Annotated in this window: 58 protein-coding genes and 1 pseudogene (2 of these 59 running past the window's edge); 25 read left to right on the top strand and 34 right to left on the bottom strand. The window is 62.7% G+C overall.

Features of this window, described 5'->3' with window-relative positions:
* The 3 genes from NLY44_RS14820 to NLY44_RS14810 all read left to right on the top strand — a co-directional run.
* Window positions 1-407: the final stretch of a branched-chain amino acid aminotransferase gene (locus NLY44_RS14820; RefSeq protein ID WP_023695790.1), read on the top strand. The gene continues 487 nt to the left of window position 1, outside the view; 407 of the gene's 894 nt are visible here — the last part of the coding sequence; the start codon falls outside the window, past its left edge; it ends in the stop codon at window positions 405-407.
* A gap of 145 nt (window positions 408-552) precedes the next feature.
* Window positions 553-867 carry a hypothetical protein gene (locus tag NLY44_RS14815; RefSeq protein WP_023672022.1) on the top strand — a complete coding sequence of 105 codons (315 nt, stop codon included), beginning with the start codon at window positions 553-555 and terminating at the stop codon, window positions 865-867.
* A 230-nt stretch (window positions 868-1,097) separates the two neighbouring features.
* A complete protein-coding gene (locus NLY44_RS14810) occupies window positions 1,098-1,736 on the top strand; it encodes an MBL fold metallo-hydrolase (protein ID WP_023695789.1) in 639 nt (212 codons plus the stop codon).
* A gap of 67 nt (window positions 1,737-1,803) precedes the next feature.
* Here NLY44_RS14810 and NLY44_RS14805 read toward each other — a convergent pair whose 3' ends face one another.
* From NLY44_RS14805 to NLY44_RS14795, 3 genes are all read right to left on the bottom strand, one after another.
* Entirely contained in the window at window positions 1,804-2,229 is a 426-nt protein-coding gene (locus tag NLY44_RS14805) for a BA14K family protein (RefSeq protein WP_023672020.1), read from the bottom strand.
* A gap of 192 nt (window positions 2,230-2,421) precedes the next feature.
* Entirely contained in the window at window positions 2,422-2,634 is a 213-nt protein-coding gene (locus NLY44_RS14800) for a cold-shock protein (protein WP_023672019.1), read from the bottom strand.
* Between the two features lie 352 nt (window positions 2,635-2,986).
* Complete coding sequence (locus tag NLY44_RS14795) at window positions 2,987-3,199, bottom strand: cold-shock protein (RefSeq protein WP_006202520.1); 213 nt, start codon at window positions 3,197-3,199, stop codon at window positions 2,987-2,989.
* A gap of 484 nt (window positions 3,200-3,683) precedes the next feature.
* On the opposite strand from NLY44_RS14795, the gene NLY44_RS14790 reads away from it, so the two are divergent.
* A complete protein-coding gene (locus tag NLY44_RS14790; RefSeq protein WP_023672018.1) occupies window positions 3,684-4,097 on the top strand; it encodes a Kazal-type serine protease inhibitor domain-containing protein in 414 nt (137 codons plus the stop codon).
* 555 nt (window positions 4,098-4,652) lie between these two features.
* Here the strand turns inward: NLY44_RS14790 and NLY44_RS14785 are convergent.
* The 3 genes from NLY44_RS14785 to NLY44_RS14775 are packed head-to-tail and all read right to left on the bottom strand — an operon-like array spanning window position 4,653 to window position 5,360.
* Window positions 4,653-4,790, bottom strand: coding sequence for a hypothetical protein (locus NLY44_RS14785; protein WP_023683725.1), 138 nt, complete (start codon window positions 4,788-4,790; stop codon window positions 4,653-4,655).
* Window positions 4,791-4,827: 37 nt separating this feature from the next.
* Window positions 4,828-5,094, bottom strand: coding sequence for a hypothetical protein (locus tag NLY44_RS14780; protein WP_023683726.1), 267 nt, complete (start codon window positions 5,092-5,094; stop codon window positions 4,828-4,830).
* Window positions 5,091-5,360, bottom strand: coding sequence for a hypothetical protein (locus NLY44_RS14775; protein WP_023672014.1), 270 nt, complete (start codon window positions 5,358-5,360; stop codon window positions 5,091-5,093). The genes NLY44_RS14780 and NLY44_RS14775 overlap by 4 nt, the downstream gene beginning before the upstream one ends.
* 322 nt (window positions 5,361-5,682) lie before the next feature.
* Here NLY44_RS14775 and NLY44_RS14770 point away from each other — a divergent pair, with 322 nt between their 5' ends.
* Both NLY44_RS14770 and NLY44_RS14765 read left to right on the top strand, forming a co-directional pair.
* Complete coding sequence (locus NLY44_RS14770; RefSeq protein WP_023805992.1) at window positions 5,683-5,865, top strand: hypothetical protein; 183 nt, start codon at window positions 5,683-5,685, stop codon at window positions 5,863-5,865.
* A gap of 203 nt (window positions 5,866-6,068) precedes the next feature.
* A complete protein-coding gene (locus NLY44_RS14765; RefSeq protein ID WP_023805991.1) occupies window positions 6,069-7,703 on the top strand; it encodes a tetratricopeptide repeat-containing sulfotransferase family protein in 1,635 nt (544 codons plus the stop codon).
* Window positions 7,704-7,710: 7 nt separating this feature from the next.
* Here NLY44_RS14765 and NLY44_RS14760 read toward each other — a convergent pair whose 3' ends face one another.
* A complete protein-coding gene (locus NLY44_RS14760) occupies window positions 7,711-8,064 on the bottom strand; it encodes a DUF1428 domain-containing protein (RefSeq protein ID WP_023683729.1) in 354 nt (117 codons plus the stop codon).
* A gap of 71 nt (window positions 8,065-8,135) precedes the next feature.
* The gene (locus NLY44_RS14755; RefSeq protein ID WP_023672011.1) at window positions 8,136-8,564 is read right to left on the bottom strand and encodes a VOC family protein; all 429 of its coding nucleotides are present in this window, start codon (window positions 8,562-8,564) and stop codon (window positions 8,136-8,138) included.
* A 220-nt stretch (window positions 8,565-8,784) separates the two neighbouring features.
* Between NLY44_RS14755 and NLY44_RS14750 the strand changes: the two genes are divergently transcribed.
* A complete protein-coding gene (locus NLY44_RS14750) occupies window positions 8,785-9,399 on the top strand; it encodes a glutathione S-transferase family protein (protein WP_023728227.1) in 615 nt (204 codons plus the stop codon).
* Between the two features lie 49 nt (window positions 9,400-9,448).
* On the opposite strand, the gene NLY44_RS14745 is transcribed toward NLY44_RS14750, so the two are convergent.
* The 5 genes and pseudogenes from NLY44_RS14745 to NLY44_RS14725 form a co-directional block, all read right to left on the bottom strand.
* Entirely contained in the window at window positions 9,449-9,622 is a 174-nt protein-coding gene (locus tag NLY44_RS14745; protein ID WP_023672009.1) for a hypothetical protein, read from the bottom strand.
* A gap of 148 nt (window positions 9,623-9,770) precedes the next feature.
* Window positions 9,771-11,298, bottom strand: a pseudogene (locus tag NLY44_RS14740) (ABC-F family ATP-binding cassette domain-containing protein).
* A 312-nt stretch (window positions 11,299-11,610) separates the two neighbouring features.
* Complete coding sequence (locus NLY44_RS14735; RefSeq protein WP_023728225.1) at window positions 11,611-11,946, bottom strand: hypothetical protein; 336 nt, start codon at window positions 11,944-11,946, stop codon at window positions 11,611-11,613.
* Window positions 11,947-12,160: 214 nt separating this feature from the next.
* The gene (gene uvrB / locus NLY44_RS14730) at window positions 12,161-15,331 is read right to left on the bottom strand and encodes an excinuclease ABC subunit UvrB (RefSeq protein ID WP_023805990.1); all 3,171 of its coding nucleotides are present in this window, start codon (window positions 15,329-15,331) and stop codon (window positions 12,161-12,163) included.
* Window positions 15,332-15,453: 122 nt separating this feature from the next.
* The gene (locus tag NLY44_RS14725) at window positions 15,454-16,719 is read right to left on the bottom strand and encodes a hypothetical protein (protein WP_023805989.1); all 1,266 of its coding nucleotides are present in this window, start codon (window positions 16,717-16,719) and stop codon (window positions 15,454-15,456) included.
* 146 nt (window positions 16,720-16,865) lie between these two features.
* Between NLY44_RS14725 and NLY44_RS14720 the strand changes: the two genes are divergently transcribed.
* On the top strand, window positions 16,866-17,912 hold the full coding sequence (locus tag NLY44_RS14720) for a CapA family protein (RefSeq protein WP_023805988.1): 1,047 nt from the start codon (window positions 16,866-16,868) through the stop codon (window positions 17,910-17,912).
* 45 nt (window positions 17,913-17,957) lie between these two features.
* Window positions 17,958-18,926: a DUF3137 domain-containing protein gene (locus NLY44_RS14715; protein ID WP_023805987.1), complete on the top strand. Its 969-nt coding sequence runs from the start codon at window positions 17,958-17,960 to the stop codon at window positions 18,924-18,926.
* Window positions 18,927-19,042: 116 nt separating this feature from the next.
* Here NLY44_RS14715 and NLY44_RS14710 read toward each other — a convergent pair whose 3' ends face one another.
* Window positions 19,043-19,537, bottom strand: coding sequence for a YegJ family protein (locus tag NLY44_RS14710; RefSeq protein ID WP_023805986.1), 495 nt, complete (start codon window positions 19,535-19,537; stop codon window positions 19,043-19,045).
* 101 nt (window positions 19,538-19,638) lie between these two features.
* Entirely contained in the window at window positions 19,639-20,154 is a 516-nt protein-coding gene (locus NLY44_RS14705; protein ID WP_023672002.1) for a hypothetical protein, read from the bottom strand.
* 286 nt (window positions 20,155-20,440) lie between these two features.
* On the opposite strand from NLY44_RS14705, the gene NLY44_RS14700 reads away from it, so the two are divergent.
* Complete coding sequence (locus tag NLY44_RS14700; RefSeq protein WP_155923215.1) at window positions 20,441-21,073, top strand: hypothetical protein; 633 nt, start codon at window positions 20,441-20,443, stop codon at window positions 21,071-21,073.
* 118 nt (window positions 21,074-21,191) lie between these two features.
* Here NLY44_RS14700 and NLY44_RS14695 read toward each other — a convergent pair whose 3' ends face one another.
* On the bottom strand, window positions 21,192-21,428 hold the full coding sequence (locus tag NLY44_RS14695; protein WP_023733333.1) for a hypothetical protein: 237 nt from the start codon (window positions 21,426-21,428) through the stop codon (window positions 21,192-21,194).
* Window positions 21,429-22,085: 657 nt separating this feature from the next.
* On the opposite strand from NLY44_RS14695, the gene NLY44_RS14690 reads away from it, so the two are divergent.
* Complete coding sequence (locus NLY44_RS14690; protein ID WP_023728217.1) at window positions 22,086-23,024, top strand: diacylglycerol/lipid kinase family protein; 939 nt, start codon at window positions 22,086-22,088, stop codon at window positions 23,022-23,024.
* A gap of 92 nt (window positions 23,025-23,116) precedes the next feature.
* Here NLY44_RS14690 and NLY44_RS14685 read toward each other — a convergent pair whose 3' ends face one another.
* From NLY44_RS14685 to NLY44_RS14675, 3 genes are read right to left on the bottom strand one after another with little or no spacing between them, the layout of a single operon-like run.
* A complete protein-coding gene (locus NLY44_RS14685) occupies window positions 23,117-24,034 on the bottom strand; it encodes an NAD(P)-dependent oxidoreductase (RefSeq protein WP_023805985.1) in 918 nt (305 codons plus the stop codon).
* Window positions 24,031-25,245 (bottom strand): mandelate racemase/muconate lactonizing enzyme family protein, encoded by a 1,215-nt coding sequence (locus NLY44_RS14680; protein ID WP_023805984.1) that lies wholly within the window; start codon window positions 25,243-25,245, stop codon window positions 24,031-24,033. The genes NLY44_RS14685 and NLY44_RS14680 overlap by 4 nt, the downstream gene beginning before the upstream one ends.
* On the bottom strand, window positions 25,242-26,858 hold the full coding sequence (locus tag NLY44_RS14675; RefSeq protein ID WP_023805983.1) for a GMC family oxidoreductase: 1,617 nt from the start codon (window positions 26,856-26,858) through the stop codon (window positions 25,242-25,244). The genes NLY44_RS14680 and NLY44_RS14675 overlap by 4 nt, the downstream gene beginning before the upstream one ends.
* Before the next feature lie 224 nt (window positions 26,859-27,082).
* Between NLY44_RS14675 and NLY44_RS14670 the strand changes: the two genes are divergently transcribed.
* Window positions 27,083-27,478 (top strand): acyl-CoA thioesterase, encoded by a 396-nt coding sequence (locus NLY44_RS14670; protein WP_023671995.1) that lies wholly within the window; start codon window positions 27,083-27,085, stop codon window positions 27,476-27,478.
* 498 nt (window positions 27,479-27,976) lie between these two features.
* Here the strand turns inward: NLY44_RS14670 and NLY44_RS14665 are convergent, their stop codons facing one another.
* Complete coding sequence (locus NLY44_RS14665; protein WP_023683744.1) at window positions 27,977-28,345, bottom strand: winged helix-turn-helix transcriptional regulator; 369 nt, start codon at window positions 28,343-28,345, stop codon at window positions 27,977-27,979.
* Window positions 28,346-28,434: 89 nt separating this feature from the next.
* Between NLY44_RS14665 and NLY44_RS14660 the strand changes: the two genes are divergently transcribed.
* Complete coding sequence (locus NLY44_RS14660; RefSeq protein WP_023671992.1) at window positions 28,435-29,040, top strand: NADPH-dependent FMN reductase; 606 nt, start codon at window positions 28,435-28,437, stop codon at window positions 29,038-29,040.
* Window positions 29,041-29,205: 165 nt separating this feature from the next.
* Here NLY44_RS14660 and NLY44_RS14655 read toward each other — a convergent pair whose 3' ends face one another.
* Window positions 29,206-30,501: a glucoamylase family protein gene (locus tag NLY44_RS14655; protein ID WP_023805981.1), complete on the bottom strand. Its 1,296-nt coding sequence runs from the start codon at window positions 30,499-30,501 to the stop codon at window positions 29,206-29,208.
* 258 nt (window positions 30,502-30,759) lie between these two features.
* On the opposite strand from NLY44_RS14655, the gene NLY44_RS14650 reads away from it, so the two are divergent.
* Complete coding sequence (locus tag NLY44_RS14650; protein ID WP_023701605.1) at window positions 30,760-31,638, top strand: DMT family transporter; 879 nt, start codon at window positions 30,760-30,762, stop codon at window positions 31,636-31,638.
* Window positions 31,639-31,666: 28 nt separating this feature from the next.
* Here the strand turns inward: NLY44_RS14650 and NLY44_RS14645 are convergent, their stop codons facing one another.
* Both NLY44_RS14645 and NLY44_RS14640 read right to left on the bottom strand, forming a co-directional pair.
* Entirely contained in the window at window positions 31,667-32,977 is a 1,311-nt protein-coding gene (locus tag NLY44_RS14645) for a hemolysin family protein (protein ID WP_023689708.1), read from the bottom strand.
* Between the two features lie 70 nt (window positions 32,978-33,047).
* Window positions 33,048-33,755 carry an LssY C-terminal domain-containing protein gene (locus NLY44_RS14640; RefSeq protein WP_286440051.1) on the bottom strand — a complete coding sequence of 236 codons (708 nt, stop codon included), beginning with the start codon at window positions 33,753-33,755 and terminating at the stop codon, window positions 33,048-33,050.
* A gap of 112 nt (window positions 33,756-33,867) precedes the next feature.
* Here NLY44_RS14640 and NLY44_RS14635 point away from each other — a divergent pair, with 112 nt between their 5' ends.
* Window positions 33,868-34,611, top strand: a complete 744-nt coding sequence (locus NLY44_RS14635; RefSeq protein ID WP_023689709.1) for a gamma-glutamylcyclotransferase — start codon at window positions 33,868-33,870, stop codon at window positions 34,609-34,611.
* On the opposite strand, the gene NLY44_RS14630 is transcribed toward NLY44_RS14635, so the two are convergent.
* From NLY44_RS14630 to NLY44_RS14620, 3 genes are all read right to left on the bottom strand, one after another.
* Window positions 34,608-35,399 (bottom strand): extensin-like domain-containing protein, encoded by a 792-nt coding sequence (locus tag NLY44_RS14630; RefSeq protein WP_023733327.1) that lies wholly within the window; start codon window positions 35,397-35,399, stop codon window positions 34,608-34,610. The genes NLY44_RS14635 and NLY44_RS14630 overlap by 4 nt on opposite strands.
* Window positions 35,400-35,531: 132 nt before the next feature.
* Window positions 35,532-36,608, bottom strand: coding sequence for an extensin-like domain-containing protein (locus tag NLY44_RS14625; RefSeq protein ID WP_023689711.1), 1,077 nt, complete (start codon window positions 36,606-36,608; stop codon window positions 35,532-35,534).
* Window positions 36,609-36,806: 198 nt separating this feature from the next.
* Entirely contained in the window at window positions 36,807-37,232 is a 426-nt protein-coding gene (locus tag NLY44_RS14620) for a DUF3775 domain-containing protein (RefSeq protein ID WP_023683751.1), read from the bottom strand.
* A 229-nt stretch (window positions 37,233-37,461) separates the two neighbouring features.
* On the opposite strand from NLY44_RS14620, the gene NLY44_RS14615 reads away from it, so the two are divergent.
* Both NLY44_RS14615 and greA read left to right on the top strand, forming a co-directional pair.
* Window positions 37,462-37,998, top strand: a complete 537-nt coding sequence (locus tag NLY44_RS14615) for a tetratricopeptide repeat protein (RefSeq protein ID WP_023705872.1) — start codon at window positions 37,462-37,464, stop codon at window positions 37,996-37,998.
* 288 nt (window positions 37,999-38,286) lie between these two features.
* Window positions 38,287-38,760: a transcription elongation factor GreA gene (gene greA, locus NLY44_RS14610; RefSeq protein ID WP_023683753.1), complete on the top strand. Its 474-nt coding sequence runs from the start codon at window positions 38,287-38,289 to the stop codon at window positions 38,758-38,760.
* 23 nt (window positions 38,761-38,783) lie between these two features.
* Here the strand turns inward: greA and waaC are convergent, their stop codons facing one another.
* The 3 genes from waaC to rfaD are packed head-to-tail and all read right to left on the bottom strand — an operon-like array spanning window position 38,784 to window position 41,685.
* On the bottom strand, window positions 38,784-39,758 hold the full coding sequence (gene waaC / locus NLY44_RS14605) for a lipopolysaccharide heptosyltransferase I (RefSeq protein WP_023683754.1): 975 nt from the start codon (window positions 39,756-39,758) through the stop codon (window positions 38,784-38,786).
* Window positions 39,755-40,762, bottom strand: coding sequence for a lipopolysaccharide heptosyltransferase II (gene waaF, locus NLY44_RS14600; RefSeq protein WP_023695762.1), 1,008 nt, complete (start codon window positions 40,760-40,762; stop codon window positions 39,755-39,757). The genes waaC and waaF overlap by 4 nt, the downstream gene beginning before the upstream one ends.
* Window positions 40,735-41,685 (bottom strand): ADP-glyceromanno-heptose 6-epimerase, encoded by a 951-nt coding sequence (gene rfaD / locus NLY44_RS14595; protein ID WP_023683756.1) that lies wholly within the window; start codon window positions 41,683-41,685, stop codon window positions 40,735-40,737. The genes waaF and rfaD overlap by 28 nt, the downstream gene beginning before the upstream one ends.
* A 134-nt stretch (window positions 41,686-41,819) precedes the next feature.
* Here rfaD and NLY44_RS14590 point away from each other — a divergent pair, with 134 nt between their 5' ends.
* The 6 genes from NLY44_RS14590 to NLY44_RS14565 all read left to right on the top strand — a co-directional run bounded on the left by NLY44_RS14590 (window position 41,820) and on the right by NLY44_RS14565 (window position 47,583).
* Window positions 41,820-42,452, top strand: coding sequence for a LysE family translocator (locus NLY44_RS14590; protein ID WP_023671977.1), 633 nt, complete (start codon window positions 41,820-41,822; stop codon window positions 42,450-42,452).
* A 124-nt stretch (window positions 42,453-42,576) separates the two neighbouring features.
* Complete coding sequence (gene rfaE1 / locus NLY44_RS14585) at window positions 42,577-44,070, top strand: D-glycero-beta-D-manno-heptose-7-phosphate kinase (RefSeq protein WP_023671976.1); 1,494 nt, start codon at window positions 42,577-42,579, stop codon at window positions 44,068-44,070.
* Window positions 44,071-44,078: 8 nt separating this feature from the next.
* Entirely contained in the window at window positions 44,079-44,651 is a 573-nt protein-coding gene (locus tag NLY44_RS14580) for a D-sedoheptulose-7-phosphate isomerase (protein WP_023671975.1), read from the top strand.
* Window positions 44,644-45,297: a D-glycero-alpha-D-manno-heptose-1,7-bisphosphate 7-phosphatase gene (locus tag NLY44_RS14575; RefSeq protein ID WP_023805979.1), complete on the top strand. Its 654-nt coding sequence runs from the start codon at window positions 44,644-44,646 to the stop codon at window positions 45,295-45,297. Before NLY44_RS14580 ends, NLY44_RS14575 begins: the two co-directional genes overlap by 8 nt.
* Window positions 45,298-45,502: 205 nt before the next feature.
* Window positions 45,503-46,483: a phosphodiester glycosidase family protein gene (locus NLY44_RS14570; RefSeq protein ID WP_245263849.1), complete on the top strand. Its 981-nt coding sequence runs from the start codon at window positions 45,503-45,505 to the stop codon at window positions 46,481-46,483.
* Between the two features lie 345 nt (window positions 46,484-46,828).
* A protein-coding gene (locus NLY44_RS14565; protein WP_156941033.1) for an IS5 family transposase occupies window positions 46,829-47,583 on the top strand; the annotation gives its coding sequence in 2 pieces (ribosomal slippage) (window positions 46,829-47,159 and window positions 47,159-47,583; 756 coding nt in all).
* Window positions 47,584-47,624: 41 nt separating this feature from the next.
* On the opposite strand, the gene NLY44_RS14560 is transcribed toward NLY44_RS14565, so the two are convergent.
* Together NLY44_RS14560 and NLY44_RS14555 are read right to left on the bottom strand one after the other, a co-directional pair.
* A complete protein-coding gene (locus NLY44_RS14560; protein ID WP_023805976.1) occupies window positions 47,625-47,909 on the bottom strand; it encodes a hypothetical protein in 285 nt (94 codons plus the stop codon).
* A gap of 247 nt (window positions 47,910-48,156) precedes the next feature.
* A complete protein-coding gene (locus NLY44_RS14555) occupies window positions 48,157-48,633 on the bottom strand; it encodes an Lrp/AsnC family transcriptional regulator (protein ID WP_023671972.1) in 477 nt (158 codons plus the stop codon).
* A gap of 255 nt (window positions 48,634-48,888) precedes the next feature.
* Between NLY44_RS14555 and trxB the strand changes: the two genes are divergently transcribed.
* Both trxB and NLY44_RS14545 read left to right on the top strand, forming a co-directional pair.
* Window positions 48,889-49,863: a thioredoxin-disulfide reductase gene (gene trxB / locus NLY44_RS14550; protein WP_023671971.1), complete on the top strand. Its 975-nt coding sequence runs from the start codon at window positions 48,889-48,891 to the stop codon at window positions 49,861-49,863.
* Between the two features lie 80 nt (window positions 49,864-49,943).
* The gene (locus tag NLY44_RS14545) at window positions 49,944-50,840 is read left to right on the top strand and encodes a LysR family transcriptional regulator (protein WP_023671970.1); all 897 of its coding nucleotides are present in this window, start codon (window positions 49,944-49,946) and stop codon (window positions 50,838-50,840) included.
* Between the two features lie 22 nt (window positions 50,841-50,862).
* Here NLY44_RS14545 and NLY44_RS14540 read toward each other — a convergent pair whose 3' ends face one another.
* From NLY44_RS14540 to NLY44_RS14530, 3 genes are all read right to left on the bottom strand, one after another.
* Window positions 50,863-51,360, bottom strand: a complete 498-nt coding sequence (locus NLY44_RS14540) for a methyltransferase family protein (RefSeq protein ID WP_023671969.1) — start codon at window positions 51,358-51,360, stop codon at window positions 50,863-50,865.
* Between the two features lie 725 nt (window positions 51,361-52,085).
* A complete protein-coding gene (locus NLY44_RS14535) occupies window positions 52,086-54,137 on the bottom strand; it encodes an elongation factor G (protein WP_023805975.1) in 2,052 nt (683 codons plus the stop codon).
* A 245-nt stretch (window positions 54,138-54,382) separates the two neighbouring features.
* A protein-coding gene (locus NLY44_RS14530) for an alpha/beta fold hydrolase (protein WP_023711179.1) crosses the window boundary here: on the bottom strand, window positions 54,383-54,905 show its 3' portion. 338 nt of this gene lie beyond the right edge of the window; the window shows 523 of its 861 coding nt (coding positions 339-861); the start codon falls outside the window, past its right edge; it ends in the stop codon at window positions 54,383-54,385.

The following is a 54,905-nucleotide window of genomic DNA, read 5'->3' as shown; positions in this document are numbered from 1 at the left end:
TCTACATGATCTGCACCATGTCCAAGCATGCCGCCGAGGCCAAGGGCTATGCCGATGCCATGATGCTCGACTGGCGCGGCCAGGTCGCCGAAGCAACGGGCGCCAACATCTTCTTCGTCAAGGATGGCAAGATCCACACGCCGAAGCCCGATTGCTTCCTCGACGGCATCACCCGCCGCACCGTCATCGGCCTCGCCAAGGACCGCGGCCTTGAAGTCGTCGAGCGCGCCATCATGCCTGAGGAACTCGAAGGCTTGGAACAGTGCTTCCTCACCGGAACGGCAGCGGAAGTGACGCCGGTCTCCGAGATCGGTCCCTACCGATTCGAGGTCGGCGAGATCGCCAAGACTTTGATGAACGACTATTCTGCTGCGGTGCAACCTAAGCATGCGATAGCCGCAGAATAACGAAAGTCACAGCTTTTTTCGCAAGCAGGGGCGGTTTTGAGGCCGGCCCCTTTATTTCAGCATCTGTGCATTTGACTTTCGTATAATTCAGCGTCTCATGATGGTGTCGGCCCGGGAGGCTGGCAGCTATGGAGGGACTAGGTACATGGATACGAATACGCTCATTGCGCTCGTTGTGCAGGTAATTGCAGGTGTTGTCGGTGGTCAGGCGGTCGGCGTTGCGCTGAAGAATGCGGCGATGGGCCAGCTGACCAAAATCCTCGGCGGCGCCGTTGGCGGCGTCGGCGGCGCGGCGATCCTCGGCAGCCTGCTCGGCGGTACGGCCGACCCGGCAGCGGCTGCCACGGCAGCGGGCGGATTGGGTGATACGCTGAACCTCAAAAACCTGCTCGGCGGCGCCGGCGGCGGCGCCATCCTGACCGGCATCATCGGTGCGGTCATGGGCGCGATGAAGAAGTAAGCCTCTAGATCATTCACCGTTTCACGGCGAATGATCTAGTTTGTTGTTTTACGCAATTCCGGACGGAAAACCGCTTTACACTTTTCCTGGAATTGCTCGAGACTCAGGCTTCGTCAAATGGGCGGCCGTTGGGCCGCCCATTTCTGTTTTAGGACGGACTGTTTGCCTTTCAGCAGTGGACGGCCTTCGCCCGCGCCTCTACATCACGCTGGAACAGCGAAAGGACAATCATGGGTCAGCTCAATGCCGGCATCGTGCCGGTCACGCCTTTCCAGCAGAACTGCACCATCCTGTTCGACATGGATGACAAGCATGGCGTCGTCGTCGATCCGGGCGGCGACATCGACAAGGTGCTGGCGGTGCTGAAGGACAATGCGATCACCGCCGCTGCGATCTGGATCACCCATGGCCACATCGATCACGCCGGCGGCGCCATGGAGCTGAAGGAAGCACTCGGCATCGAGATCATCGGCCCGCACGAAGCCGACAAGCTATTGCTCGACAATCTCGAGAACCAGGGCCAGCGCTACGGCATTGCCGGGGCGCGCAACTGCGTGCCCGACCGGTTTCTCGCAGAGGGCGAGACGGTTTCGTTCGGCTCACATATGTTCGAGGTGCTGCACTGCCCCGGCCATGCGCCCGGCCATGTCGTATACTACAATCGCGCGGCGAAGTTCGCTCATGTCGGCGACGTGCTGTTTCGCGGCTCGGTCGGGCGCACCGACCTGCCGGGCGGCGACCATGCGGCGCTGATCGCCTCGATTAAGAACAAGCTTTTGCCGCTCGGTGACGAGATCGGCTTCATCTGCGGCCACGGCCCGGGTGGCCGCTTTGGCGAGGAAAGGCGGACCAATCCCTTCCTGACTTAGCGATGTCTTTCTGCCAAGAAAAAAAGCGCTGGCCTTGCGGTCAGCGCTTTTTGTGGGACAGGGAAGCTCAATTCGCGACGCAGAAATGCTGCTCACCGTCATTGCCGGTGAACGTGCCGCTGCGGGCATTGAAGCTCCGGTAGCGGTCCGAGCAGTATTCGTACCAGTCGCGGGTCCACGGCTCGGCATAGCGGTCGGCATAGACGACCCGCGGTTCGGCATAGTAACGGCGCACCGGCGCCGGCCGCACTTCGCGGTAGTCGTAATCGTCGTCATAGCTGCTGTAGCGCGGCTGCGGGTTGCTCAGCGCACCGGCGATCAGAGCGCCGGCCGCAAGGCCGACGACACCGGCCGCAAGCGCGTCGCCATTATGATGACGACCATGGCCATGATGCCAGCGGTTCCAGTCCTTGGCATTGGCGGCAGGCAAGGTGGCGAGGGTGGTCGCGGCCAGAGCGGCGCCCAGGATGGCGGTCTTGAAAATGCGATTCATTTTGGTCTCCTTCGTGCCGGCCCGGATAGTTTTCGGGGATGCGGTCCAGCCTAGGGGACGATTAATAGAAGACCGTGGCTGAACGGGGGCTGAACGGAATTGGCTGATACGATCCAGTTCTTGCGGCAAAACCAAGCGCGTACGCAAGGCGCTCCGCCTCGTCAATCTCCGTCCGGACTGTCTTGAGCCAGCTTAGCCGACCGACAGGTTGACGGCCTTCGGACCCTTGCCGCGCTTGTCCGGCTCGGTGTCGAATGTCACTTTCTGTCCATCCTCCAGACCGGAAAGACCCGAAGCCTGCACGGCCGAAATATGAACGAAGACATCCTTCTGCCCGTCGTCGGGCGTAATGAAGCCGAAGCCTTTGGCATGATTGAAGAATTTGACGGTGCCGGTCTGCGGCATGGGAAGCTCCCTTTGATCCCATAAAGTCCAGTTTCGGGCCGGCAAATGCCCGAAGGGAAATTTGTCCTTTATTTTAGCGCTATCGGCAAGAGAAAGTTTTGGCGACGGCGGCAACGCTGAAGGCTGGTCAAATAGATCGTGGCACCGAAGGCAATTCGCGCCAGACGATTGCTCCGGCGATCAGCCACGGCATTGACCGATAAAGCGTCCTTTGCCTCCGGCGACGGCGGTCATGAAAAAGGCGCAACGGGAAACGTCGCGCCTTCGAAACTCTGGACGGCTGACAAAGCCGGTTCAAACACGCTTTAGGTGCTTTTTCGAGCGCCCTGACGGGCGCGCGGGCACCGCCGGTTCAGGCCGCGCGGAGGTTGACCGCCTTCGGACCCTTGCCCATGCGGTCGGGTTCAACGTCGAAGGTGACCTTCTGGCCGTCGACGAGGGTACGCAGGCCCGAGGCCTCGATCGCGGAAATGTGGACGAACACATCCTTGGCGCCGCCGTCGGGCGTGATGAAGCCGAAGCCTTTGGTCGCGTTGAAGAATTTAACGGTGCCGGTCTGGGCCATTGGGGAAACTCCTTCACCCGTGTCAGTCTTATGGTTTGCCCGCCGCCTGGCATCGTGGGCAAGTCCCGGTGGTTGCTTCGGCAGTCCTGCATTTGCGCATGGTAAAACCCCCCGCCGAAAATGGGGCCGTCAGAGATTCACAGTATCGGGGAAAGGTCGTCCAAAACGTTCCGCTCTCCGGGTCGCAAATGCCCGAACACAAAATTTATCGCACGGAAACGTGATCGTTGCAAGATAGCGCCGCGGGCCGCGTCCATCGACGCATCCCAACGAAGGCGCTTCGATAAACCTGGGTTCTTAAGAGTTCATCAGCCAGAGCCCGGCCACGCATGGTCCAGCGGTTTGGTCCAGGGCCAAAGCAATGCGCGGGCCGGGCATCGCATGGCTCCCGCGCCGCAAACGGGGGTTGCATTTGGCAAGGGAATGGCGAGGATCGACAGGCGCGTTTTGCGCCGGGGACGGGGGTCTCGAGGGAGGCATATTCATGAGATTTCTTGCGACGATCTTCTCGCGCCAGGGTTTTACTATTCTCTTCCTGTCGGGTCTTCTTGCGGCCTGCACCGTCGTCGTCGATGACGGGCCGGGACCACGTCCGCGCCCGCCACGGCCGGAACCGGAATTCTGCACCAGGCAATACGAGCCGGTCTGCGCGCGGCGCGGCGGTGACCGCCAGACCTTCGCCAATGCCTGCCTTGCCGAACGGGAAGGCTACCGCATCGTTCGCGACGGCCCTTGCCGCGACGGCGGCGGTGGTGGCGGTGGTGGCGAAGAGCCGACATTCTGCACGCGCGAATACGCCCCGGTCTGCGCCCGCCGCCATGGCGAGCTGCGCACCTTTCCCAACGCCTGCGAGGCCCGTGCCGCCGACTACCGCGTCGTCGAGGACGGCCCCTGCTGATTTTTCCTTCTCCCCTGTCGGGTGAGTCCGCCGGAGGCGAATTCACCGTCCCACTGGCACGAGAAAAAAGGCGGCGAATGCCGGGACCCTGCGAAGCAGCGGGGACCGGGCGGGTGGACCGGACCACCCTTGGTCCTTCGCAGGCTCAGGGCGTTCGAAACTCGAAAAGCCAACAATTGGCTTTTCGTCTGCTGCGCGGACCGCTTCTCACCCCCAAGGGAGAAGGCAAGGTCGCGGATCGGAGTGGTTGCCTACGCCGAATACGCCCCGTCGGCCGGGCCGGCATAAAGCTCTGCGCCGTCCTCGTCGCAAATGCGCAGACGGTCGGGGATCTGCGGCATGGCGAGGCTGTGGAACAGCGCGGTGGCGCCCTGCAGGGCGGCGCGCAGGTTCGGCGCGTCCAGCGATACCTTGTCGAGCGTGGCTTCGTCGACGTCGCGCGAGCGGCTCGACGAAGAACGTCAAGCAAGCCTCCGTTGCAGAGTTTTGCGCGAGATCGTCAGTCCGAGATCGTCAGTCCATTGCCGGCAGGTGCGCCAGGCGCGCCCTGCCTGGTCAGCCCTTCGACTTCGGCTTCAGGCTGCTCTCTGCCTGCTTGACCGAGGAACCGAACGGGGAGGCGGCCTTGGCCACCACCTTGTCTTTCTTGGGCTTGCGAGTTTCGCGATTGCTGCGCTGCTGACCCTTGGCCATCCGTCTGCTCCTTCGTACGTGCTGGGTGGGTGCGGTGTCAGACGGCCGGGCTGTCGGGGACAGCCGGGGCGTCCGCCACTTCGAGGTTGTCTTCCGTGGTGACCCGCTCATAGGTCTCCTGCTCGCTGCGGATGCGATATTGCGGCGAGCCATCCTTGACCGGCAATCTGCTCTTGATCTGAAACAGCTCGGCGGTCTTCTGGGCGAGCCCGCTGCGGCTCTTCATGCGCACGGTCTGGCCGACGGCGAAGAGGTGCGAGGGCGTGTCGGTGCGCGGACGCGCATTCTGCTGGAAGCGGATCATGCTGCGTTCTCCTGGTCGCGCCTCAGCGCTGTTTCGAGTTCGAGGTAGTCGATGGCGACAAGCTGGCTGGTGGCCGGGTTCTTCACCGCCCTTGCCGGCAAATGGATGAAGGTGGCGACGCGACGCCAGGCAAGCCGCGACATGCCCTCGATCAGCTCTTCGTCGTGATCGATGTCATAGTCGCCGGCCGGCAGTTGCCCTTCCAGCCCGCCAAGCACGAAGGGTGCCGCGAAATGGGCGATGGAACGGGTGGTGCGATCCGGCATTGGCTTGGCTCTGGTTCGTCGATGCTTTCCGGCATCAACAGGGAACTCAACCATCGGCGATTGGAATGAGTTTGGCGGGTCGAGTATCTCCGACGCCGCTATATGCCAAGCTTGGCCCAAAAAACGATCTCAGATCAATAATCCGAAATTGTTGGTTATTCAAGCTGATTTCCGCCACGGCTCGACCGGTATAAAAAATTTCTCGTATAAACCCTAATAAATCTGCTATCGTGGAACAATATCAGCCAATTTCTTATTTAGAGAGCATCGGAATAATTATTCCGGTGCCCCTAAGATTATTTTTTACGAAAGGCAAAAATATATGAGATTCATGAAAACGCCGGATCGTCCGACCGCAACAATCGAGCCAATCGTCCTCTTCCCCAAGGCAATATCAGTGCGCCTGACGATAAGAAGCGACGAAGCGGCACGGCGCAAGATTGCCGACACCGACGGCACGCAACGGCGGGAGCGCCGGCTCGCCGAGAGCCACCGGCTGATTTGAACGCTACATTTTGCTGTAATTCCTCTAGAGTTTCGAAGAGGTCCGCGCCCTTGGCGAGCCCACTCTTCCCTTGAACCTGCAGCGCCGATGGCCTAGATCGCGGCAAGCGGACAAAACACGGCAGGTTTCCCATCAACAGAGATCAGAGAAGAGCGGCGGGTGCTGGAGCTGGCGGACAGGCGCCGCTGGGCCTCGACCAATATGTGCAGCAGGCGCTGCAGCTGCATCAGGCCGGGCGCCGGCAGGAGGCCGAGACGCTGTACCGGCAGGTGCTGGCGCGCAAGGCCAATCACCCGGCAGCGGCGCATTTCCTGGGCCTGTTGCTGCACCAGACCGGGCGCAGCCCCGAAGGGCTGGAGCTGATCGAGCAGTCTGTGCGTCTGCAGCCGAAGAATCCCGATTTCCTCAACAATCTCGGCACGGTGATGCGCGATCTCGGCCGCGTTGCCGCGTCCGCCGATTTCTTCCGCGGCGCGGTCGATCTCAAGCCCGACCAGCTCGCGGCACGCGACAATCTGGGTTCGGCGTTGAAACAGCTCGGCCAGTTCGAGGCTGCGGAGGACATCTATCGCGGCACAATCGGGCGCAATCCCTTCCATGTCCGCGCCCGCATCGGGCTTGCCGAAACGTTGCAGGAAGCCGGTCGTCTGGATGAGGCGCTGGCGACCTTTCGCGAGGCGCTGACGATCCGGCCCAAGGATGCCGACCTGTTGCATGGGCTCGGCGTCGGGCTGATGGAAAAAGGCAAGCTCGATGAAGCGGCAGACCTGTTCCGGCAGGCGTTGGCGATCACGCCAGGCATGGCAAAGGCCTGGCTGATGCTGACGCAGGTCAAGCGCCAGAAGGAGCGCGACGCCGAACTCGCCGGCATGGAGGCCCAGCATGCCAAGGCGCCGGCCGACAGCCTGGCACGCATGCAGCTGTCCTTCGGTCTCGGCAAGGCCAATGACGATTTGAAGGACTATAACAGGGCCTTCGACTATTTCGCTGAAGGCAATGCGATCCGCCGCAAGGGCATCGATTATGATCCGGTCAGGACGCGGGCCGAATTCGAGGCGATGAAGACGGTGTTCAACGCCGGCTTTTTCGAAAAGCACAAGCCAAGTGCAATCTCCGACGACACGCCGATTTTCGTCGTCGGCATGCCGCGCTCCGGCACCACGCTGGTCGAACAGATCATCGCCAGCCATCCACAAGTCTATGGCGCGGGCGAGCTCAGCATGTTGAAAACCGCGGTCGGCAAGCAATTTCCGCTGACCATGCCGGGAGGTTTCCCCTGGGCACTGGTCGATGTATCCGACGCGGAGTTTGCGGAGGCGGGCCAAGCCTATCTCGACATGCTGCATGAGCGCTATCCCAACTTCAGGCATGTCACCGACAAGATGCCCGGCAACTTCCTGCTCATCGGCTTCATCCATATGATGCTGCCGAAAGCCAAGATCATCCATTGCGCGCGCGATGCGGCGGCGACCTGCCTTTCGATCTACAAAGTGCATTTCCGCGGCGACAACCACCGCTACGGCTATGATCTGGGCGAGCTCGCCGATTTCCACAACATCTACACCGACATCATGGCGCATTGGCACGATGTTCTGCCGGGCGTCGTCCATGACGTGCGTTACGAGGATTTCGTGGCCGACCAGGAGGGACAGACGCGGGCGCTGATCGGGCATCTCGGCCTGTCCTGGGACGACAAGGCGCTGTCGTTCCACGAGACCGACCGCCCGGTGCGCACGGCCTCGGCCGCGCAGGTGCGCCAGCCGATGTATCAGGGCTCGGTCGATCTCTGGAAGCGCTATGGCGACAGGTTGAAGCCGCTGCTGGACAAGCTGGACTGAGCAGCGGCTAAAGCTCGATGAAGGGCTGGAAGCCGCCGAAGATCATGCGCTTCATATCGAAGGGCATGGGCCCCAAATCGGGTGTCAAACGGGGATCGGCCATCACCTTGGCCATTACCGCGTCGCGGCTTTGCCTGGACGAATAGACGGCCCAAGCAAAGACGACGATCTCGTCGTCTTTTGCCTGAACGGCACGCGGAAACGAGGTCAACTCACCATAGGGCACGTCGTCGGCGATACATTCGACATAGGCGAGCGCTCCGTGTTCCTTCCATATCGGGCCTGCGAGGTTGGCCAGCTTCTTGTAGTCATCGATATTTGCCTTCGGCACGGCGAGCACGAAACCATCGACATAGGACATCAGGTTCTCCTTGGAGTATCTCACAAAGCTCCTTACCGGCGTCAGCCGGTGAGGAGCTTTGTCAGCGGTGGTCAGTCTTTCTTCGCCGGCGCGTTCATCGCCCATTCGACCCCGAAGGGATCGCGCATGTTGCCCCACTGGTCGCCCCAGAACATCAGCTGCAGCGGCACTGCGACTTCGCAGCCGGCATCGACCGCGCGCTTCCACCAGTCATCGATCTCGTCGGCGCCGAGATGGAGCTGCATGGTATAGCCCTGCGGCTTGACGGCAGGCATGCCGTTTTCGGGGTAGAAATCGGAAATCATCAGCGTCGAGCCGTTGATGTGGAGATGGATGTGCATGGTGCGGCCCTGCTCATCGGGCGGATAGAAGAACACCTGCTCGGCGCCGAAGGCCTTCTTGTAGAATTCGGCGGCCTTGAAGGCGCCGTCCAGCTGCAGATAGGGGGTCAATCCACCGAGAACTTTCGCGGCCGGCTGAATGGGGGTCTGGTCGGTCATGTCTTGTTCCTCTTTGGGTTTGGTCTGGGCGCTTGGTCTGGCCTTTGCGAACCTCAGGACGAACGAGGCGGCGGCAATCCTACATGTCTGATGCGATTTTTTGGGCCGATGCGATTTTTGGGGTGAAATGAACTTGCGTCGGCGGCGCCCAATCAGAGCGCAATCCTCGGTATGAGCAGGCTAGAAAAGGGGACTGCTTCTCCAACCCGCTGAGACGACAATGATCCTCTATTACCAGACCCATTCGCCCTTTGCGCGCAAGGCGCTCGTCTTCGCCCATGAGGTCGGGCTTGCCGACCGGCTCGAGGTCATTCATCACGAGACCAGCCCGACCTTGCGCAATGCCCGTGTCTACGCCGAAAACCCGCTCGGCAAGGTGCCGGTGCTGCTGCGGCCGGATGCGTCGCCGCTCTTCGATTCCGATGTCATCTGCGCCTATCTCGATACGCTGCATGATGGCCGCAAATTGCTGCCGCAGGACGGCGAAGCGCGCTGGCAGGCGTTGCGGCTGCAGGCGGTCGCCCAAGGCCTGGCGCAGACGGGCATAGGCCTGCGCTGGGAGACGGAAAGGCGGCCCGAACAGTTGCGCTATGCAGCGCTTGCCGAAGGCTACCGGGAAAAAATCGAGGCCAGCTATGACTGGATCGAAAGCGCGCTGGACGACGAGACATCGCTCCATGTCGGCCACATAGCGCTTGCCACCACGCTGTCCTGGATGACGTTCCGCCAGCTGCCGTCCTTTCGCGCGCGGGCGCGGCTGACGCGCTGGTTCGAGGCGTTCGAAAAGCGTCGATCGATGCAGGCGACGCCGCTGTCTGGCGATACGCATGACTGAGCAACGGTCGCCCCGCGGCGGCCTGCATCGATCTTTCCCGACCGCATGGTCAGGGCGCCCTGCAGATCCGCGGGCCGTTTTGCGCGTCGATGAGGATTTCCGGCCAGCCGATATCCTTGCGCAGTTCGATCGGCAGGGCCAGAAGCTCGCGCTCGCTGCGATAGCGGGCGCGGTTCTGTGCGTAACGGGCGGCGACGCGGCCTATGGATGACAGGATGGACATGATGCGTTCTCCTCAGATGAAGCCGGCATCATCGTGTCGGCATCCCAAGGACGCAGCAGGTTCAGGCGATCCGACAGAGCGCTGAAAATATTTGCGGGAGATGTGAAACCATGGGCCGCAACACGGTGCGGCCCATGGTGGTAGTTCCTCAGCCCGCCGTTTCAGCCACTGAGCGGAAGAAATCCTCGGGGTCTTCGACTTCGGTCAGCTTCCGCTTGTCGATCAGCCAGAAGCGGTTGCCGATGGCGCGGATGAAGGAACGGTCGTGCGAGGCGAGCACACAGCTCGCCTGGTGCTTGAGCAGTTCCTCCTCCAGCGCTTCCTGGCCGTCAATGTCGAGATGGTTGGTCGGCTCGTCGAGCAGGTAGAAGTTGGGGTTGGCGAGTCTCAGCGCCAGCATCATCAGCCGCGCCTTCTGGCCGCCGGACAGCACGCCGATCTTCTTCTCCTGCATCTCAATGACAACGCCGGCGCCGGCAAGCAGCGAACGGGCGCGCTGCTCGCCGACATCGTAGCGGCGCGAGACCATGGCCAGAGGCGTGTCGTCGCCACTGATGCCAGCCAGCGCCTGGTCGCTGTAACCGAGCACCGTCGACGGCGTCACTTTGACGTTCGGCACCGTGTCAGGCTCGGAGATGGCATTGCGGATCAGGTTGACGAAACGCGACTTGCCGACGCCGTTGCGGCCGAGCAGCACGATGCGATCGCCCTGGCAGATGTGGCGCTTGCCGGTCTTGAACAGCAGCATGCCGTCCGGCGTTTCCACCGTGGCGTCGTCCAGCGTAATCAGCACCTTGGCATGGGTGCCGCGGTTGGCCAGCCGGATCGCGCCGGCCGATTTCTCGCGATGCGCCGATACCGCGGCGTCTTCCAGCTTCTCCGCCCGTTCCCTGAGTTGCTTGGTCTTCACCGTCAAAAGGTCGCTGCCGGAATTGATGCCGATGTTGTTGAGCTTGGCGGCCTGCTTGCGCAGTTGCTGCGCCACCTTCATGTCGCGCTCGAACCGGCGCGCCGTCGAAGCGTCCAGGTCGTCGAGCGCTTGCCTCGCCCTGGAATAGGGCAGTGCAAACACCGGCGAGTCCTCCGGGCGCAAGAACAGCGTGCGGTTGGTGACGGCGTCGAGAAAGGCGCGGTCGTGACTGGCGATGACCACCGGCACCTCGCGAGGCAGGGCGTTCAGCCAGCTTTCCAGCTGGCTGATCTTGGCGAGGTCGAGATGGTTGGGTGGGCTCGTCGAGCAAAAGCACATCGGGGTCGGTGACCCAGACGCGGGCAATCAGCGCCAGCCGCTGCCATCCGCCGCTCAGCGCCTGCATCGGCCGTTCGCGCATCGGCTCGGGCACGTCGAGCGAATCCAGCACCACATCGACGCGCCACATCTCGCTGTCGGCCTGCTCGGCCGGCAAGGCATCGGCCACCACCTGATGGAAGCTGCGGCTAAGAAGGGCAGGCGGAACGGATTGTTCGACATGGCCGACGCGCAGGCCGCGCGTGCGGGAAATGTCGCCGGAGGTCGGCTCCATTGCGCCGGTCAGGCACTTCAGCAAGGTCGACTTGCCACGGCCATTGGCGGCAACGATGCCGAGCCGGTCGCCGATGCCGATGGTGAGGTCGAGGTTGGAAAACAGCGGCGCACTCATGGTGACGCCAAGGGATTTGAGGCTGATCAGGGCCATTGTGATTTCTCTGGTCTTGCCGGAGACAACTCCGGATGCACTTTGACGGTGTGCTTGCCGGCCATCAGGCTCAGCTTTGCGCACCACGAAGGGCAGACCAAAAAATCGAAACGGGAAAAAACCCGTGATGTCCCTGGTCAGCCCTGCAAGCGAACTCGCAGGGCAGAAATCGGGCCACGCTGACGATGGTGACGATGAAACGTAAACACGTGAGCCCTCCTTTCAAGACAAGACGTTGAGTGTGCGGAGCGATTACACCAAAGGCGGGGGTGGTGGCAAGTGGGCGGGTCGGTTGGCAATCGGCCGCTACTGTCACACGGGCCTCAGATGGCCTCCGCTCACTCCGTATTCCCTGTTTGGATCCAGCAGGAAATGTCCGAACACTGCGCTCCTGTGAAGATCAACAACGATCACAAGCAGGGCGTTGAACCTGCCGGTGCCAATCAGAACTTGATCGAACCGGTTTTGGGCATCCCGGTAGACATAGTGGACGTCGTTCAAATAGGGCAGGCCGATCTCATCGAGATCCAGCGCCTCGACATACGGCCATATGTCCACGGCAGCCTCTGCCTTGGCGGTGACGTTCGTCATGGGCTCGGCGAAGCAAGCCTTGAACTCGTCTTCCTGAAGTCTGCGCGTGACGATCATCACGCATTCTAGTGGCCGGCGTCGAAAATTCGCAACGGTGCAGCGGGTCGGTTCTTACCTTCTCCCTTGTGGGAGAAGGTGGCCGAGCGAAGCTCGGTCGGACGAGGGGTGTTCCAGAAAACACCAACGTCTCACTCCGCTGGAACACCCCTCAACCGTCTCGGCGCTGCTCGCCGATCCACCTTCTCCCACAAGGGGAGAAGGGGAAGGGCGCTTACTTTCCTGGCCGTCCCGTCTTCCCCGGCCGCCGCTTATCACGACGCGCATCGCCTGGGTCCTCGTAGGAGCCGATGCCAGCACGCTGGCGAATGATTGGCTTGGGGGAATCGTCGCGATCCTTCGCGCCCCCCTCTGTCCTGCCGGACATCTCCCCCACTTGGGGGGAGATTGGGTTTGGCTTGGCCGGCACTTTTCCTTCGACCGGCTTTTCGGTCCGCCGCACGGTCATCTCGTCCAGCGAGTTTTTCTTGAACAGCGGCTTGGTGGCATCGCCCGGAATGCCGAAGTCGGAGCCGTGCGCTTCCTGCGCCGACTGTTTCTTGAACAGCGAGCGCGACACCGCGCCTGACGGTGTCGGCATGTCGGTACCAGGCCCCATATCGTCGATCGACGGCTTGGCAAACAGCGGTTTCTTCACCGGCACGGCGCCGTCGGCACCCATTTCGTCGAGCGCCGGCTTGCGGAAGAGGTTGGACCGGGCAGCCCTGGCCGCCTCTTCAGCCGCGCGTGCGTCGTCGAACTTGCGAAAACGCTCCTGTTCCTCAGCCGTACGGTGCTTGGCCACGCCCTTGTTGTGCTTGCCCTTCTCGCGGCCGGAGACCGGGCTTTCCATGTCGGCGTATTTGGCCAGAGGGTCTTCCGAGATGGACAGTTCCATCTCGCGCAGCCGCTTGATCTCGTCGCGGATGCGGGCGGCCTTCTCGAAGTCGAGATTGGCGGCGGCGTCGCGCATCTGCTTTTCCATGGCGTCGAGATGAGCCTTGAGATTGTTGCCCATCATCGCACCGGCGCCGTCGGTGAACTGCGAGATATCGGCGCGGACATGGTCCTTCTCGTAGACCGAGTCCAGAATGTCGGAGATGCGCGACTTCACCGATTCCGGGGTGATGCCGTTGGCCGCGTTCCATTCCATCTGCTTTTCGCGGCGGCGGTTGGTCTCGGCCATCGCCCGCTCCATCGAGCCGGTGACCTGGTCGGCATAGAGGATGACCTTGCCGTCGACGTTGCGGGCGGCGCGACCGATGGTCTGGATCAGCGACGTCTCGGAGCGCAGGAAGCCCTCCTTGTCGGCGTCGAGGATGGCGACGAAACCGCATTCGGGAATGTCGAGGCCTTCGCGCAGCAGGTTAATGCCGACCAGCACGTCGAAAGCGCCGAGGCGGAGATCGCGCAGAATCTCGATGCGCTCCAGCGTGTCGATGTCGGAGTGCATGTAGCGAACGCGCACGCCTTGCTCATGCAAATATTCGGTCAAGTCTTCGGCCATGCGCTTGGTCAAAACGGTGACCAGCGTGCGGTAGCCGGCGGCCGTGGTGTCGCGGATTTCGCCGACGACATCGTCGACCTGGCTTTTCGCCGGGCGGACTTCGACCGGTGGATCGATCAGGCCGGTCGGGCGGATGACCTGCTCGGCGAACACGCCGCCGGCCTGTTCCATCTCCCAGGCGCCGGGTGTCGCAGAAACCGCGACGGAGAGCGGTCGCATGGCGTCCCATTCCTCGAAGCGCAGCGGACGGTTGTCCATGCAGGAGGGCAGGCGAAAACCATACTCCGCCAGCGTCGCCTTGCGCCGAAAGTCGCCACGATACATGCCGCCGATCTGCGGCACGGTGACGTGGCTTTCGTCGATGAAGACCAGCGCATTGTCCGGGATATATTCGAACAATGTCGGCGGCGGATCGCCCGGCTGGCGTCCCGTGAGATAGCGCGAATAGTTCTCGATGCCGGCGCAGGAGCCGGTGGCTTCCAGCATCTCAAGATCGAAGCGGCAGCGCTGTTCGAGCCGCTGTGCCTCCAGCAGGCGGCCGGCGCGCTCGAGCTCGACCAGCCGGTGCTTGAGCTCCTCCTTGATCGACTTGATCGCCTGGTTGAGCGTTGGACGCGGCGTCACATAGTGCGAGTTGGCGTAGATCTTGACGCTCTTCAGCTCGCCGGTCTTCTGGCCGGTGAGCGGATCGAATTCGGTGATCGCCTCGATCTCGTCGCCGAACATCGAGATGCGCCAGGCGCGGTCCTCAAGGTGGGCCGGGAAGATTTCGATCGTGTCGCCGCGCACGCGGAACGAGCCGCGCACGAAATTGATGTCCTGGCGCTTGTACTGCTGGGCGACGAGATCCGCGAGCAGAGCCCGCTGGTCGAGCCGGTCGCCGATCTGCATCTGGAAGGTCATCGCCGTGTAGGTCTCGACCGAGCCGATACCGTAGATGCAGGACACCGAGGCGACGATGATGACGTCGTCGCGCTCGAGCAGCGAACGCGTGGCCGAATGGCGCATCCGGTCGATCTGCTCGTTGATCGAGGATTCCTTCTCGATGAAGGTGTCGGTGCGCGGAACGTAGGCTTCCGGCTGGTAGTAGTCGTAGTAGGAGACGAAATACTCGACCGCATTGTCGGGGAAGAATTTCTTGAACTCGGAATAGAGCTGCGCGGCCAGCGTTTTGTTGGGCGCCAGGATCAAAGCAGGGCGCTGCGTCTGCTCGATCACCTTGGCCATGGTGAAGGTTTTGCCGGAGCCGGTGACGCCGAGCAGCACCTGAGTGCGGTCATTGTTGTCGACGCCCTCGACAAGATCCTTGATGGCGGTCGGCTGGTCGCCGGCCGGCTCGAAATCCGACACCATCTTAATGGCGATGCCGCCTTCCGATTTTTCCGGGCGGGCAGGGCGGTGCGGCGTCCACAGCACGCCGTCCTTGTGCAAGGGGTTGCCGGATTCGATCAGCGCCGACAGCGCCGCGACCGTCGCGGTGACGCTGCCCGAGGCCATCGTCTCGGCGTCTTCCAGAGAGATGTCGAGACCGGCGACCGGGTTGAGGCCGGCGGCGGTGCGTTCGCGCGCCGTTGCCGCGCCACCCATCGAGGTCCCGCGCGAACTGCGGCCGGGGGCGGTTGAGCGTTCCGGAATCTTCTTCGCCACCTTCGGCGGCTTGGCGCCGCCGGAACTACGCCCTTCCTTCTCGGCCTCCTGCTCTATCTGCTCTGCCCAGTCGGCAATCGAGCCGCTCAGCGGCGTGCCGGTGAAATCGGCTTGCGGCGCTTCGGCGAAGCCGCCCTTGTGCAGGGGCTCCGAGGCATAGAGGAAATCGGTCAGCGGGCTGCGCCGATTGGGCGGCGAAGCGCTGTTGTCACCCGCCGGAGACGGTGTCTTTTTCTCGGGAAGTTTGGCCATGCCCCAAATATGGGCAGAGTCCGCCAAAATGGAAAGAGTGCAGTGGCAAGGGACACTAAGCGGGTCGAAGCTCCTGACACAAGGGTGTCAGGAGCTGTGTCACGCAAAGCCGGGCCACCTGCTCAATTGAACCACAGCGCGAAGGTCAAAAACCCACCGCCACCGAACTGACGCTGGATCTGGTCGAACTCGCCGCTGGTCACGATCTCACCGCTCTCGAGGTAGGGCGCGATGGCCGGGCCGGTAATCGACAGCACGAGGTCGAAAGGCTTCGGTTCTTCGAAGAAACGCTTCATGTTGATGCCCTGGCCGGTGCTGGCCGTGATGCGGAAATGCGGCAGCAGCTTGCGGCCTTCCAAAAGGTCTTCGGCCATGGTCAGAGTGGCGAGCCAGGCCTCGACCTGCTCCTCGCCGACTTCGAGCCCGGTGAGCGGGTTCTCGCCCTTCTGCTGCGGTCCCGGCAACCATTCGCGGTCATTGTCGGTCTCGGCGCGGATCGCCTTCCAGTCCTGGCGCGACAGCCGGATCATTTCGAGCAGATGGCGGCGCGCCGCTTGACGTCGCTCGGGCTCGACCACCGGCCAGTTGACGAGGTGAACCATGGAGATGAAATCCGCGATGCGCCATTCCGATGAGAAGATGCTGCTGCCCATGTCCCCGGCGGGAGGCACGAGAATGTCCTGCAGCGGCAGTTTGGCGCGCGGAAACAGCATGTGGAACGAGCCGTCGAACATGGTCCTGAAATCATGCGCCAGCCAGAAATCGGCCTGCGCCATCAGGAATTCGGCATAGCCCTGCAGCCAGAAACCGTCGGCCCGATCGAAGCGGAATGTGAGCGAGGGAGCGGCGCCGTCCGACGAGATACCGCCGCGCGACAGCGCGGCCATGACCGCCGCGATGCTTTCATCCGGCGTGATACTGCCGTCCTCGTTGAGATCGATGCCGGCATGGGTGAGGTCGACGACCATGCCGATATCGGCTCCCGCGGGCACCGAACCCAGTGTCGCCGCCGACCGTTCCAACCGGTCGCGAAAGGCGACCAGGATGGCGCGGAACTGCTCATAGGTCAGCGGTTCGGGATTGGGATTGTCCGGAACCGGCAGCCGCATCAGCGGCAGCATGAAGGATTGCGGGCTTTCGAACCCGTGGCGGTGCAGGCCGCCGGCCAGGATTTCCAGGGCGGTGAAGAATTCGCCGGCGCCGGCGGCGTAGGCTGACGCCGGATCGCCTTTCGCTGCAGACTCAAGCGTTGTGAGCGCACGGTTGCGCTCAGCCACCGTTTTGGCCTCGAACAGCGCGGTCGCTGCTTCGGGCGCGGCGGCGTGGGCCGAAGATAAAGGCAGCAACAGGAGGAAGGCGGACGCCAGCAGGCCTGCAAAACGTGTCATCTCATTCCTCCACTATGCCATTGCGCAGACATTACACGCATTTGGCGCCGTGTCTGCCGGCGGCAGTGTTCAAGGACTGACGGTCGACACTTCCCGGGCAGACCGTCTACACAAGCTAACCGATTGGGCAAACGATTGGGCGTCGCGTGTCGAACTATCCGCTTTCCTACAAACTGTCATGGCTGCCGCGCTTCCTGAAACCATCTCTCGGCGGCGATGTCAGGGATTTTGCACCGAGGGCGGCGACGACGATCATCGATCCGCCGCCGGGGCGGAAGGTGCGGCTGGCCTTTGTCGGCGATATTTCGGCGGTGGCCAACCGTAGTGCGCCGGAGTGCGATCCGGAAATCGCAAAGCTCTTGGGCTCAGCCGATCTGGTGATCGGCAATTGCGAAAGTCCGGTCGTCGAGCGGCCGAGCGTGGCGTTTGGCACGCGGCTTGGCACGCACCACGCGATGAGCGAGCGGTTTCTTGCCGCGGCGCTTGCCGCCGTAGGCATCGCGCGTGAAAAGCTCGTGCTGTCGCTGGCCAACAACCACGTGCTCGACCAGGGCGTCGCCGGTTTCGACGAGACCGTTGCGGCGTTGAAGCGGCTTGGAATCCTCACCATCGGCACCGCGAAAAAAGGACCGGTCGAGCAGGTCAAGGCCGGGCCGCTGACGATCGGCTTTGCCGCCTTCACACTGTGGCGCAATGGTGACGCCGGGCCATTCACCGAGCTTGTCTCGATGCAAGGCGATCCGGCGGCATGGCCGAGAGGCGCGGCCGACAAGAACATCGATCTCACCTGTGCGGTGCCGCACTGGGACTGGGAGTTCCGGCATTTTCCGCAGCCGCAAACGCAAACGCTGGCGAGGTTGCTGGCCGGTCACGGCGTGGGGCTGATTGCCGGGCACCACGCCCATGTCGTGCAGCCGGTGCAATGGGTCGGCAAGACGCTCGTGGCTTACGGGCTTGGCGACTTCCTCGGCACGGCGCTGGCGCGACAGCCCTGGCCCGGCCGCATCGGCGGCATTTTCGTCGTCGATGTCAGCGCAGATCTCGGCAAGCGCGGCGCGATCGCCGGCTACCGGATGCATCCCTTCATGCGGCTGCGCTCAGGCGGGCATGAGCGGTTGGTTCCGGTCGAGGCGCTGACTGGCCGGATGAAGGGCAAGGTCGAAGCCAGGCTGAAGGCGATCTTTGGCGACTGACGACTTTCCCGCTATTATAGGCATAAACGGACTTGCGAGGGGGCGATGGAAGCAGCTGAGTTCATGCCTGATGAAGCGGTGGTCGCCGGCATCAGGAAGAATATCGAGATCTATGAGGCTGGACGGGCTTCGGCCTACCGCCAGGTGCGCTGGCGGGTGCCGGTGTTTCTGGGGCTGCTGCTGGTTTTTGTCGTGCTGGTGGCCTGGCTGTTCAACAAGGTCGCTGACTTGAACGAGCAATGGTTCTCGACGCCGCATGTGTTCCTCTATGCCGGCGGTTTCTTCGCGGCGCTGCTGCTGTACTTCCTGGCGATCAGGCCGGCGACGAGGCTGCAGCAATCGTTCCGTGACACGCTGCTGCCGATCATCTTCGGCTTCATCAGGGATGTGCGCTATCAGCACAGCGTGACGCCGAATTCCTTCGACCGGCTGCCGCGCGCCGTGGTCGGCGCCTTCAACCGGCAGAGCTTCGACGACATCGTGTCAGGCCGCTACGAGGATTTTCCGTTCGAGCTCTACGAGGCGGAGTTGCGCCAAGGTTCGGGCAAAGGCTCGTCGACGGTCTTCAAGGGCGTCATCGTTGCGTTCGAGACGATCGCGCCGTTCCCCGGCATATTGGTCGCGACGCGCCGCAGCAACGCGGTGGTCGGTTTCTTCCGCGGCATCTTCGCCGGCAAGATGCAGGAACTGTCCAGCGGCGATCCGCTGCTCGACGGCGACTACGAATTTCGCACCGACAATGTCGCCGCCGCGCAGCCGCTGGTGAGCGGCCGGTTGGCGCAGGCGCTGAAATGGCTGCACGAGACATGGCGCGATGATCCGGCGCGGGTGGCACTTAATGGCAGCGATGGCTTCCTGCTCTTGCCGCAGCCGAAGAATTTCTTCGAACTGCCCGCCATTTCCGTGCCACTCGATTACACCAAGCACATCGCGCCGATGATCGCCGATATGGGCGCGATCTTGGCGACGGCGGCGCTGGTGCGCAAGACCGGCGCGACGGATGGCGAGGCCTAAAGCGCCGCGCGTCGAAACGAATTCATGCGACGCGCTTCAGGTCTTGTTTTCATGCATATCGTTGCCCCAAAACGGCGTTCCTGTTTGGGCGCATGCATTAGCCAGGCTGCCGCGCGTCAGCAGGCGAAGCCGTAGTTCTGGCGATAATATTCGACGTCTTCTTGCGCCATCGTCTTGAACATCACGCAGACGGTGAAGCTGCCTACCTGGCGACCGTTTCTGGTGTAGCCCCAGTCGGAAATATCGTCCCGGTTGAATTCGAGTTCCTGGCCGGCCAAGACATTGTGCACCGCTTGCGGCTCATTGGCCAATGTTCCTGCAAAGCCGGTCGCGGTCTTGTGGAAGGGGATGATCCAGAAATGCTCCGAGGCGTCTCCGTCCCTGACCTCGACTTTCAATTTGTAGCTGGTTGTCCCGGCTGGCGGCGCATCCGACAAGGACAGGAATTCATCGAGGCTGGCGCGCGCCTGCGCAATGGCCGCCGCCATGTCCGGATCGTCCCTGGCGACGCCTACAACCTTGTCGCCGCCCTGGCCGGAATCCTGCGCACCGGCCGGAATCGGCGCCAAGGCCAGCACCAGGGACAGCACGGTTCGAACTGCATGCTTCATGAAATGGCGCTCCTGCGTGTCGATGCCTGACACCATCATGCATCTATCTGGAGTTTTCAACGGCAGTGCGACAGCGTGGTATGGTCCGAACGGCAGGCCGCTCACAACCCGCTCGGCACCAGCCCTGCCAGCCAGTTCGCGGACCGCTTGGCAATGCCGACCGTTGCCGACGCGACGCGGCCGAGATCTGTCTTGACCACGGCGTAGCCGTTCCTGGTGCGGTAGAGCACGCCTGTTCCGCCATCGACCACTTGCTCGTAGGCGACGGGCCGTACCGCTGCTGCCTCCATGGCCGTCGTCGGGGAGCCGACGGGAACGCTCGGCCGATGGCTCAGTTCCGGCGGCAACGGGGTTTGGACATTCCGGCTGGCCGGCTTCAGTTCCGGGCGGGATGCGGCCGCCGCCAGTTGCGAAGAAGACGCCGACCCCTTGCTGCGGCAGATGCCAGAGACCAGCGGATAGTCGAAGTTCTTCTGGTGCAGCATCTGGCTTTTCATCGCCGCTTCGCAGTCGGCGATAGTCGCCCACTTCGCCGGCGTCTCGCCGATATATTCGCAAAGCTTGGCGTCGCAGTCGCAGCCGACAATGGTCATGGCGACAAGGGCGGTCTTGATCACGGTCTTGTCCTTCGGATTGCCCCCCGGCAGCCAGTCCTTCCATCGCGCGCGAACAAGGCGGGATTTTGGCCGCGATCACGCGATGAGCCGGGGGATGCGTTTTTCGGGTACGGCTCACTATAGGTGGATTTCGAGACACCCGGTAGCAGATGGGGCGGGGGCGTGATGCATTTGCAGGAAGAAGCCTGAATAAATCTTGTCGGCTATGGCCGCGACAACTGTTTCTTGGCCCGGTTTTCTACTACGATACTCACGGGGCGATACAACAATATAGGAGGGGTTTGTCATGGGAAGAATTGTCCGGTCCGCCGAGCCTGTGCCGAAAAGGGATTCAACGCTCGAGGGCATTCCAGGCGATGCTCCGCTCGGCGTCGACGATGACAAGCAAGAAGATCAAGGATCGAAAGGCGGCGACGGCTATCTCGACCGGGTTGCGAAGTACGTGCCTGCCGAAGTCGTGGCATTTTTCATCTTCGTCAACTCCATCCTGGTCAATGCCACTGAGCAGCCGGTTGCCAAGGCGTTGACCGATGCGGTGGCGGAAGAGACCAAAGGCAATCCGGGGGACATTCCGGGTAAGGTGCAGGCAGCCATCTATAAGATTGAAATGGCCGGTATCAGCGTCTGGACCATTTCATGGATCATGTTGATCGTCGCGCTGGCGATGACGCCGGTGTATCTGAAATCGGTCAGCGATTCAGCCGACAATGCGGAGGCTCCGGGAGCCAACATCGTCATGTCGATGCTCGCCTTCCCATTCTGGGCCTATGCCGTCAACGCGCTGGCCCTCAGGCCATGGCATGACGGTGCGCTGGCCAGCATCATGCTCGCCACCTTCACGCTCATCAGCGGCGCCATACGGCCGGAATATATAAACGCTGGCCTCAATTTGATCCCGGGCATCGGCCCGAAGAAGTAGCTTGGCCCGCCGGGCAGGCCGCGGTGCAGGGCGCGGCTTCAGTTGTAGACGCGCTCCAGCCTCGCGCCTGCTTCGAACAGCGCCGGCAGCACGATGTGCAGCTTGCGCACGGCGACGATCAGCCCGGTGCGACGGGTGGCCGGATCGATCGGAACGGTTGGCTGAACAGCGCCCGGGCGCCTTCGGGCGGAGCGAAGTCTGCCGCCGAAAGCACGGTGAGCATGATCGCGTCATTGCCACCGATCTCGACGAAGGACACGCCTCTGTCGATCAGGCGCGGGATCATGTCGGTGAATTGCTGATCGCGCCTGGTGATGAAGATGGTTCCGTCAGCGCCGAAATCTCGTTCCAGCAAAGTATCGGCTTCTTACGCGTCGCTTCGCCGACCGGACCTTGGCCCAAAAGACAGTCGGCGCCGGGATTTCTCCCAGCGCCTCCCTGTCAGATCAGGACACGGTCGCGGCAGCAACTTCCGCAAAGTCGTCGCGCCATGCCGGCCTTGATTTTGACGGTCCTGCCAGTCACCGCCCGAGGGCAGTGCCCGTTCCAGACCACGCCGTTCTCCACCCTTGCGAGCTTCGTTCGGCGCGCCATCGAAGGTTTTCGCCGTCCTTCATGGCAGCATCGGTCCGCCGTTGGCGTTCGCACGCTTTCCGCGGCCCCGTAGGTCTCGGCATCCGTCCCTCGAACAAGCAAGCCTGCTCTCGCTTCGGGCCGTACGGGCCTCAGGAAATCCGCCTTTTCGCTTTGCCTTTCGGCGTGGCGATCGGTAGCCGCCTGAGATGGTTAAACTTACGCCGGGTAAGGGTTTTGGGGAATGGGCGTGAGCCTGTGGATAACGGGATTATCGGGGATCGTTTGCCACAAAGCTCGGAATTTCGACTCCAGCTGCATTAGACAGCCCGCCCGCTTTTTGGCGCCTGATCGGCTGTGCCCTTGCTCCGCCGGCTGGCGCGGGCTTCAATGCAGGCAAAGCATCGAGCCTATCGGCTCGGTGCGGGGAGGGTGCGCATTGAAAGTCGGGGTGGTGCTCAATCCGATTGCCGGCGGCGGCCGGCTGAAACGGCATTGGCCGGAGGTCGCCGCATCGCTGAAAAAGCATTTCGGCGAATTCGAGCTGCGCGAGACGCAGGCCGAGGGCGACGCCGAAAGGCTGGCGCTCGACCTCGCGGCAAGCGGCTTCGAGCTGGTGATCGCGGCCGGCGGCGACGGCACCGCCAGCGAGGTGGCCGACGGATTGCTGCAGGCTTTCGATGAGAGCGGCCGGACAACCGAACTTGGCTTGCTGCCTTGCGGCACCGGCATCGATTTCGCGCGCGGACTTGGCCTGCCGAAAGAGGTGGATGCGGCGTTGAAGCGGATCGCCGAAGCCAAGGCGCGCAAGGTCGATGCCGGGCGCATCTGCTACATCGACGACCATGGCGCGCTGGCCAGCCGGCACTTCATCAATATCGCCAGCCTCGGCCTGTCCGGCGCCACGGACCGTGCGGTCAATGCCGACAAGCGCAAGGGCAGGATGTCGGCCAAGGCGCTGTTTTTCTGGCGCACCGTGGTCGAGTTCATCCGCTACCGCTTCCAGGACGTCAGGATCACCGTCGACGATGGCACCCCGGTCGAGGCGCGCATGGCGCTGGTGGCGGTCGCCAACGGAAAGTTCTTCGGCGGCGGCATGATGATCGCCCCGGACGCCGAACTCGCCGACGGCCAGTTCGACATCGTCATCCTGCGCGCGGCCGGCAAGCTGAAGCTGATCTGGGATATTCGGCTGCTCTATGGCGGCCGGCACCGCAACCATCCCGCCATCACCATATTGCGTGGCCGGAAAGTGGTGGTCGAACCTATCGGCGATGTCGAGAAGAACGGCGCGCTGGTCGACATAGATGGCGAGTCGCCGGGGCGTATACCCGCGACGTTTGAGATCTTGCCCGGAGCGCTGACGCTGAGATATTGAATCAAGGCGTTGAGGGATTGATTCAGGTGGTTTGAGCGGCGATTCCGGCGAACCGGCCAAGGGCCTGAAATCGCAGGACATATTTACCCGGCTTAGCTTTCCAGCTTGGCTGGGAAACCGGGCGCGCGCAGATCCATGTCGACGGCATCCTCGAGCAGTTTGACGATCTGGGTCGACCAGGCGCCGCCGCCATATTCCTGTTTGCCCATCAGGAAAATCTCACTCACAAGCGGCGCCAGTTGGAGTGGCAGTCTGAACTCCCTGCCCATCGCAAGCGCAAAGCCGAGGTCCTTCAGTGCCAGGTCCATGGTGAAGCCAATGTCGTAGGAGCCGTTGAGGATGAGCTGGCTTTCGGTCTCATGGACGAAGCTGTTGCCGGAGGAGGCGACGATGGCGTGGTAGGATTGCGCGAGGTCGAGGCCGCCTTGCTTGGCCAACATCAGCGCCTCGCCGGCGGCGACGAGATGGATGAAGGCCAGCATGTTGGTGATCACCTTGATCACCGCCGCCGAGCCGACCGGACCCATCAGGAACGACTTTGCGCACATCGCTTCGATGGCCGGACGATGGCGCTCGTAAAGCGCAGCATCGCCGCCGACAAGCGCGGTGGTCTTTCCGACCGCGGCCAGATGCACGCCGCCGGTGACCGGGCACTCCAGCGTCTCGATGCCTTTGGCCGCGGCGAGGGCGGCGAGGCGCAGGATCTCGTCGCGGCCGTTGGTCGACATCTCGATCCAGGAGCCGCCCCTGGGCAGACCCTCGAGCAGGCCGCCGGCATTCGCCAGCACCGCTTCGCTGACCTTGGGCGAGGGCAGGCAAGTAATGGCATTGCCGGCCTGTGCCGCCGCTTCGGCCGGGCTGGTCGCGGCCGTGGCGCCGAGCGCCACGAGGCGCTCGACGGCGGCGGGGTCGCGGTCGAAGACGATGACGACAAAACCGTTGCGCAACAGGCTGGCGGCAAGGTTGCCGCCGAGATGGCCAAGGCCGATGAAGGCGTAGCGTTCGCTCACGGCATCAGCGGCGTTTGCATCATCTGCAAATGCAGGTCCTTGCCGGTGTAGGGATGCGCGTCGCAGACCGCTTCGTCCAGCTCGACGCCGAGGCCCGGCCCCTTCGATGGAATGACATTGCCGTCCTGCCACTCGATCTTCTTCTTCAAGAGCGTCGCGTGGAAGCCGTCCCACTGCTTCAGCGATTCCAGGATGAGGAAATTGGGCAGCGTCACCGCCAGCTGGATGTTGGCGGCGCCAACGATCGGCCCACAATAGCAGTGCGGCGCGATCTGGATGTGGTATGCCTCGGCCATGGCGGCGATCTTCTTGGTTTCGAGAATGCCGCCGGAACGGCCAAGGTCCGGTTGCAGGATGGTGGCGGCGCGGTTCTCGATGATTCGGGCGAATTCGAACTTGGTCGTTAGCCGCTCGCCGGTGGCGATCGGGATCGACGTGCCTCGCGCCACCTGAGCCATCACTTCGGGCATGTCGGGCGGCACCGGCTCTTCGAACCACAAGGGATCGTAGGGCTCGATGGCGCGTGCCATGCGCAGCGCACCCGACGCGGTGAACTGGCCATGCGTGCCGAACAGAATATCGGCGCGGGTGCCGACGGCTTCGCGGATCGCCTTGACCATGCGGGTGGAGACATCGATGTCGATCAGGCGCGGCTGGTGGCCGTCGAAGGCGGTGTAAGGACCGGCCGGGTCAAGCTTGACGGCGTTGAACCCCTGCTCGACATATTCGAGCGCGCAGGCCGCCGCCAGTTCAGGGTCGTTATAGACGTTCCTGCCGTCCGGCGCGTCTTCCGAATGGACGCTGCCGGTATGCGGATAGAGATAGGTGTAGGAGCGCAGCGTCTCGTGCACCTGGCCGCCGAGCAGTTTGTAGACCGGCTTGTTGGCTTCCTTGCCCACAATGTCCCAGCAGGCCATTTCCAGCGCCGAGAAACAGCCCATGCCGGTCACGTCGGGGCGCTGGGTAAACCCTGAGGAATAGGCGCGGCGGAAAAAGGTCTCGATGTCGTGCGGATCGTGGCCGATCAGGTAGCGCTCGGCCATGTCCTCGACGAGCTTGGCCGTTATGTGAGCCGAGAAGGTGGCGTTGTAAGCCTCGCCGTAACCGACGACGCCGCCATCGGTGGTCAGCTTGACGAAGATGAAATACTTGCCGCCGATGCCCGGCGGCGGATTGCCGACTACCCAGGTCTTGACGTCGGTGATCTTCATTTTTGGTCCTCCAGAACCAGTTCGGCGCCCTTCCATCCGGTCATGACCGAGGCGGCGTTGGTGTTGCCGGTGATGTTGGCGGGAAATATCGAGGCGTCTATGACGCGCAGACCTTCGAGCCCGTGCACTTTCAGGCGCGGGTCGACGACGGCGGCCCCGGCGTCCGGCCCCATGCGGCAGGTCGAGACCGGGTGATAGACGGTGCCTGAGCGCTTCCTGAAATCCTGGATCAGGTCAGCATCCGACTGGATCGATGGGCCCGGCAAAACCTCCTCAGTGATGATCTCGGCCATGGCGGGCATCGAGGCTATCTTGCGCACGAACTTCACCGCCGCCAGCATCTCGTCGACATCGGCGTTGGTGGAATAGGCGTTGGCGAAGATCCTGGGATAATCACGCGGATTGCTGGAGCGGATCATGATCTCGCCGCGGCTGGACGGGCGGCAGTTGGAGAGGCCGATGGAAAAGCCCGGCCACGGATCTGGCGTCAGGATCGGGCGCTCGCCGCTCTTCGGGATGACGGTCGAGAAAGCCTGGAAATAAAGCTGCATGTTGGGGCGCGAAAACGCCGGGTCGGTGCGGAAGAAACCGCCGCCATGGTTCATCGACAGCGACAGCGGGCCGGAACGGGTCAGGATATACTGCATGCCGACCAGCAGCTTGCCCCACCAGGGCCGCAGGATTTGGTTGAGCGTCGGCACGTTTCCCTTGAAGGTATAGTTGATGCCGACATGGTCCTGCAGATGCGCGCCGACATTTTCGTTGGCGTGGACGACCGGGATGCCAAGCCCCTTGAGCCGTGACGAGGGGCCGACGCCGGACAGTTGCAAGAGCTGCGGCGAGTTGATCGAGCCGGCGGACAGGATGACTTCGCGGCCGGCCCGCGCCGTCTTGGTCTCGCCGTTCTGCAGATATTCGATGCCGACGGCTCGCTTGCCCTCGAACAGGATCCTGCTCGCCAGCGCATTCGTCTCGACGCGGACGTTTTTGCGCTTCATCGCGGGGCGCAGGAAGGCGCGCGCGGCCGACATGCGGCGGCCGTTTTTGGTGGAGATCTGGTAGGTGCCGACGCCTTCCTGGGCGGCACCGTTGAAGTCGGGGTTGAGCGGCAGCCCGGCTTGCTGGCCGGCGGCGAGGTAGCGCCTGGTCAGCGGATGGACGGCGTTCGTGGTGTCGGTGATATGCAGCGGCCCGCCGGTGCCGCGCCATCTATCGGCGCCGGCCTCATTGTCCTCAAGCGCCTTGAAGCCCGGCAACAGATCGTCATAACCCCAACCGGGATTGCCGGCATCGCGCCAGTCATCAAAATCCTCGCGCGCGCCTCGGATCCAGACCATGGCGTTGATCGAGCTTGAGCCGCCAAGCAGCTTGCCGCGCGGCCAATGGTCGACATTGCCGGCAAGGCCGGGGTCCGGCTCGGGCTTGTAGTTCCAGTTGACCGCGGGGTCGAAGAAAGTCTTGCCGTAGCCAAGCGGCATCTGGACATAGAAGCGGCGGTCGCTGCCGCCGGCTTCCAGCACCAGCACGGAGTAACGGCCGGAAGCCGACAGCCTGTCGGCGAGAACCGAGCCGGCTGAGCCGGAGCCGACGATGATGAAGTCATAGGTCTGCATGATTGGTGTTGGCGGCTCCGCAAAACTGGCTGCAGCCTATCCGCGGCAGGCTTCCGAAGTCGCGGTGCCTTCCGGCATGCGTTGTGAAAAATGCGACCGTGAGACGCCTGGCCGGAAAAGCTGCCATGGAACCGACATTGCGCCGGGAGCCTCGCCCGTCGCGTTGACCTCTTGGGTCCATGACGCTAGGGGATCGAGGGCAATCGTTTCAGGGGATCCGGCAGATGGTGCATTACGCGGACGGACGGCCGATCGGCGATCTGACCTTGCGTACGCTCGCCATGCCGGCCGATGCAAATGCGGCCGGCGACATCTTTGGCGGTTGGGTGATGGCGCAGATGGATCTTGCCTGCGGCATCCGTGCGGCCGAGCGGGCCAAGGGTCGCGTGGTGACGGCGGCTGTCAAGGAAATGTCCTTCGCCAAGGCGATGAAGATCGGCGACACGCTGTGCATCTACACCCATGTCGAGCGCGTCGGCCGCACCTCCATGACGCTCAAGGTCGAGGCCTGGGCGCAACGCTACCTCTCCGACCTGATGGAGAAGGTCACCCACGCCGATTTCGTCATGGTGGCGCTGGATAGCGACGGCAAGCCGAAGCCGATTCCAACCGAAAGTTGACATCGTCGATTCTGCCAAGCTTGCGCTTATGTAACATCCCCCGCGCGGGCGATGCGCTGCGCGACATCCAATGGTTGCCTTCACATCCGATTCTGCGGGCGGCGGAGGGAAGACAATGGGTCAACACATGCTGAACGGCTGGCTCGTGGCGGCCCTCGTCGCGGTGATCTGCCTGCTTGGCACGACCGCTTATACCGAGATCAGGAAAGAGCTTCCAAGCGTTGCCTGCACGCAAGACCGGACCGTTGGCAACGAGCGGACTGCCCAGCGGTCTGCAAGGGTAGAGACGTGCGGCGCAGTGTGTTGCAGCAACCCTGCGTCAAAGGCCTGAGGGCCCGTCAGCGGAAGACCTCGTCAGCCTCAAAATGATGATGCGCCGGCGAACGAAACGCTGCAGCTATGTCGATGGCGTGACCAACGCTGCAAGGGCGGATCCAGTTAAACCCGGGTACGGGTCGTCGACGGCAAAATCCGTAAACTATTGCTGGGCAACGGTTTTCAGGCGTGCACGCCATCGAATCTTTCACGCGCCGCCTGGACCCGCGAGGTGTTTTTCCGCGCCCATTCGCCGAGCGCGCCGACCGGCACCAGCAGCTCATGGCCGAGCTCCGTCAGCTCATAGTCGACGCGTGGCGGGATGGTCGGGAACACGGTTCGGGTGACGAAGCCGTCGCGCTCAAGACCGCGCAAGGTGGTGGTCAGCATCTTCTGCGAAATGCCGCCGACAGCGGCGCGCAACTCATTGAAACGCAGCGGTCCGCCGCCCAGCTTGCCGACGACCAGAACGGTCCATTTGTCGCCGACGCGCTGCAGGATTTCCGAGACGGCGCGGCAGTCTTCGGTGTTGTGCGGGTGCCTCAGTAACATAACGGTGCCTCCTTGCGCTGCCATTTGTCAGTATCTCATATAGCGCCGGTATCCAAACGATACCAGCTTTTGCATATATGGAGAGCCCCATGTCCAAGCCCAAAATCGCCATCGTCGTCGGTTCGACACGCGCCGCGCGTTTCGCCGATGTGCCCGCCCAGTGGATCGCCAAGATCGCGAAATCTCATGCCGACATCGACGTCGAGACCGTCGACCTGCGCGACTGGCCGCTGCCCTTTTTCGACGAGGTCGCCTCGTCCGCCTGGGCGCCGTCGCAGAACGAAGTTGCCCAGCGCTGGCAAAAGAAGGTCGCCGAATTCGACGGCTTCATCTTCACCGCCGCCGAATACAATCATGGCCCGACGGCCGTGCTGAAGAACGCCATCGATTACGCCGCCAATGAATGGAACAAGAAGCCGGCCGGTTTCGTCGGCTATGGCAGCGTCGGCGGCTCGCGCGCTGTCGAACATTTGCGTCTTGCCGCGGTCGAATTGCAGATGGCGCCGGTCAAATCCGCCGTTCACATTGCCTGGAGCGATTTCCTGGCGGTGCGCCAGGGCGAGAAGAAGCTCGAGGAGATCGAGCATCTGAACCAGGCTGCCACGGCGCTGGTCAACGATGTTGCCTGGTGGGCCCGCGTGCTCAAGGCAGCGCGTCAGGCCGACGCGATTGCCGGCGAAGCCCAGGCGGCCTGAGCCTTATCCTCCCAAGGATCGATGATTTTTCCAAAGGGCGGCGTTTGCGCCGCCCTTTTTCATTCACGTGAAGAGGCGCTCTCGGCTCCCTTGGCCGGATGGTGGAGTCGGACCGGCAAGGTCGCGCTGATGCCTTGACGATCCCGCGCGAAGGATCGCCGCCTGTCACAGCCAACCGCCGGAAAACCCGGCCCGGCGCAGTCCTGTGGTGATGGCCGGCACGCGGCGCATCAATCGCCACAGGAAGTCGGACCGGTAGTTCTCGATCATCAGGGCGATCGGCCCCTGGTTGATGCCGACATGGTCCGGCGATACCCAACCGCAGGCGCGGCCGTCGTCGGCAGCGATCGTCGGGTTGAAGCTCGCGGTGAAGCCGTAAGAGTTGCCGTCGCGCAGGTCCATCTCGTGGAAATGGCGCAGCGCCGGCAGCACGATTTCCGGCGCAAAAGGCAAGGAGGCGATTGCCGCCCATGGCGACAGCGTGCCGTCATCGGGGCCAAACGGTGCGCCGCGGGCGAGATAACCGAAGAAGCGGCGTCCATCGGCTCGCCGCGCGATCGGACCTGGGCCGTCGCTGGCGGTGACGCCCCAGCAATTCTCGCCATAGCCCGCGAACCCCCTCGGATTGCGGATTGCGTAATCGCGCTGCAGATACGTCGCCTGGCGGCTGTTTTCGAAATAGTCCAGGTCGTGATCGCGCATGAAGGCATCGCGGATGTCGCGAAAATCGATCCAGATATGCGAGAACTGGTGGATGAAAAGCGGGCCGGCATAGACCATCTCGCGGCCGTAGATGGTCTTCCATTTGTAAGTGGACAGCCAGGCCGCGTAGCTCTCGGGAGTTAGCGAGTGGGTCGGCGAACCGAGACCCAGGACGTACAGGATCAGCGCCTCGTCAAATCCTTCCCAGCGGTAGCGGAGAAAGCCTTTTCCAGGCCGCCAGCCATGGGTGACGGTGGCGCCGCCGTTCTGCGCCCAGCGCCAGTCGGCACGGCGGTAGAGCGCATCGGCAAGCTGGCGGATTTCCAGTTCGAGCTCATCGTCCTCGTCGAAATAAGCGCCGGCGGCCAGAACACCGGCAAGCAAAAGGGCGGTATCGATCGTGGACAGTTCGCAATTCCAGACGCGGCGGCCGGTCTTCATGTCGAGGAAATGATAGTAGAAACCCCTGTAGCCGGTGGCATCGGGCTCCGGCCCGTGCGGGGCGTTCCAGAAGAAGCGAAGCGTGGCGAGCGTCCGCTCGATTGCGGCATCGCGCGTCATGAAACCGCGCTCGACACCGACGGGATAGGACGACAAAGCGAGCCCGACGGCGGCTATGCTGGCAGGCGACGTCGGCGTGTTGCGGTCGGCGACCAGGCCGTTGGCAGGGTTGGCCTCGTTGAGAAAATACTCGAAGGACAGGCGCTGGATATCTTGGAGAAGCTCGTCGTTTAGCGCGTGTTCGTTCGATGCATCCATGACAATCGATATAGAGGCTTTGGCTGCTTTTGCCATTCTTCCAGCGGATCAATCATGGGTGAGGGCAGGCTGGGGCCGATAGCGAAAGGCGCTGCCGACGCACCGAATTCAAATCGAGGGGCTGCGAAGATCGGTTGGACCGCCATATGCACGGCCCTGCCATCTGGCCTGGCCGTCCTCCCCTGATATATCCGGCTGCGATCCATCACATGAGCATGCCCCGTGAAGTCACCCAGCCTGTCAGGCGTCGTTTCCCCCATGACCCCGGTGCTGGTCTGTGCACTTGCGATCTTCCTTCTGTCCGCCATGGATGCGGCGATGAAAATCCTGGTGATCGCCGTCGGTGTCTACAACACGGTGCTATGGCGAAGCATGCTTGCGAGCGTGGTCGCGGGCACGGCCTGGGCGGCGGGGCCGCGTTCCCTTCCCACGCCTTCCGTGCTGCGGCTACACGCGCTGCGCGCCGTGATCGTGGGCATCGTTCTGCTGTCGTTCTTCTGGGGCCTTGCCAGATTGCCGCTGGCGGATGGGATCGGGCTTAGTTTCGTCGCGCCGCTGTTCGCTCTCCTGCTGGCGGCGCTGCTTTTGGGCGAACGCATACAGCGCCAGGCGATCTGGGCGTCGCTGGCGGGCATCGCCGGCGTCGTCATCATCATGGCCGGACAGTTCGGGCAAGGGAATTATACCGGGGATGCCCTGCTTGGAACGGTGGCGGTGCTCGCATCGACGGTGTTCTACGCCTACAATCTGATCCTCTCGCGGCGGCAGGCGCTGGTGGCCAAGCCAGTCGAGATCATGCTGTTCCAGAACCTGTGCGTTGCCGCCGTCCTTCTCCCCGCCGCTCCCTGGCTCGCGGTTGCCCTGCCGGGCAATCTCTGGCTTCCGCTGGCCGGGGTGACGGCGCTGTCGCTCTCCGGGCAGTTCCTGATGAGCTGGTCCTACGCGCGGGCCGAAGCGCAATATCTGATCCCGACGGAGTATTCCGCCTTCATCTGGGCGATCGTGTTTGGCTGGCTGTTCTTCGACGAGGCGGCGACCTGGACCACGCTGGCTGGAGCGGCCCTGATCGTGGCCAGTTGCCTGATCGCCTCGCGCTCCAATCCGAAGCTTGCCGAACCGATCGAAGCCGCGGTCTGAGGGCGCTATTCGCTTTGACGGCAGAGTGTCAACGCACCACTTCGCGATGGCCGCTGGGCAGCCGGGTGGCGATCAGCTTGTCGATACGGCGGCCATCGAGGTCGACGACCTCGAAACGCCAGCCTTGCGCGTCGACGCATTCGCCGGTCGCCGGCAGATGGTGCATGTGCGACAGCACATAACCGGCGACGGTCTCGTAGTCGCGGTTTTCCGGCAGGTCGATACCGAGAACGTCAGCCATCTCGTCGGCTTGCATGTATCCCGCGAGCAGCCATGAGCCGTCCTCGCGCTTGACGGCGTTTTCCTCGTCGCCGGCATCAAGGTCGGCGCGGAAGACGCCGGTGATGGCCTCGAGAATGTCGGCAGGCGTGACGATCCCTTCGAAATGGCCGTATTCGTCATGCACCAGCGCCATCGGCACGTCGGATTCCTTCAGCTTCTGCAGGACATCCAGCGCGTCGGCCTGATCGTAGACGATGGGGGCGGCGCGCACATGCTTGCGCGGATCGAGTGCGCGGCCGGCGAGCAGGGCGGCCAGCACGTCGCGCGTCTGAACAACGCCAACCATGACGTCGACGCCGCCATCGCCGGCCGGCAGGCGCGAATGCTGGGTCTCCATCAAGAGCTTGCGGATGGCACCCTCATCGGACTGCAAATTGATCCAGTCGACCTCGGTGCGCGGCGTCATCACGGCGCGCACGGCGCGATCGCCGAGCCGCATGACGCCGGCGATCATGCGCCGCTCGTCGGATTCGATGGTGCCGTGGTGCTCGGCCTCGGCGACCAGCATCTTGATCTCTTCGTCGGTGACCTTCTCCTCGCTCTCGCCGCGCTGGCCAAGCAGCCACAATATGGCGCGGCCGGAAATGTCGAGCAGGAACACCAGCGGCGCGGAGACGGTGGCTAGGATGGTCATCGCAGGCGCCGCGCGGGCGGCAACACGCTCGGGATCGCGCAGCGCGATCTGCTTGGGCACCAGCTCGCCGACGATCAGCGAGAAATAGGTGATGATGGCGACGACGATCCCGACGCCGAGCGGGTCGGCGATGTTTTCGCGCATGCCGGTCGTGGCCAGGTACACCGACAGCCTGTCGCCCAGCGTGGCGCCGGAGAAGGCGCCCGACAGCACGCCGACCAGAGTGATGCCGATCTGCACTGACGACAGGAATTTGCCGGGATTGGAGCCGAGCGTCAGCGCACGCCCGGCGCCATTGACGCCGCGGTCGATCATCGCCTTGAGCCGCGCCGGGCGCGACGACACGATGGCGAGCTCGGACATCGACAGAAGGCCGTTCACACAGATGAGGACGACCACGGTGGCGATTTCGACGTATAGCATCAGGGCTCAATAGCATTGCGGCGGGCCGCAGGAAAATAGTCCGCGATGATTTTTGGAAAATGACAGTGGTTCAGGGGAATTGCCTGAGCACCCCGACAACAGCCTTGCCGTCGGTGAAATAGGGATCGCCGCCGCCGTTGCGTCCGGTCCTGGTGGCGCCGATGCCCGGGATGTCGCTCACCGAGATCACCATGCCGGCCGCCGACAGGTCGTGGATCACGAGATCGCGCTCGGCGTCGATGTCAGGGGCGATATGGTGGGTGATGGCGCCGGTATCGTGGCTGAGACCAACGCCGCGGTCGAAGCTGGCCGAGCCCATCCAGAGCGTTCGGCCGTCGTCGCCGGTCGCATCGCTGCGCCAGAAGCGGACATGATGGCGCCGGTCGGCGCTGCCGCCGACCGGCTTTTCGAAGGCGAGATCCTGGGCGCGGCCTTCGAACAGCAGCCGGCTGACCGGGGCGTCAGGATAGGGATGGTCGAACAGCACGCTCTCACCGATTTCGATCGCGGTCTTTAGCGTCACGCCATCGGCCGTATCCCATCCGGCCATGGCGAAGGCATGGACCATCTCTTTTTCGGTACCGACAAGGCCGATATTGATCGGGTCGCCCGGAATGCCTTGCGGCGTGTGTGTCACCATCTCGAAAGTCTGCGTGCGAAAGCCGCGGTCGCGAACCGTCCAGAATTCCGGCGCAGCGACATAGGCGAGGGCCAGCCAGACCGCCAGAAGAGCGGCGAGCCAGGTCAATGCGCGTCGTTGCAGGCTTCGTCGGCTCATGAAAGCGGCTCGATCCGTGCGGTATCTGTGCCTGACGGACCCTGGAAATCAATGGCCAGCGGCGAGCAGCCGTTCTATCGTCGGCCATCGTTTTTGCGGGGGGTGAGCAGCAATGGATAAGAAGCCGGTGGGTCGCAGCTCGATGGCATTGACCGCGGACCTTGTCGCAAGGGTCGAGCGTGTCGAACCGGATCCGGGTCCCGAGCCCGGAACAACCGAGCATACAGACGCGGAGTTCGATAGTCTTGTCGAGCAACTTCTGTCGGAGCATCGGCCTGAAGCGCTATGGGTCTTTGCCTACGGGTCGCTGATCTGGAACCCCGAATTTGCCCATGTCGAGCAGCGCCCGGCCACGGCGCCAGGATGGCACCGCTCGTTCTGCCTGACGCTGACCCGTTGGCGCGGAACCCGTGATTTGCCGGCGCTGATGCTGGCGCTCGATCGAGGCGGCAGCTGCAACGGGATCGTCTATCGGCTGCCCTCGGAAGACCATGTCGGGCAACTTGGCCAGTTGATGCGCCGCGAGATCGATGCCAATCCGCCGACTAACGTGCCATGCTGGATCAAGGTCAAGACCAAGGATGGGCCGTTGCGGGCCTTGGCTTTCGTCGCCGCGCCAGACGGCAGGGCCTATGCCGGCCGGCTGCCATTGGAGCAGGTTGCCGACACGCTGGCGCGGGCTGCCGGGCATTGGGGCTCGTCGGCTCAATACCTGTTCCGAACCGTCAGCAAGTTGGAAGAAAGCGGTATCCGCGACAGGAACCTTTGGCGCATCCAGGATCTGGTGGCCCAGCAAATCATCGCTTCCACCAGGAACGCCAATCCCGACTCATTTCTGAACGGTGAAACGCCTTAGCGGCAGGCGCGGTAGCCGCTTTTGCGGTTCTTGATGTCGAAATGGAAATGGTTGCGGTGATCGTAATTGTAGCCGGGACCGAGCACGGTGGTGAAATACTGGCAGCCGTCGGCGCGCACATTGTTGAGGAAGCCGCGGGTGCGGAAGGCAAACAGGCCGGGCTTGCGCACGTCGATGTCGTCGCCGTTGTTGAGCTCGATGCTCATGACGTCGAGGGCGTTGCCCTTGCCGTGCTCGGACAGGACACCTTCGCCGGCGATGTTGCGGCAGGAATAGCTCGAGCCCTGGTGGATGGTCTTGACGCCCGAGAAATAGCGCCAGCGGGCGGAGGGAACCAGTTCGTTGCTGGTCCAGGCGGCGAAACTTGCGGCCATGTCGCAGGTCAATGTTGCGGCGGGCTTCATCTGGATGCCGCCGATGGCGGATACCTTGACCGGCCAGTCTATGCCGCACTGTCCCTCATGGATCGGCTGGACATCGGTGTAGACGACGCGAAGGCGCTTCAGCTCGCCACGGCAATCGGTTTCGCTGGCCGGCATCTGCTGCGGCTCCGACTCCGACATCGGCTCGTCCATGCGCGGATAGGCGGCAGTCATATACGGATTGGACGGGACGAGCTTCTGCATGCCTTCATATTGCGGCACGGCCGCGGTCTGCGAGCCGACATCGACGGCCGGCTGCAGCGACAGCACGCTGCCAGTGTTGCAAGCCGAAACGGCGGCCAGCGCAAGACCGGCGGCCAGTATCGCTGCGCTTTTTGCCTTCGCGGCGCGAAATATTGCGGCCATGGGCGGAATCCTGTCCTTGATCGGTGGGATTTTAACGATCAAGGGTAAAGGAAAACTCAGCGTCCCCGTTCATGCCTGCGGCCGAAATGCGGCAGCCAGACCATCACCGGCATGACGATCACTGAAGGGCCATCACTGGCAGAAAGTGCCACCATTCCGGCGCGGTTCGAGATCGAGATGGAAATGCAGGGAATGGTCCGGGTCCGCGCCCGGTCCAAGCACGGTCTTGAACGGTCCGCAGGCGGCCTTGCGCACCGCATTGAGGAATTTGCCGTCCTTCTCGGGCGGCGTTGGACCGACTTCGACCTTTCTGCCATCTGACAACGTGAAGCTGGCAATATCGAGCGCGTTGCCGAAGGCATGTTCCGACAGATGGCGCGTGCCGTTGCGCGGCCGGCAGACAAAGGCCGATGCCTGGTTGATCGATTTCAGGTCGGCTCCGAACTCGGCTTTCGCCGCCGGCTGTATGATTTCGGCGGCAAAGCGGGCTGCAGCCTCGGCCATCGGGCAGTTGAGTTCGGTCGCGGGGCCGATGGCGATGGATTTTCCGAGCGACTTCAGCACCAGGGGATAGGGGATCGAGCAGCCGATGTCGGGATTGCTTTCCGCCTTATGCTCCTCGAATTCGACACCAAGGGCCGTCAGCCGCTCGCGACAGGCGACTTCCGCCGCCGGCATTTTTGCATCGGGCAAATCGGCCGAGCGCGCATCGGGCAGCATCTTCTTGTCGCCGGCATCGGGTTTTTCAGGTGGTTGCGGAGCAACGGCCGGCGGCTGAGCTTCAGGTTCCGAAGTGTCTGGCTTTTGTGTCGGAATCGGCGCCGCGGCCGGCGGCTCGGGCTCGCTTTGCCTATCGGTCGACGGCTTCGGAGCTGACGGTCCGGGCCGCGCCTGCTTTTTAAAACCGGACTTTTCTTCGTTGAATCGATCGTCATTGGACCGGTTGGGCGCGCCAAGAGGGTTCGGACCTTCGGCCTTTTGCTTTTCGATCGGTGCTGCGCCGGTCTTCGGCGCCTCTGAAGGACGCGCCTCGGGCAGCGGGACAACGCGCGAGGGCTGCACCGGAACATCGGCGGGCGAGGGCTTTTTATCCGGGGTCTTTTGTTCCACCTGCTTTGGCGTGATGTGCCGCTTTGGACTGGGCTTCTGGCGGTGCTTGCTGCGCGGCTTAGGATGCGAGTCGACCCGCGGTGAAAACAGCTGCTCCAACCGCTGTGACAGCGGCGTGTAATGCTTCTTGCGCTGTTTGGCGTCGGCTTGCGTCAGCAGGGGCGTCAGCAGCAGAGCCGTGACGACCATGACCAGTGCAACCCTGCATGTTCGGGAAAGTACAACAGACCCCATCGTCCTCAACGGCGCGAGCGCCCGGAGGTTGCCTGCGGCCCATCACGAACGGTAACCACGCCGTTACGCGCCAATCGCTTCCAGCCCTTCTTCCAGCCAGTCGGCCAAAAGCGGCATGCCGAGCAGGTATTTCGCCGTGCGCTTGTTGGCGCGGTCGCGCGCGGCGGCAACCGCATCGGACCATTCCGCTGCGTCATAGTCGCCGCGGCCGACCCAGGCCAGCGCGATCAACTCGGCCGCTTCGTCGACGTTGAGGTCGTTGATCAGCTCGCGCAGCTCTTCCTCGGTGAGGTCTTCCGCGCTTTCCTCCGCCAGACCGTCATGGTGGTGATTGGCATGTGATTCACCATCGAGCTCGACCTCATGCTCGGCACCGTCGGCATAGTCTTCGTTGACGGCAGCACTCAGTCCCTTTGCCTTGAGAATGAACAGGCGCACGGTGTCCGGGCCGATCGATAGCTCCCATTCCCGCTCACGGCGCTGTTGCACTCTCGGGCACCCCCGCTGATCATTTCCCGAATGATAGCGGATTTGCAGCGCGCGTCACGTCATGTTCTGATCCCTGGCTCCCGCCTTTGACCGAATTCAGGTTAGGCACGGCCGCACAAATAGTTTCGGCGGCTGCGGGTTTCCGGGATGAAAAGTCTGCATCCCGGCGTTAGCTTTTCATTATCGTCATTTTCCCTCAAGATCGTCATTATCCCTCAAGGAGGCTTCGATGCATAAAAGAGTGTTGATCCAGGCGGCTGCGGCGCTTGTGGCGCTGCAGTTCTTTGCGGTTCCGGTGTTTGCGGCCGGCGGCGGTGGCGGTGGTACCGAGACCACCACCCAGTGCAAGAAGGGGCAGGTCTGGGACAAGAAAAAGCAGAAATGCGTCGCGCCGAAGTACGGCATGCTGGACGACGATAACATCTATGATGCTGGTCACGACCTGGCCATGGCCGGGCGTTATGACGAGGCGATCGCCGTGCTCAGCCTTGCCGCCAACAAGCAGGATCCACGCATCCTCAACTATCTCGGCTATTCGCATCGCCATTCCGGCCGTGTCACCGTCGGCCTCGGCTATTACGAGGAAGCGCTCCGCATCAACCCGGATTACACGCTGGTGCGCGAATATCTCGGCGAGGCCCATCTGCAGATCGGCGATCTGGTCGGCGCCCAGGCGCAGCTGGCCGAGATCGAGAAGCGGACGGGCAAAGATTCGCGCGAATACGGCATGCTGGCCGAACAGATCTACCATTTCATGAGAAGCTGACCCCACCCCAACGGCTTCTCTGGGCCGGCTGCGAGCAATCGCAGCCGGTTTTTGTTGTCGCAACTGCAACACGCTGCACATGCCGTGACGGCAATTGCGCAAGTCGGCTCATGATTTTTCAAAAAGCCTGCTTTTTCAGCGTGAAAAACGCGCGAGGATCGCTATATTGGGGAAAATTGCGGTGAAACGGTTCCGTTAGCCCGAGGCTGCCGGACCCGTTTTCTTTTTATACCCATCGACAAGGCTTTCCCCGAAATGCGGGGGTGGCGGCAGGAAAGGTCAGGCATCATGAACAAGGTCCCGATGACAGGCGAGGGGTTCGCGTCATTGAAGGAAGAACTGCGCTGGCGCCAGCAGCAAGAGCGGCCGCGTATCATCGAGGCGATCTCCGAAGCGCGCTCGCATGGCGACCTGTCCGAAAATGCCGAATATCATGCCGCCAAAGAGGCGCAGAGCCTCAATGAGGGCCGTGTCAACGAACTGGAAGACTATATTGCTCGGGCCGAGGTGATCGACGTCACCAAGCTTAGCGGCGACAAGGTCAAGTTCGGCGCCACGGTGGTGCTGGTCGACGAGGACACCGAGGAAAAGAAGACCTACCAGATTGTCGGCGACCAGGAAGCGGATGTGAAATCGGGCCGTATTTCGATCTCCTCGCCGATCGCGCGCGCGCTGATCGGCAAGGAAGTCGGCGACGCCATCGAGGTCAACGCCCCCGGCGGCGCCAGGGGTTATGAGATCGTCCAGGTGCAATTTATCTAGCACCTCAGAATTGCTGGAAGGTCCTATGCCGAAGCTTGGAGCTTAAGGGCTAATAGCTTTTCTGCTTCCGGCACCACCTGTGCCGGCATGAGGCGCTCCCCCGCTGCGGCCAGCAACGTTGAGGCATATTGCCCGCGCGGGCCGGTCAAACCCGGCTCGGTCGCCAGGAACACCGCGACCGTCGGCAGGCCGAAGGCGCTGGCGAGGTGGGTCAGACCGGTGTCGGCGCCGATAACCAGCGTCGAGCGGCCAAGGATCGCGGCAATGTCTGCCAGCGGCGATCTCGGCACCACGATCGTTGACGGCACGGCTTTCGAGATCGCCTTGGCCACCGCCTTCTCACGCTCGTTCGACCAGGTGGTGACCGGCGTCATTCCGCTACCAACCAGCAGGCGAGCCGTTTCGATCCAGTCTTCGGCGGGCCATTTCTTGTCCTCGCGGCTGGTGCCGTGCAGCAGGAAGGCCGTCTTGCCGTCAATGCCGGCCAGGCCGCCGGGAGGCGGCACAATCCCGGATGCGAGCGCCGAAAGATCGGGCTCGTAGCCGAGCGCCAGCCCGAACAGCCGGCGCGTGCGTTCGATGGCGTGCAGGTTGCGCGGCACGGCGTATTTGCGCTGGTAAAACAACGTTGCCGAGGGCTCCCGCGCGCTTGCGCGGTCGAAACCTGCGATTGGTGCCGCTGCCTGTTTCGCAACCAGGGCCGATTTCAGCAGCCCCTGCGCATCGATGACGAGGTCGTACTCGCCTGCTTGCAGAGCGCGGCGCAAGCTTGTCGCCTCCCGCCATGTGCCGGCGTTGAACAGATGCTTGCGCCAGCGCCGGATGGCGACGGTATGGATCTTTGCTATCGCCGGATGCAGCGCGACGATGCCGGCAAAGGCCTCTTCGACGCACCAGTCGAAGGCGATATCGGGGCGCTTGCGGCGTGCATCTTCGACGGCGGGGAAGGTGTGGATGACGTCGCCCATCGAGGAGGTCTTGACGATCAACACCTTCATGCGGCGGCCGGGAGTTCCAGCAACCTGTCCGCCGCCGCTGCCACTCGGGCAACGTCCAGCGTCTTCAGGCAGTTGAGGTGGCCGAGCGGACAGACCTTCCGGTGGCAGGGCGAACAGGACAGATGCAACCAGATCAGTTCGCGCTGTTCAGCCAACGGCGGCGTGTTTTCCGGCGAGGTCGAACCGTAGACGGCAACGACCGGCGTGCCGACGGCGGCCGCGACATGCATCAGCCCGCTGTCGTTGGACACCGCCAGCCTGGCCGCGGCGATCAGGTCGATGGCGTCCTCCAGCCGTGTCTTTCCTGCCAGATCGACGACACCGGGCGCGAGTGCTGCGATCTCGGCGGTGACGTCGCGATCGTTCTTCGAGCCGAACAACGCGACCTTGAATCCTTTCGCCATCATCTCTCCGGCGAGGCCGGCATAGCTTTCGCTAGGCCAGCGTTTGGCCGGACCGAATTCGGCGCCGGGCATCATGGCGACGAATTTTCCCGGCTGCACTGCGAACCGAGCGAGCAGATCTTTCTGATTGCCGGCGTCGACGGTGAGCCGCGGCGGCCGGAAATGTCCGCCTTGGGCGAGGCCAAAATAGGCCTGCGCGGTGCGCCGTTTGACGGCATCGGGCAGCGGCACGATGTCGGTCAGCAGGCCGTAGCGCATTTCCCGGAGATTGCCGAAGCGGCGGGGGATGCGGGCAAAGAACGGGATCAGCGCCGATTTCCAGCTGCCCGGCAGGACGTAGGCCATGTCGTAGCGGCCGCGCAGCAGGCGGCCGAAGCGGCGGCGAATGGTGAATTCGAGCGCGCCCGGTTGCAGCGGGAAATCGATCTGCTGGCGAATCTCGGGCATGCGCTTGACCAGCGGGGCCGCCCAGGCCGGGGCCAGCACGTCGATGGCGGCGTTGGGATGGACGTCCTTCAGCGCTGAAAACAGGCACTGCGCCATGACCATATCGCCCACCCAGCGTGGGCCGATCACGAGGATCGTTGGGCTTTCAGCCATTCGACATAGTCTCTGACGCCGGTTTCCACGCTGCGGAATTGCCCATTATAGCCGGCTGCGCGCAAGCGGGACATATCAGCCTGGGTAAAACTCTGGTAGCTGCCCTTGAGGTGATCGGGGAATTCGATGAACTCGATCTCGCCCTGGCCCAGCGTATCGATCACGGTCTCGGCAATGGCGCGGAACGGCTGGGCGCGGCCGGTGCCGCAGTTGAAGATGCCGCTCGAGCCGCGCTTCCACAGCCACAGATTGACGTCGGCGACATCGCCGACGTGAATGAAGTCGCGGCTTTGTTCGCCGGGGCCGAAGCCGTCATGGGCGCCGAACAGCTTTGGGTTTTCGCCGCGCCCGACCTGATTGAACAGATGGAAGGCGACCGAGGCCATGGCGCCCTTGTGCGCCTCGCGCGGGCCATAGACGTTGAAGTAGCGCAGGCCCGCGACCTGCGAATGATCGGTGTCGAACACGGTGCGCCTGACATAGTCGTCGAATAGTTTCTTCGAATAGGCGTAGACGTTGAGCGGCCGCTCAAGTGCGGGATCCTCGCGAAACTCCGAACCGCCGCCGTAGACGGAAGCCGAGGAGGCATAGAGGAACGGTATGCGCAGCGAAAGACAGCCATGCAGCAAGCGCTTTGAGAAGGCGTAGTTCACGTCCATCATGAACTTGCCGTTCCATTCCGTGGTGGTCGAGCAGGCGCCCTGGTGGAAGACGGCCTCGACGCGGCCTAGGTCGCCGGCTTCCAAGGTGGCCAAGAATTCGTCCTTGTCGAGATAGTCGGCTATCTGCAAATCGGCCAGGTTGGCGATCTTGTGGCCGTCGGTGAGGTCGTCGACGACGAGGATGTCATCATGGCCTTCGGCATTGAGTGCGGCGACGATGTTGGAGCCGATCATGCCGGCCCCGCCCGTGACGATGATCATGAAGGCCTCTGGTTGCTTGCGATTCCGGTCCTTATAAGGGAGGCCAAGCGTACTGTCGATGAAGCACCACGACGCCACAGTGAGACCGCGAAGCGGCCCGCTTTATTCGAGGCCCGCAAGCTAGGGGACAAAAAATGCCGTCGACCGAACTGCTCATTGCGTTTTTCGCCACCACGGCGATCTTTGCCTATATTCCAGGACCGGCGATGCTCTATGCCGCCGCGCAGACCATGGCGCGCGGGCGCTGGTCGGGGCTGACGGCGGCACTTGGCATCCATCTTGGCGGTTATTTCCATGTCTTTGCGGCTGCCGCCGGGCTGTCGGTGCTCTTCCATGCGGTGCCGCCGCTCTACATGGCGGTCAAGCTCATCGGCGCGCTCTATCTGATCTGGCTTGGCGTGTCCTTGTTCCGCAAGCGCGGGGACGGTGACACGGCGCTGCCGGCGATCGAGCGCAAATCGGCGCGCCGGGCATTTTTCGAGAGCATCACCGTCGAAGTGCTCAATCCGAAGACGGCGATCTTCTTCATGGCGTTCCTGCCACAGTTCATCGATGCCTCGGCGGGTTTCCCGGTGTGGCTGCAATTCGTCGTGCTGGGCACCATCGTCAATTTAATGTTCTCTTCGGCAGATATTGTCTGCGTGTTGCTGGCAGGCATGGTGATCGCCCGGCTGAAGCGCTCCAGCCGTGCGCAGCGCATCATGCAGAGGGCGGGCGGGGCGGTGCTGGTCGGACTGGGCGTCCACGTCGCGTTGCAGAAGAGCTGACGGCCGCCCTGACGTTGCGCTGCGCGGATTTGCGGTATATCGGCTTCGCCATGAACGATCCGGCCCGTAAATTGACAATTTTCAGCGTGATTGAGGTCGGCCTTTCCCTCGCATTGCCAGTGACATGATCAAGCACAATCCGCCTTCGCCCGAACCTTTGCACCGCGCCATTGCCCGCTTTGGCGACGTTGCCGTGCTGGTGGTCGGCGACTTCATCCTCGACCGTTTCGTCAACGGCGTCATCGAGCGCATCTCGCCGGAAGCGCCGATCCCGGTGCTGCACGGGCGCGGCGAGACCTCGACGATGGGCGGCGCAGGCAACGTTGTCGCCAACATCGTCTCGCTGGGTGCCAGCGCTATTCCCATATCGGTGATCGGCACCGATGTGGCCGGCGACAATCTGGTGCGCATGCTGCGCGAACTCGGCGCCGATACGGCTGATATGGCGCAGGAGCGCGGTCGCATGACGTCGTCGAAGAGCCGCTTCAGCGCGCTCAATCAGCAGGTGCTGCGCTTCGATGAGGAAGAGATCAAGCCGCTCGACGACAAGGAACGGGCGGACCTGGTCCGGCATTTTCGCGCCGCACTCACGCGCGCCGACATCGTCATTCTGTCCGACTATGGCAAGGGCATCTTGCTCGACGGCGTCGCCGCCGACCTGATCGCCATCTGCCGCGAGGCGGGAAAACCGGTGCTGGTCGATCCCAAGGGCCGCGACTATGCGCGCTATGCCGGCGCGACCGCCATCACGCCCAACCGCAAGGAGCTTGGCGAAGCTGTCGGTCGCCCGGTTTTCGCCGACGACGAGATCGTCGCGGCGGCACGCCAGCTGATTTCGGCACATGGCTTCGACTTCGTCGTCGCCACCCGCAGCGAAAAGGGCATGAGCGTCGTCGGCGCGGATGAGGCGCGCCACATCGCCACCCAGGCGCGCGAAGTGTTCGACGTTTCGGGCGCCGGCGATACGGTAATCGCGAGCTTCGCGCTGGCTCTGGCCGCGGGCGCCGATCGCGTCATGGCCGCCTCCATCGCCAATGCCGCCGGCGGTGTGGTGGTGGGCAAACGCGGCACCGCGCGGCTGACCGTGGAGGAACTCACCGGCGCGCTGTTCCGCTCGCACGGCCCCACCGCCCATAAGGACGCCATCCTCGATGCCGCATCGGCCGCGCGCATGGTGGCGGCGTGGAAGGACGAGGGCCTGAGCGTCGGCTTCACCAATGGCTGCTTCGATATATTGCATGCCGGCCATGTCAGTCTTCTCCACGCGGCGCGCAGCCAGTGCGACCGGCTGGTGCTCGGCCTCAACAGCGATGCCTCGGTGCGTCGGCTGAAAGGCGCAGGGCGCCCGGTCAACGATCAGCATGATCGTGCCTGCGTGCTCGCCGCCCTGGCCTCGGTCGATGCGGTCGTGGTGTTCGAAGAGGATACGCCGCTGGCGCTGATCGAGGCGCTTCTGCCCGACATTCTGGTCAAGGGCGCCGACTACACGGTCGAAACCGTTGTCGGCGCCGATGTGGTGCAGAAGGCGGGCGGGCGCGTCGTCCTGGTCGACCTTGTCGCCGGCAAGAGCACCACCGGCACGATCGGCAAATTGCGCGCCGGCGGCGGTACTAACTGAGGGATTTCATGTCCGGACTGAATGACTATCTGGTCCGCTCGGCGGCCGCGATCACCGCGACAGTCGAGCGTGACCTGACCGCCGAGATGGAACGTGCTGTGAGTGCGGTCGTCGCCGCGCTTTCCTCGGGCAAGGCGCTGCTGGTCTGCGGCAATGGCGGCTCGGCCAGCGACGCCATCCACATTGCCACCGAACTGGTCGGCCGCTTCCTTAAGGAGCGCAAGGCCTACAATGTGATTGCGCTGCCGGCCAACGCGGGCATGCTGACCGCCTGGGGCAATGACTATGGCTTCGACACCGTGTTTTCGCGCCAGGTCGAGGCGCATGGCGCGCCCGGCGGCGTGCTGCTTGCCATCTCGACCAGCGGCAATTCGCCGAGCATTCTGGCTGCCGCCGAACAGGCTCGGATGATGGGCATGACGGTGGTCAGCCTCACCGGCGACAGCGGTGGCAAACTCAAGCCGCTCACCGACATACTGCTCAACGTGCCCTCGACCTCGACGCCGATCATCCAGCAGGGACATCTCTGCCTCTACCACTATCTCTGCGAGGTGGTGGAAGACCGTCTGTCGAATGGCTGACACCGGGGCCTACGGTCCATACCCGCTGGCTGAGCCCGGCCTGTGGGTTGAGCGGGTGGGTTCGCGGGTGTTTCCAGCCAGCGCGCCGGCGCTGTTCCTCGACCGCGACGGCACCATCAATGTCGACACCGGCTATCCCGACGATCCAGCCAAAATGGCGCTGCGCGACGGCATCGTGCCGGTCATCGCGGCGGCCAACCGGGGCAACATCCCGGTGGTCATCGTCACCAACCAGTCCGGCATCGCGCGCGGCTATTTCGGCTGGAAGGAATTTGCCGCGGTCAACGGCCGGGTTCTCAAGCTGCTTGCCGCCGGCGATGCCTTCGTCGACATGGTTCTGGCCTGCGCCTACCACGAGGCGGGCAGCGGGCCACTGGCGGTCGCCGACCATCCAATGCGCAAGCCCAATCCGGGCATGCTGCTACAGGCCCGGCAGCGTCTCGGCCTCGATCTCAAGCGCTCGCTGATAGTCGGCGACAAGGCCGCGGATATGCAGGCCGGACAACGTGCCGGCCTGCCGCGCGGCTGGCTGGTGGATGGCGAGGGAAGGAATGAGCCGGGCTTCGAGGTTCTGCCGCTGCGCAACCCCGATGATCTGGAACGGCTTTTGAGAGCTGTCGAGTCGCTCGGATCGAGACTGATTTAGCTTTCCGGATCTGTTGCGACGCAATCTCAATGGGTTAGCTTGAGCGTTTCACCGTTTCGCAGAAACGGCGAGCCGATCCATTTCTTTGCTTTGACGCTATTCCCCAGGAAAGCACCACGCTCTTTTGCGGAAAAACTGCAGAGATCAGACATCATTCAAGCAAGAAATTTGCAGATGTCATTCCATCGAAGAACGAGGGAATTCATTGAAGAAAGCAATCTCTGTTGCCGTTGTCTTGTTGATATTGGCTGTGCTTTCAGCCGTGGGGTATGTCTGGCAAAAACACGGCGTGTATGGGCTCAATGCACTTCTTCGCCGCGGCGGAAGCTACTGGATCGCCGTTGCACCCGACGATGCGCGTCTCTCGCCTGCCATGCAGCTTGCGTTGAAATCGGAAATTCCTGATGTGACCGGTGGAGCCAGCTCATGGAATGAAACCGAGCCTGGATTCCAGGTCAGAGAAATCCCCGTCATGGCGGGCGACCGTGAAATTGACCGGCTCTATCTCAACCGTTTCGATCCAGCCAAATTCCGTTTCGTTGCCCGTAACGAGCCCAGTGGTGCCAAGGACATCGACCAGTGGGAAGCGGCACTCAATCCACAAGGCACAGGCGGCACCGTTCTGATCGTCAATGGCAGTTATTTCGGACTGAAGGGCGAAGCCGACACGCCCTTTGTCAGCATGGGTGCGAGGCTCGGGCCGGATGAATACGATGCGAAGGCCGGCGCCTGGTTCGTGAATGCCTCCGGCACGCATGTGGTCGATCTCAATTCACGTGACTGGCGCGCAGTCACGGAGAATGCCGAAAACGCTATGGTTTCCTATCCATTGCTTGTCGGTGAGGACGGCCGCAACAATGTACGCGCCAAGAGCAACTGGTTGGCCAACCGCACCTTTATCGCGGAAGATCGTCAGGGCTGGATCATCGTCGGTTCGACCAAGGACGCTTTCTTCTCGCTGGACCGGCTAGCAAACTTCCTGTTGCAGACCGACCTCGATCTCAAGACGGCGCTAAACCTCGATGGCGGGCCTGTTGCCTGCCTCAGCGTCCGCTCCGGGAACTACCGGTTGAAACACTATGCCAAGTGGGAAGCCCAGGTCGCGGATGGCGACGTCTCACTGCTTCAAGCACCGCTAGATGTGCCCTGGGGATTGCCTGTTGTTCTCACGGTGGAGCGCAGGTAGCAGATCCTGCCCTTGGCAGGGTGGGTCAAAGTACTCCCGATTCCGTAGCTGAAACCGGATGGCATATTCAACCTTGGCCGCTCATGTTCACGCAATCTGACCCGGAATACCCTACGATTTCGGCGCCAGAATTCGCTTTCTGGCTCATATTCGTCGTCAACATGATTGTGATCGGCGCGGCGTTCTCGCGTCAAAAAACATTTTCCGTCTCAAATGGTTGCCGCATGTCATCACATTCGTCTGGCTTGCTTGCTCACCTATTTTGCTAGGGTCAAAACCTAATCAGCCTGTTGAGTTAGTTTAGCAAATCAGGTTCCTTGTCTCGAAATTGCGATGGAGGCGAGGATGAAGCAGATGTTCTGGTTGAATGACGACGCCTGGGCGGCAATCGAGCCGCAGCTGCCGAAGAACCTGCCTGGCGCGCGCAGGGTCGATGATCGGCGCGTCATCAGTGGCATCCTGCATGTGCTGAAAACTGGCTGCCGCTGGAAGGATTGCCCGGCCGAATACGGCCCTCCCACGACGATCTACAACCGCTTCAACCGGTGGTCCCGCCGACAGCTCTGGACCAGAATCCTTGATGCGCTGGTGGCTAAGGGTGTCCTTGCCCTGTCGGCATCTATCGACTCCACCTATATAAAGGCGCATCGCTCCGCTCACGGTGGTAAAGGGGGGCGAAAGCACAGGCCATCGGGCCATCGCGCGGCGGCCAAACCACCAAGATTCATGCGGTGACAGACCTGCTGGGACGGCCCGCCGTCCTGCGGCTCACCGCGGGCAATGTCGCAGACATCACGGTGGCCAAGCCGCTGCTGGATGCCGCCGGACCCGTGCGATGCCTGATCGCCGACAAAGGCTACGATGCCAACGCCTTGCGCAAGCACCTGAAGTCTGAAGGGGCGCAGGCAGTAATCCCGGGACGATCAAACCGCAAGGCGACGATCAGCTACGATGAGACCCGATACAAGGGCCGATGGCGTATCGAAGCTGCCTTCTGCAGGCTCAAGGATTTCCGCCGCATCGCAACCCGCTACGACAAGCTCGCAAGGAATTTTCTCTCCGCCGTCGCACTCGCAACGCTCATCGCATTCTGGGTCTGACCGATCACGCTCTTCTCGTCGTACAAGCAGAGTTCGAAGCGTCAACCGTTGGAAGTTTCAGAGCCAGTCTCAAAACCATTGTCGGACAAAAACCGCTCAATATTACCCAGTCGTTCGATAACATCGAGCAAAACGCTCACACTCTCCTGGCTCGCGACACCTTCGGATCGGCGAATTTCACTGATGACCTCGGAGAGACGGTTGCGCACGCTTTTGCCACCCGCCCAGAGCCCCAACTCCATTTCGATCAAGTCGATCAGACCAATCAGGTCGCTTACCGGGTCAGCGGCGCCAACTGGCACTCTCTCAACTATTTTCTTGAACATTGATCCTCACGAGACCGCCCGATACGCAGAGAATGTGCCTTCTCGGAACTGAAGGCAAGATCAGCCCTATAGGTTGATTGAGTCTGAACCCTAGCCTTTTTAGCTTTGCCGGAGATGTCCCCTGGTGAGAGCCCCGGCCCTGGGGACGGCTTCATTCTTTTGCCAGTTGTCGGAGAGGTAGCAGTGTGTCTGTTGGGGTATGTCTTGGTCGGCGTCGCACATGCTTTTTCGAAGTTAATCTCGCTTATCAGGCGCTGAACGCCACCAGCCCTTCGTCCTTGACGCGGCGGATGGTCAGCGCGGTGCGCACCGTGTCGACATTCGGCGCCGAAGCCAGTTCTTCGATGACGAAGGTCTGGAAGGTGCCGAGATCACTCGCCACGCAATGCAGCAGGAAGTCGGATTCGCCCGAGACCATCCAGGCGTCGCGCACGATCGGCCAGCCGCGAGTGCGCTCGGCGAAGGTTTTGAGTTCCGCGTCGGCCTGGTGATGCAGGCCGATCAGGCAGAAGGCGACGACATCCATGCCGAGCGCCGGCGCGTTGAGCAAAGCGCGATAGCCTTTGATGATGCCGGTTTCCTCCAGCCGCCGGACACGGCGCAGGCAGGGCGGCGCGGAAATGCCGACGCGGCTCGACAGTTCGACATTGGTCATGCGCCCGTCGGCCTGAAGCTCGCGCAGAATCTTCCAGTCGATGGCGTCGAGGTCGGCTTTCAGGGGCATGGCGGTCTCTGCTTAGCGCAAGAATCTTTCGCGATCTCGTCATTAAACGACTTTTGTGGCGATGCCAGCCCTTGGTCGGGCGATTTTGCGACCGTAACGGAAGCGGCCATTGCGCGAATAAGCCTGTGGGCCGAAGCTTTCCGGGGACGACGGCCTGATCGTCTTGCTGGTGTGGTTGGCAACCCTTACATTACCAGCACCGTTTCACGTCTTTTTCCAAGGCACACTCGATTGTCCGCCCCGCAGAGGCTTTAGATGACGACCAAGCACGCGCCTGTCCTTATCATCGGTTCCGGCCCGGCCGGCTATACGGCGGCGGTCTACGCCGCGCGCGCCATGCTGAAGCCGATGCTCGTCGCCGGCCTGCAGCAGGGCGGCCAGCTGATGATCACCACCGATGTCGAAAACTATCCGGGCTTCGCCGATCCGATCCAGGGCCCGTGGCTGATGGAGCAGATGCTGAAGCAGGCCGAGCATGTCGGCACTGACATCGTCAACGACATCATCACCGAGGTCGACCTCAATGTGCGGCCGTTCCGCGCCACGGGCGATTCCGGCACCACCTACACGGCCGATGCGCTGATCATCGCCACCGGTGCGCAGGCGAAGTGGCTGGGCATCCCCACCGAACAAACCTTCATGGGCTTCGGCGTGTCGGCCTGCGCCACCTGCGATGGTTTTTTCTATCGCGGCAAGGATGTCGCTGTCATCGGCGGCGGCAATTCGGCGGTGGAGGAGGCGCTCTATCTCTCCAATCTGGCGAAGAGCGTGACCGTCATCCACCGGCGCAACGATTTCCGCGCCGAGCGCATCCTGCGTGAGCGGCTGTTGAAAAAGGACAATGTCCGAGTCATCTGGGACACGATCGTCGACGAGATCACCGGCCGGCCCGGCAAGACGCCGCTGCCGCCTTCGGTCGAAGGGCTGAAGCTCAGAAATGCGATGACCGGCGAGGTCAGCCATCTCCAGGTGGACGGCGTGTTCGTGGCGATCGGCCATGCGCCGGCGGTGGAATTGTTTGTCGGCAAGCTGAAGCAGAAGCCGAACGGCTATCTGTGGACGGCGCCGAATTCGACCCGCACCGATGTGCCCGGCGTGTTCGCCGCCGGTGACGTGACCGACGATATCTACCGTCAGGCGGTGACCGCCGCCGGGCTCGGCTGCATGGCCGCGCTCGAGGCGGAAAAATACCTGGCCGGCATCGAGGTGCACCGCGAAGCGGCGGAATAAAATCTATCAAGACGGCGTCGCAAGCCGTTCAAAAGCCTGATTTTTCATTCAGACGCCAAAAACAGAACGAGGGGAACTCAATGGCGTTGGACTGGGACAAGCTTCGCGTGTTTCACGCAGCGGCGGAGGCTGGGTCGTTTACCCATGCCGCCGAGACTTTGCACCTGTCGCAATCGGCGATTTCACGCCAGGTCAGCGCGCTCGAACATGATGTCGGGGTGCCGCTGTTCAATCGCCATGCCCGCGGCCTGGTGCTGACCGAGCAGGGCGAAATGCTGTTCCGCACGGCGCATGACGTGCTGATGAAGCTGGAGACCATCAAGTCGAAGCTGACCGAGGCCAAGGACCGTCCCTCAGGCGTGCTGAGGGTAACGACCACGGTCGGGCTCGGCGCCGGCTGGCTGACCGAGCGGGTGCAGGAATTCATCGAGCTCTATCCGGAAATCAGCCTGCAGCTGATCCTGGCCAATGAGGAACTCGACCTCACCATGCGCCAGGCCGACTGCGCGATACGGCTGCGCCAGCCGCAGCAGCCCGACCTTATCCAGCGCCGCCTGTTCACCGTGCATTTCCACCTCTATGCCTCGCCGTCCTATGTCGGCAAGCACGGCAAGCCGACCTCGGTCGCCGATCTGAAGAACCATCGCATCGTCACTTTCGGTGTGCCGGTGCCGTCGCATCTGTCGGAGCTGAACTGGCTGGAAACGATCGGCGATTTCGACGGTGGGCAAAGGGTGCCGACGCTGCAGATCAACGACATCTTGTCGATCAAGCGCGCCGTGCAGGGCGGCGCCGGCATCGCCATGCTGCCCGACTACGTGATCTCCAAGGAATCGGATTTGGTGCAGCTTTTGCCGGAGACCGAGGTGCCGTCCTTCGACACCTATTTCGCCTATCCCGATGCAATGAAGAACCAGGCCAAGCTGCACGTCTTCCGCGACTTCATCATCGCCAAAGCGCGCAGCTGGTCATTTTAAACATGCCCTTGGGAGGTGCTGGTCACCCCCGCCAAGGCGTCAGCCGTGGCAGCCAGCCGGGAACATTGCGGCGGTAGGTCTCGTATTCGCCACCGTAGCGGCGGGCGAGAGTCGGCTCCTCATAGAACCTGACGAAAGAGCCCATGACGATCGCGCCGATGGCGGCATAGGCAGCGACGCTCCAGCTTGAAAACAGCAACGCCTGGCCGAGGATGATCGACAGCACGGCGACGTACATCGGGTTGCGGACATGGCGGTAGACGCCGCCGATCACCAGTCTCTCGGTGGGTGCTACAGGCGCCGGCGTGCCCATGCCTTCGAGCGCGAAGCGGGCAAAGGAATGGACGAGCAGGGCGATGGCCGCGACGATTAGGATGGAGCCAGCCGGCACGAAGCCGGGCACCGTCGACAGCGGCAGACGGTAGCGGTCCGTCAGCAGCCAGGGCACCAGCCCGGCCACGACACAAGGTGCGGCGATGAAGAAGACCGCGCTGCCGGCGATCGCCTGGGGTGTCCGCATGTCAGGTCTCCCTTCTTCCGGCCGACCCTTCCCATCCCGCTGCCGCAAAAATAAACGCCTGCTGCCCGATTCAACGTCATTCGGCTTTTTGCCCGCGAGCGCGAGAATCAGCCCGACTTGCGGTTCTGCGAAGGCAACAGCACGGTCGCGCTATTCATTTGGCAACTTTTCGTGGTCCTATGGCCCCTAGACATGGGTTAGACCACAGCCTGTACCTTTTTGCATGCGTGTGTTGCAAAATAGATGCTTGTTTCTTGGGCATGAACAGCACATATATAGATCATCTCCTGGGCGCGTTCTCCTCCCATTAGCGCCCTCGAGTGTTCCCCTCTGGAGGTTAGCCTTAACAGGCACTTCCAATCAAACTCAGCCGGATCTTCATTGATCCGGCTTTTTTGTTTCCGGGCCTGCCGTAGCCAGCGAAAAATCGAGCAAAATCGCCGCGTAACAGTGACATGTAACCTCAGGTAACATGCCGCAGGCGCGATTCATCGTTTAAGCAGATCATAGGACGCGGTGTGGTTCGACCGGGAGATGGGGGCATCACTCGGAAGATCCGGGCTCAGGCGGCTACCGCGTCCGAACCTATTCGTCTGTTAGTGCCGTATGGCGCGGCGGATACGTGCGGCGGACCTGCCGTTTTCCTCCCAAGAAGACGGTCCGCAATAAGAGCGGCGTCCGGATCATCCGGGCGCCGTTTTTTGTGCGGATCATCCTTTGGCCTGTCAGGCAGCCTTGCCGTTGGCGTTCATCGCTTCGTCGGCCAACCGTCCGGTCAGCTCGGCCATGTGATCGAAGGCGCAACGATAGCTGGCGACGCCGGAGGTCGCCGAGCGCAGTTCGATGATCAGGCCGCCGATCTCGGCCTGCGGCATGGTCGCCTCCACGACATCCCATCCCGGCCAGTCAGGCCGCGCGTCGTAGCCAAGGATCTGCCCGCGCCGTTGCGGGATCAGCGCGATGATCTTCGAAGTGGCTTCGGACGGCGTGACGATCTCGACCTTCATGACCGGCTCGAGCAGCACCGGCGAGCAGGCCGCCATGCCTTCCTTCATGGCCAGCTTGGCCGCCATCTGGAAAGCCATGTCGGAGGAATCGACGGCGTGGTAGGAGCCGTCGGAGAGGTTGACGGCGACATCGACGACAGGGAAGCCGAGCGGGCCGGATTTCAGATAATCGCGCACGCCGGTTTCGACCGACTGGATGTAGGTCTTGGGCACGACGCCGCCGGTGATGGTGTCCGAGAACTGAAAGCCGGAGCCGCGCGGCAGCGGCTTGATCTCGATCACCACATCGCCGAACTGGCCATGGCCGCCGGACTGCTTCTTGTGGCGGCCGCGCTGCTGCACCGTCTTTCGGATCGTCTCGCGATAGGGGACGGCAGGCGCATGGCCTTCGACCGGAATCTGATTCTTGCCTTCCAGCCGCTCGCGCACGACCCGCAGATGCATCTCGCCATGGCCGGACAGCACGGTCTCGGCCGAGTCCTGATTGTGGCGCAAGGTGAGCGAGGGATCTTCCTCGGCCAGGCGCTGGATGGCCGCCGACATTTTGACCTCGTCCTTGCGCTCCTTCGGCCGCAGGGCAAAGGCAAAGACCGGCTGCGGCGGCGTCAGCGTGACCAGCGGCTTGATACCGCCCTTCGTGGAGCTCAACGTCTGGCCGGTCTTGACCTCGTCCAGCTTGCCCAACGCCACCGTGTCGCCGGCCTTGGCAGCGGTGAGCTTGGACTGGTCCTTTCCGAGCATCTTGTAGATGCCGGAGACCTTCGCCGTCTCGCCATTCGACAAATAGAGTTCGGCTGCATCGGCGATCTGGCCGGAGAGTACGCGCGACACGGACAGCTTGCCGCCATGCGCGGTGTGGATGGTCTTCATCACCTGGACCACGGTGTGATTGCCGTCGGGGACGCCGAGCCGTTTGCGCGTCGCCTCGACATCCGGTGCGTCATGGCGGATCGCCTTCAAAAGGCGCAGCACGCCGTTGCCTTTTTCGGCGGTGCCGATCAGCACCGGCGTTATGGCGCCGGCGCGCAGGTCGGCGGACAGATCGTCGAAAACCGCGTCTTTCGGCGGCTCGATCTCCTCCAGCAACTGCTCCATCAACTGGTCGTCATGGTCGGCAAGCGTCTCCAGCATGGAGAAGCGAGCCTCCAGTTCGCGCGCCTTGTCGTCAGTTGGAATTTCGGCAACCTGGCTTTCGGCATATTCGCGGTAGATGTAGGCGCGCTCCAGCGCCAGGTCGATCGAACCGATCACCACATTGTCCTTGCGCAGCGGAATCTGGCGCAGCAACAGCGGCGCCGCGCTCGTCGGCTGCAGCATCTTCAGCGTATCGCGTACGCCGGCGATTGCCTTGTCGACCTTGTTGAGGAACAGGATGCGCGGCACGCCGAGATCGTCGAGCTTGCGCATGATGAGCTGCAAGGCTGGGATCTTCTTCTCGTCGGCCTCGGCGACGACCACCGCGAGATCGCAGGCTGCCAGCACCGGCTCGGCCTCGAAGGAGAATTCGATCGATCCGGGACAGTCGACGAAGGTGATCTGCTCGCCCATGAATTCGGTGGTGGCAAAGGTCGCCTCGACGCTCATGGCGTGCGCCCGCGCCTCGGGCGAATGATCGGAAACGGTGCTTCCCGATGAAACGGGATTTTGGCGGGGGATGGCGCCCGTACGGGCGAGGATGGCTTCGAGAAGTGTCGTCTTACCGCTTGCAAAGGGACCGACTATGGCAATGCATTTCGGTCCCGTGCGTCGTCCTCCGGCGCGAGTACCCATGGCTGACCTCCACTCAGGCGTTGCCCTTGGAGTGCGATCAGCAAAAGTGGAAACGGTTTTGCGCCGATCGCACCCTGTCGTGAGCGGCGGCCGGCCTGTTCGACCGTCGCGGGCGGGGTTGTTTTCATTTAGCCACCTGCCCAACCCATCGTCCCACGGGTTAGCCGGGAGGGCAAGGAAAATAGAAATCGCGCCGCCGTCAGGCGGCCGAGGCAAGACCCGGGGATCAGAACCGTCGGGCGATTTCAGCTTGCCTGAGTGCGGCGCGTGGGCGTGGCGGCTGCACTCTGCTTCACCACCATCTCGGCGTAGCGCGACAGCAACGGGTTGAACAGGTCCGGACGTTCCCAGAAGGGCGCATGGCCGGCGCCTGGTATGACATGGCACTGTTCCCACAGCGAGCTGTAGGCGACGGTCTCGAAATAGCTTAGCCGCACCAGCGGATCATGCTCGCCATTGATCACCGCGACGGGGAACGGAGCGTGCTCGACCACCTGTTTCTGGTCGGCGCCCTTGCCCGCAAACATGGAGCGCGCCACGCCGGCGCGAAGCCGACCGTCGGTGCGCCTGATGGCTTCGCGGAAAGACGGACTGGCGGTGTCGCCGTAGCACAGAGCCTCAAAACGCTCGATGTCGCGTTCGGAGTAGACCTTCTTGGAGGCGAGCAGCATGTCCCAGTTGGCGTGAAAGCCGCGCAGCATGCCAAGCGGCCCTCGCGACACCGGCGGCGCTCCGGTCAGCACCAGGCCGCTGACCGCATGGTGAAAG

This window comes from Mesorhizobium sp. C089B (assembly GCF_030323125.1).
Taxonomy (GTDB): Bacteria; Pseudomonadota; Alphaproteobacteria; order Rhizobiales; family Rhizobiaceae; genus Mesorhizobium.
This window is presented reverse-complemented; position numbering and strand designations above follow the sequence as displayed.

Coding starts and splice junctions, on each gene's coding strand:
- NLY44_RS14815 (WP_023672022.1), top strand. CDS start 553: ATGGATACGAATACGCTCATTGCGCTCGTTGTGCAGGTAATTGCAGGT.
- NLY44_RS14810 (WP_023695789.1), top strand. CDS start 1,098: ATGGGTCAGCTCAATGCCGGCATCGTGCCGGTCACGCCTTTCCAGCAG.
- NLY44_RS14805 (WP_023672020.1), bottom strand. CDS start 2,229: ATGAATCGCATTTTCAAGACCGCCATCCTGGGCGCCGCTCTGGCCGCG.
- NLY44_RS14800 (WP_023672019.1), bottom strand. CDS start 2,634: ATGCCGCAGACCGGCACCGTCAAATTCTTCAATCATGCCAAAGGCTTC.
- NLY44_RS14795 (WP_006202520.1), bottom strand. CDS start 3,199: ATGGCCCAGACCGGCACCGTTAAATTCTTCAACGCGACCAAAGGCTTC.
- NLY44_RS14790 (WP_023672018.1), top strand. CDS start 3,684: ATGAGATTTCTTGCGACGATCTTCTCGCGCCAGGGTTTTACTATTCTC.
- NLY44_RS14785 (WP_023683725.1), bottom strand. CDS start 4,790: ATGGCCAAGGGTCAGCAGCGCAGCAATCGCGAAACTCGCAAGCCCAAG.
- NLY44_RS14780 (WP_023683726.1), bottom strand. CDS start 5,094: ATGATCCGCTTCCAGCAGAATGCGCGTCCGCGCACCGACACGCCCTCG.
- NLY44_RS14775 (WP_023672014.1), bottom strand. CDS start 5,360: ATGCCGGATCGCACCACCCGTTCCATCGCCCATTTCGCGGCACCCTTC.
- NLY44_RS14770 (WP_023805992.1), top strand. CDS start 5,683: ATGAGATTCATGAAAACGCCGGATCGTCCGACCGCAACAATCGAGCCA.
- NLY44_RS14760 (WP_023683729.1), bottom strand. CDS start 8,064: ATGTCCTATGTCGATGGTTTCGTGCTCGCCGTGCCGAAGGCAAATATC.
- NLY44_RS14755 (WP_023672011.1), bottom strand. CDS start 8,564: ATGACCGACCAGACCCCCATTCAGCCGGCCGCGAAAGTTCTCGGTGGA.
- NLY44_RS14750 (WP_023728227.1), top strand. CDS start 8,785: ATGATCCTCTATTACCAGACCCATTCGCCCTTTGCGCGCAAGGCGCTC.
- NLY44_RS14745 (WP_023672009.1), bottom strand. CDS start 9,622: ATGTCCATCCTGTCATCCATAGGCCGCGTCGCCGCCCGTTACGCACAG.
- NLY44_RS14735 (WP_023728225.1), bottom strand. CDS start 11,946: ATGATCGTCACGCGCAGACTTCAGGAAGACGAGTTCAAGGCTTGCTTC.
- uvrB (WP_023805990.1), bottom strand. CDS start 15,331: ATGGCCAAACTTCCCGAGAAAAAGACACCGTCTCCGGCGGGTGACAAC.
- NLY44_RS14725 (WP_023805989.1), bottom strand. CDS start 16,719: ATGACACGTTTTGCAGGCCTGCTGGCGTCCGCCTTCCTCCTGTTGCTG.
- NLY44_RS14715 (WP_023805987.1), top strand. CDS start 17,958: ATGGAAGCAGCTGAGTTCATGCCTGATGAAGCGGTGGTCGCCGGCATC.
- NLY44_RS14710 (WP_023805986.1), bottom strand. CDS start 19,537: ATGAAGCATGCAGTTCGAACCGTGCTGTCCCTGGTGCTGGCCTTGGCG.
- NLY44_RS14700 (WP_155923215.1), top strand. CDS start 20,441: ATGGGAAGAATTGTCCGGTCCGCCGAGCCTGTGCCGAAAAGGGATTCA.
- NLY44_RS14680 (WP_023805984.1), bottom strand. CDS start 25,245: ATGAAGATCACCGACGTCAAGACCTGGGTAGTCGGCAATCCGCCGCCG.
- NLY44_RS14675 (WP_023805983.1), bottom strand. CDS start 26,858: ATGCAGACCTATGACTTCATCATCGTCGGCTCCGGCTCAGCCGGCTCG.
- NLY44_RS14670 (WP_023671995.1), top strand. CDS start 27,083: ATGGTGCATTACGCGGACGGACGGCCGATCGGCGATCTGACCTTGCGT.
- NLY44_RS14665 (WP_023683744.1), bottom strand. CDS start 28,345: ATGTTACTGAGGCACCCGCACAACACCGAAGACTGCCGCGCCGTCTCG.
- NLY44_RS14660 (WP_023671992.1), top strand. CDS start 28,435: ATGTCCAAGCCCAAAATCGCCATCGTCGTCGGTTCGACACGCGCCGCG.
- NLY44_RS14655 (WP_023805981.1), bottom strand. CDS start 30,501: ATGGATGCATCGAACGAACACGCGCTAAACGACGAGCTTCTCCAAGAT.
- NLY44_RS14650 (WP_023701605.1), top strand. CDS start 30,760: ATGACCCCGGTGCTGGTCTGTGCACTTGCGATCTTCCTTCTGTCCGCC.
- NLY44_RS14645 (WP_023689708.1), bottom strand. CDS start 32,977: ATGCTATACGTCGAAATCGCCACCGTGGTCGTCCTCATCTGTGTGAAC.
- NLY44_RS14640 (WP_286440051.1), bottom strand. CDS start 33,755: ATGAGCCGACGAAGCCTGCAACGACGCGCATTGACCTGGCTCGCCGCT.
- NLY44_RS14635 (WP_023689709.1), top strand. CDS start 33,868: ATGGATAAGAAGCCGGTGGGTCGCAGCTCGATGGCATTGACCGCGGAC.
- NLY44_RS14630 (WP_023733327.1), bottom strand. CDS start 35,399: ATGGCCGCAATATTTCGCGCCGCGAAGGCAAAAAGCGCAGCGATACTG.
- NLY44_RS14615 (WP_023705872.1), top strand. CDS start 37,462: ATGCATAAAAGAGTGTTGATCCAGGCGGCTGCGGCGCTTGTGGCGCTG.
- greA (WP_023683753.1), top strand. CDS start 38,287: ATGAACAAGGTCCCGATGACAGGCGAGGGGTTCGCGTCATTGAAGGAA.
- waaC (WP_023683754.1), bottom strand. CDS start 39,758: ATGAAGGTGTTGATCGTCAAGACCTCCTCGATGGGCGACGTCATCCAC.
- waaF (WP_023695762.1), bottom strand. CDS start 40,762: ATGGCTGAAAGCCCAACGATCCTCGTGATCGGCCCACGCTGGGTGGGC.
- rfaD (WP_023683756.1), bottom strand. CDS start 41,685: ATGATCATCGTCACGGGCGGGGCCGGCATGATCGGCTCCAACATCGTC.
- NLY44_RS14590 (WP_023671977.1), top strand. CDS start 41,820: ATGCCGTCGACCGAACTGCTCATTGCGTTTTTCGCCACCACGGCGATC.
- rfaE1 (WP_023671976.1), top strand. CDS start 42,577: ATGATCAAGCACAATCCGCCTTCGCCCGAACCTTTGCACCGCGCCATT.
- NLY44_RS14580 (WP_023671975.1), top strand. CDS start 44,079: ATGTCCGGACTGAATGACTATCTGGTCCGCTCGGCGGCCGCGATCACC.
- NLY44_RS14575 (WP_023805979.1), top strand. CDS start 44,644: ATGGCTGACACCGGGGCCTACGGTCCATACCCGCTGGCTGAGCCCGGC.
- NLY44_RS14560 (WP_023805976.1), bottom strand. CDS start 47,909: ATGTTCAAGAAAATAGTTGAGAGAGTGCCAGTTGGCGCCGCTGACCCG.
- NLY44_RS14555 (WP_023671972.1), bottom strand. CDS start 48,633: ATGCCCCTGAAAGCCGACCTCGACGCCATCGACTGGAAGATTCTGCGC.
- trxB (WP_023671971.1), top strand. CDS start 48,889: ATGACGACCAAGCACGCGCCTGTCCTTATCATCGGTTCCGGCCCGGCC.
- NLY44_RS14545 (WP_023671970.1), top strand. CDS start 49,944: ATGGCGTTGGACTGGGACAAGCTTCGCGTGTTTCACGCAGCGGCGGAG.
- NLY44_RS14540 (WP_023671969.1), bottom strand. CDS start 51,360: ATGCGGACACCCCAGGCGATCGCCGGCAGCGCGGTCTTCTTCATCGCC.
- NLY44_RS14535 (WP_023805975.1), bottom strand. CDS start 54,137: ATGGGTACTCGCGCCGGAGGACGACGCACGGGACCGAAATGCATTGCC.